The sequence below is a fragment of the Micromonospora sp. NPDC051300 genome (assembly GCF_044455315.1).
Lineage (GTDB): Bacteria > Actinomycetota > Actinomycetes > Mycobacteriales > Micromonosporaceae > Micromonospora > Micromonospora robiginosa.
This window is the reverse complement of sequence record NZ_JBITEP010000005.1, coordinates 57672-115342: the sequence shown is the minus strand read 5'-3', so window position 1 is coordinate 115342 and position 57671 is coordinate 57672. Positions and strand designations below refer to the sequence as shown.

Annotated in this window: 5 protein-coding genes (2 of these 5 cut by a window edge); all 5 read right to left on the bottom strand. The window is 77.0% G+C overall.

What is annotated here, in order from left to right; translation table 11 throughout:
• A protein-coding gene (locus ACIA5A_RS07865) for a type I polyketide synthase (protein WP_396757768.1) crosses the window boundary here: on the bottom strand, nucleotides 1-12489 show its 5' portion. Its footprint begins 1623 nt before the window's first position; the window shows 12489 of its 14112 coding nt (coding positions 1-12489); the start codon lies at nucleotides 12487-12489; the stop codon falls past the left edge of the window.
• A gap of 47 nt (nucleotides 12490-12536) precedes the next feature.
• A complete protein-coding gene (locus ACIA5A_RS07860; protein WP_396757766.1) occupies nucleotides 12537-23990 on the bottom strand; it encodes an SDR family NAD(P)-dependent oxidoreductase in 11454 nt (3817 codons plus the stop codon).
• Nucleotides 23991-24024: 34 nt separating this feature from the next.
• Nucleotides 24025-38760 (bottom strand): type I polyketide synthase, encoded by a 14736-nt coding sequence (locus ACIA5A_RS07855; RefSeq protein WP_396758109.1) that lies wholly within the window; start codon nucleotides 38758-38760, stop codon nucleotides 24025-24027.
• A gap of 23 nt (nucleotides 38761-38783) precedes the next feature.
• Complete coding sequence (locus tag ACIA5A_RS07850; RefSeq protein ID WP_396757763.1) at nucleotides 38784-49043, bottom strand: type I polyketide synthase; 10260 nt, start codon at nucleotides 49041-49043, stop codon at nucleotides 38784-38786.
• Nucleotides 49044-49342: 299 nt separating this feature from the next.
• A protein-coding gene (locus ACIA5A_RS07845) for a type I polyketide synthase (RefSeq protein WP_396757760.1) crosses the window boundary here: on the bottom strand, nucleotides 49343-57671 show its 3' end. It continues 21401 nt past the right edge of the window; only the last 8329 of its 29730 coding nucleotides appear in the window; the start codon falls outside the window, past its right edge; it ends in the stop codon at nucleotides 49343-49345.

Genomic DNA, 57671 nt, shown 5'->3' with positions numbered 1-57671 from the left:
GTCGAGGTCGCCGAGCGCCTGGACCAGGGCGAGCGAGCGGGCCAGGAACGGCGGCACCGGTTCGGTGGCGTCGACCGGGCCGTCGGCGAGCGCGAGCAGGGAGAGCACCCGGTCGGCCGGGTCGGGGCCGGCGGCGGTGAGCCGGGCGGCGACGGCGGCGCGGTCGGTGGCGTCGGCGGGCAGCAGCACCAGTCGGGCGTCGGCGCCGCGCCGGGTCAGCTCGGCCACCGCCGTCTCCGCCTCGGCGGTGACGGCCTCGTCGGCGACGACCCACCAGAGGCCGGTGAGGTAGCCGACCGGGATTCCGCCGTACGGCTGCCAGACGGCCCGGTAGCGCAGGTCGTCGAGGGTGGACCGGTCGCGGTGCCGGCGCCGCCAGTCGGCGAGCAGCGGCAGCGCCGCGCCGAGCCGGTCGAGGGATTCGGCGGCGTCGGCGGCGGTGAGGTCGGCGAGCGCGGCGAGGTCCTCGTTGTCGACGGCGGCCCAGAAGGCGGCGTCGACGCCTGTCGGGCCGTCACCGGCGGCGGGCGCGGCGACGCCGGCGCGGGGCCAGTAGCGGGCCCGGTCGAACGCGTAGGTGGGCAGTGCGACGGTGTCGGTCTCGGCGAGCACGGTGCTCAGGTCGACGGGCAGGCCGATGGTGTGGGCGGTGGCCAGGTTGGTCAGCAGCCGCGTCGGGTCGTCCTCACCCCGGCGCAGCGTCGACAGCGTGTGCCCCGCGGTGCCGAGGTCGTCCAGGATCGCCGTCACCGGCATAGCCAGCACCGGATGCGGCGAGATCTCCACGAACGTGCTGTGACCGGCCTCGACCGCCGTGCGCACGGCCGTGTCGAACCGCACCGTGCGGCGCAGGTTGTCGTACCAGTAGTCCGCGGTCATCGTCGCCGGGTCCACCCAGTCCCCGGTCAACGTCGACACCAGACGGGTATGACCGGGCTGTGGGGTGACGTCGGCCAGGTCGGTGCGCAACTGCTGCGCGACCTCCTCGACCGCCGCCGAGTGCGACGCGTAGTCGACCGGGATCAACCGGGCCCGGATCCCGTCGGCCTGACACGCGTCCACCAGATCGGCGACGGCCTGCGGCGGACCCGAGACGACCACGGTCGCCGGACCGTTGACCGCCGCGACCCCCACACCCGCGAACCGTGATCCGGTCGGGGCCGGACCGGTGCCGGCGCCGTCGGACTCCGCGCCGACCGACGCCGTCGCGCTTGCCGCCAGCCGGGCGGTGACGTCGTCGGCGGACAGGTCGACCGAGGCCATCGTGCCGGTGCCGCGCAGCGCGGACAGGGCCCGCGACCGCAGGGCCACCGTCTTGGCCCCGTCGTCCAGGGACAGGATTCCGGCCACGCACGCGGCGCCGATCTCGCCCTGCGAATGCCCGATCACCGCCTGCGGCACCACCCCGACATGCCGCCACACCGCCGCCAAGGCGACACCCACGGCCCACAGGACCGGCTGCACCACCTCCACCCGCTCCAACCACGACTCGTCACCGCCGGTCAACACCGACACCAGATCCACATCGAGGAAAGGAGCCAACGCCACCTGGCACTCGGCCAACGCCGCGTCGAACGGCGCGCACCGACCCACCAGACCGGCAGCCATCCCCGCCGACTGCGCACCCTGACCCGGGAACACAAACACCGGGCCGGCGGGCCGCTCCGCCGTGCCGGTCACCACCGCCGGCGACGGCGTACCGGACGCGAGCGCGTCCAGACCGGACAGCAACTCCTGCACCGACGACCCGAGCACGACGGCACGCCTGTCGAACGCCGACCGGGTGGCGGCCAGCGACCACGCCACCACGGCCGGGTCGGCCGGGTCGGCGCGCAGGTGCCGGGACAGCCGCTGGGCCTGCCGGGCGAGCCCGTCGCGGGTCCGCGCCGACACCGGCCAGGCCACGACGGCGGCGTCCAGCAGGCCGGGTCGGGCGGCGTCCGCCTCGGTGGCAGCCTCGTCGGGGAGTTCCAGGATGACGTGCGCGTTGGTGCCGGAGATGCCGAACGACGACACCGCCGCCCGGCGGGCGGACCCGCCGCCCGGCCAGGGCCGGTTCTCGGTGACCAGTTCCACCGCGCCGGCCGACCAGTCGATGTGCGGCGACGGCGCGTCCACGTGCAGCGTCGTCGGGACGACGCCGGCCCGCATGGCCAGGATCATCTTGATCACACCGGCGACGCCGGCGGCGGCCTGGGTGTGGCCGATGTTCGACTTCACCGAGCCGAGCAGCAGCGGTTCGACGTCGTCCCGGCCCTGCCCGTACGTCGCGATGAGCGCCTGCGCCTCGATCGGGTCGCCGAGCGTGGTGCCGGTGCCGTGCGCCTCCACCACGTCCACGTCGGCCGGGCCAAGTCGCGCGGCGGCCAGCGCCGCCCGGATCACCCGCTGCTGCGACGGGCCGTTTGGCGCGGTGAGCCCGTTCGACGCGCCGTCCTGGTTGACCGCGCTGCCGCGCAGCACGGCGAGCACCGGGTGCCCGTTGCGCCGGGCGTCGGAGAGCCGTTCGACCAGGAGCATCCCGACGCCCTCCCCCCATCCGGTTCCGTCCGCGGCGGCGGCGAACGCCTTGCACCGCCCGTCGGGAGCGAGGCCGCGCTGCCGGGAGAACTCGACGAACAGTCCGGGGGTCGACATGACCGTCACGCCGCCGGCGAGCGCCAGGTCGCACTCGCCGCGTTGCAGCGCGGCCGCCGCCAGGTGCAGCGCGACCAGCGACGACGAACACGCCGTGTCCACCGAGACCGCAGGTCCTTCCAACCCCAACACGTACGCCACCCGCCCCGAGACCACGCTCGCCGCGTTCCCGGTGCTCGCGAACCCTTCGACCTCGTCCGCGGACACCATCAACAGGGCCCCATAGTCCTGTCCGTTCGTGCCGACGAACACCCCTGTTCGTGAACCCCGCAAGCCACCCGGGTCAACCCCTGCCCGCTCGATCGCCTCCCACGACGTCTCCAACAGCAGGCGCTGCTGCGGGTCCATGGCCACCGCCTCGCGCGGTGAGATGCCGAAGAACCCGGCGTCGAAGTCGGCCACGTCGTAGAGGAACGCGCCGGTGCGGACGTAGGAGGTGCCGGCGGAGTAGGGGTCGGGGTCGTAGAGCCGGTCGACGTCCCAGCCGCGGTCGCCGGGCAGGTCCGAGACCGCGTCCCGGCCGGAGTGCAGCAACTGCCAGAACCGCTCGGGGTCGGTGACGCCGCCGGGGAACCGGCAGGACATGGCGACGATCGCGACCGGCTCGTCGTCGGACAGCGGCGTGGGGCCGACGGCCGCCGCCTCGATCCCGGCGCCGCCGCCCAGTTCCTCGTCCAGGTGCCGGGCCAGCACGGTGGCGGTCGGGTAGTCGAAGACCAGCGTGACCGGCAGCCGCAGCCCGGTGGCGGTGCCGAGCCGGTTGCGCAGCTCGACCGCGGTGACCGAGTCGAAGCCGAGGTCCCGGAACGCGTGGTGCGGGTCGACGGCCTGGCCGCCGTCGTACTTCAGGACCGTGGCCGCCTGGTCGCGGACCAGGTCGAGCAGCGCCTGCCGGCGTTGCGCGGACGCCATCCGGGCGAACGCGCCGGTCGGCTCGGCCTCGGTGGTCTCCGCCGGCTCCCGGTCGGCGGCGAGCCGCCGCACCTCGGGGATCTCGGCGATCAGCGGGGCCGGGCGGGTGGCGGTGAGCGCGATCCGGAACCGGTCCCAGGCGATGTTGGAGATGGTCAGGAACGTCTCGTCGTGGGCGAGCGCCTGGTGCAGCGCGGCGATCGCCAGCCGGGGATGCATCTCGGGCGCGCCGTGGCGGTGCAGCATCCGGCCGAACTCGCCGTCGGCCATGCCGCCGCCGCCCCAGGCGCCCCAGGCGATCGAGGTGGCCGGCAGGCCGAGGTCGCGCCGGTGTTCGGCGAGCGCGTTGAGGTAGGCGTTGCCGGGGGCGTAGTTGCCGACGCCGGAGCTGCCCACGGTGCCGGCCATCGCGGAGAACAGCACGAACGCGTCGAGGTCGTGGTCGCGGGTCAGCTCGTGCAGGTTGACCGCGGCGGTGACCTTGGCGGCGAGCGCGTGGTCGAGCTGGTCCAGGGTCAGCGCGCCGATCACCGCGTCGTCCAGCACGGCGGCGGTGTGCACGACGACGCGGAGGGGATGTTCGGCGGGGATGTCGGCCAGCACCCCGGCGAGCGCGTCCCGGTCGGCGGCGTCGCAGGCCACCACCGTGACCCGGGCGCCCAGCGCGGTCAGCTCGGCCGCCAGCTCGGCGACGCCGTCGCCGGACCGGCCGCGCCGGCTCAGCAGCACCAGGTGGTCGACGCCGTTCGCGGCGAGCCAGCGGGCCACGTGCCCGCCGAGCGCGCCGGTGCCGCCGGTGACCAGCGCGGTGCCGGTGGACCGCCAGTCGCGCGGCGCGGGCGTGTCACCCAGCGGGGCGCGCAGCAGCCGCCGCCCGTACGCGCCGGTGGAGCGCAGCGCGACCTGGTCCTCCCCGTCCGCGCCGGCGAGGACCCGGGCGAGCCGGATGGCGGTGCGGTCGTCCACGGTGTCCGGCAGGTCGACCAGGCCACCCCAGCGGTCCGGGTGTTCCAGCGCCGCGATCCGGCCGAAGCCCCAGGCGAGCTGCTGCGTCGGGTGGGTCAGCGGGTCGCCGGGGCCGGTGGAGACCGCGCCCCGGGTGAGCGTCCACAGCGGCGCGCGGACACCGGCGTCGCCGAGCGACTGGGTGAGCGTGACGGTGCCGGCGAATCCGGCCGGCACGTGCGGGTGGCCGGGCAGCGGCGTCTCGTCGGCCGGCAGGAGCGAGACCACGCCGGCGGGCGGGGTGTCCCGGTGTAGCTCGCGCAGCCGGTCGGTGAGCGCGTCCCGGTCGGGCGTGCCGGTCAACGCGATCTCGACGACCGCGGCGCCGTGCCGGCGCAACGCGGCCGCCACCGGCTCGCCGTCGGCGTCGGCGCCGGTGACCACCCACCAGGCGCCGGTGAGCGTCGGCGCGGCGGGGCCGTCGGGAGCGACGGGGAGCCACCCGTCGCGGTAGCGCCACGAGTCGACGGTCGCCTGGTCGCGGTGCCGGCGACGCCAGGCGGCGAGCGCCGGCAGCAGCGCGGTGAGGGCGTCGGTGGGCACCTCGGCGGCGTCGGCCAGCTCGGCGCCGACCGCGGCCGGATCCTCGGCCTCGACGGCCGCCCAGAACCGGGCGTCGACCTCGTCCACCTCGACCGTGCCGGCCACCACCGGGGCGGTCGGGGCGGCCGGGCGCGGCCAGTAGAGCTGCCGCTGGAACGGGTACGTGGGCAGGTCGAGCCGGCGGGCCGGCCGGCCGGCGAACGCGGGCCGCCAGTCGACGGCGGCGCCGCCGGCGTACACCTCGGCGACCGCGCGGTGGAAGCGGGCCAGGTCACCCTCGTCGCGGCGCAGCGTGCCGGTCACGGTGACGGCGGCCGGGTCGGCGGCGGCCGACTCGACGCTCTCCTGCATCGCCATGGTCAGCACCGGGTGCGCGCTGACCTCCACGAACGTCTGGTGGCCGGTGGCGGAGAGGTCGCGCACGGCGGCGTCGAAGCCGACCGTCTGCCGCAGGTTGCGGTACCAGTAGTCGGCGTCCAGGCCGGCGGTGTCGAACCAGTCGCCGGTCACCGTGGACCGGAACCGGACGTCGCCGGTACGCGGGCGCAGGCCGGCGAGCAGCTCGCGCAGCCGCTCCCGCAGCGGTTCGACGTGCGCGGAGTGCGACGCGTAGTCCACCGGCACCCGGCGCACCCGCACGTCCCGCCCCTGGTAGTGGGCGACCAGCTCGTCGAGCGCGGCGGAGTCGCCGGAGACCACCACCGCGGTCGGGCCGTTGACCGCGGCGAGCGAGACCCGCCCGTCCCAGCGGCCGATCGTCGCGGTCACCTCCTCGGCGGTGGTGGCGACGGAGACCATGCCGCCGTCGCCGGCGATGCCGGCGATGATCCGGCTGCGCAACGCCACCACCGTGGCGGCGTCGTCGAGGCTGAGCCCACCGGCGACGTACGCGGCGGCGATCTCGCCCTGGGAGTGGCCGACGACCGCCGACGGGTGGACGCCGTAGGAGCGCCACAGCGCGGCCAGGGAGACGCCGACCGCGAACAGCGCCGGCTGCACCACGTCCACCCGCTCCAGCGACGGCGCGCCGGGCACGCCGCGCACCACGTCGGTCAGGGACCAGTCGACGTGCGGGCGCAGCGCCGCCGCGCAGGCGGCGAACGTCTCGGCGAACACCGGAGCGGTGTCGAGCAGGTCGGCGGCCATGCCGGTCCACTGCGAACCCTGGCCGGGGAAGACGAAGACCACGTCGCCAGGCGTACCGGGGACGCGGGTGACGGTGTCCGGCGCTCCACGGCCGTCGGCGAGCGCGCCCAGCGCTGCGGCCAGGTCGTCGCGGCCGGCGGCGAGCACCACCGCGCGGTGCTCGTGGGCGCTGCGGGTGGTGGCCAGCGACCAGGCCAGGTCGGGCAGCGCGGTGTCCGGTACGGCGTCGAGGCGTGCCCGCAGGTCGCGGGCGCGGGCGGCGAGCGCGGCGGCGCTGCGCCCGGACAGCGTCCAGGGCAGTTCCCCGGCCGGCCCGGCGTCGTCGTCGTGCGGGGCCGGTTCCTCCGGCGGCGCCTGCTCCAGGATGGTGTGCACGTTGGTGCCGCTGATGCCGAACGAGGAGACGCCGGCCCGGCGGGGCCGGTCCGCGGCCGGCCAGGGGCGGGCCTCGGTGAGCAGCGCGACGGTGCCGGCGGACCAGTCGACGTGCGGGGTGGGCTCGTCGACGTGCAGGGTGGGCGGCAGCACGCCGTGCCGCAGCGCCAGCACCATCTTGATCACGCCGGCGACGCCGGCGGCGGCCTGGGTGTGGCCCAGGTTGGACTTGACGGAGCCGAGCCACAGCGGCCGGTCGGTGTCCCGGTCCCGGCCGTAGGTGGCGATCAGCGCCTGCGCCTCGATCGGGTCGCCGAGCGTGGTGCCGGTGCCGTGTGCCTCGACGGCGTCGACCTGGTCGGGGGCGAGCCCGGCGTTCGCGAGAGCCTGTCGGATGACCCGCTGCTGGGCCGGCCCGTTGGGGGCGGTCAGCCCGTTGGACGCGCCGTCGGAGTTGACCGCGCTGCCGCGTACCACGGCGAGGACCGGGTTGCCGTCGCGGCGGGCGTCGGAGAGCCGCTGGAGCACCAGCAGGCCGACGCCCTCGCCCCAGCCGGTGCCGTCGGCGGCACCGGCGAACGGCTTGCACCTGCCGTCGGCGGCCAGGCCCCGCTGCCGGGAGAAGCCGACGAAGATGCCGGGGGTGGCCATCACGGTGGCGCCACCGGCCAGCGCGAGGTCGCACTCCCCCGACTGCAACGCCTGCGCGGCGAGGTGCAACGCGACGAGCGAGGCCGAGCAGGCGGTGTCGACGGTGACCGCCGGGCCGTGCAACCCGAAGGTGTACGCGAGCCGGCCGGAGATGACGCTTGCGGACACGCCGGTGGCCAGGTAGTTCTCGTCGCCGTCCCCGGAGGCCAGCAGCAGCGAGCCGTAGTCCTGGCCGTTGGTGCCGACGTAGACGCCGGTGCGGCTGCCGCGCAGCGCGGCCGGGTCGAGGCGGGCCCGTTCGAACGCCTCCCAGCTCGCCTCCAGCAGCAGGCGCTGCTGCGGGTCCATGGCGAGCGCCTCGCGGGGGCTGATGCCGAAGAACGCCGGGTCGAACGCGCCGGCGGAGTCGACGAAGCCGCCCTCCCGCACGTAGCTCGTGCCGAGGTGCTCGGGGTCGGGGTGGTACAGCTCGGCGACGTTCCAGCCGCGTTCCTCAGGCATCGGCGAGAGCGCGTCGACGCCGCCGGCGACCAGGTCCCAGAGCTGCTCGGGGCTGGCCACGCCGCCGGGGAACCGGCAGCTCATCGCCACGATGGCGACGGGTTCGCGATGCCTGTCGACGTCGGCGGCGACGACCGCGCCGCCGGTCGGGTCCGCGGTGGCGTCGTGCAGGTGGGCGGCGAGTTCGGCGACCGTGGGATGGTCGAAGACGAGCGTGGCGGGCAGCGTCGTACCGGTCTCGGCGGCGAGCCGGTTGCGCAGCTCGACCGCGGTGAGCGAGTCGAAGCCCAGGTCGCGGAACGTGCGGTCGGGCAGCGGCCGGCCGGCCGGGTGGCCGAGCACCAGCGCCGCCTGGGTGCGGACCAGCTCGGTGAGCTGTGCCAGAGACCTGCCGACCACCACCGCCGGGGCGACCACCGCGGGTCCGGTGGGCACACCGGGCAGGCCGGCGAGCAGCGGCGCGTTCCGGCCGCGTACGGCGGCGAGGCGGCCCCAGTCGACGTCGGCGACGACGACGGCCGGCCCGGCGGCGCCGACGACCCGGCCGAGCGCGGCGGCGGCCTGCTCGGCCGGGAGCGGGTTGACGCCGCCCCGGGTCAGCCGCGCGGTCAGCTCGGCGCTGGCGGCGGCCATCCCGTCGGCGGCCCAGGCGCCCCACGCGACGGCGGTGGCCGGCAGCCCGAGGTCACGCCGCCAGGCGGCGAACGCGTCCAGGAAGGCGTTGGCCGCCGCGTAGTTGCCCTGCCCGGCGCTGCCGAGCACGCCGGCGAGCGAGGAGAAGAGCACGAACGCGTCGAGCCGGCGGCCGGTGGTGGCGTCGTGCAGCACCCGGGCGGCGCGGACCTTACCGTCCAGCACCCCCCGCATCCGGGCCGGGTCGAGGCCGTCGAGGATGCCGTCGTCGACGGTGCCGGCGGCGTGCACCACGGCGGTCAGCGCGGGCAGGTCGGCGACCAGCGCGGCGACGGCGGCGGGGTCGGTGACGTCGCAGCGGACCACCCGGGCGCCGGGCAGCTCGGCGGCCAGGTCGGCGGCGCCGGGCGCGTCGGGGCCGCGCCGGGACGCGAGCACCACCTCGGTCGCGCCGGCGGCGAGCAGCCACCGCGTGACCTGCCGGCCGAGAGCGCCGGTGCCGCCGGTGACCAGCACCGTGCCGGTCGGCCGCCAGCCGGGGCCGGTGGGGGCGGCGGCGGGGACGAGCCGGCGGCCGAAGGTGCCGTGCGGCCGGACGGCCACCTCGTCGTGGCCGCCGTCGACGAGCACCGCGCGCAGCGCGTCGGCGTCGACCCGCTGCGGCGTGGCGTCGGCGGGCAGGTCGACCAGGCCGCCCCAGCGGTCCGGTTGTTCCAGCGCGACCGTCCGGCCGAGGCCCCAGGCGGCGGCCGCGTACGGGTCGACGAGTGGTTCGCCGCCGCCCACCGAGACCGCGCCCCGGGTGACGCACCACAGCCGGCCGGCCCGGCCGGTGTCGGCGAGCGCCTGGACCAGCGTGAGCAGCAGCGCGGTCCCGGCCGGCACGGCGGGCGCGTCGGAGTGCGGTCCGTCCGGGCCGGGCAGCACGCAGAGCACACCGCGCCAGCCCGCCTCGTGGTGGCCGCGCAGCAGGTCGGCCAGGTCGCCGCGGTCGGTGTCGGCGGGCACGGTGAGCACGTCGACGTCGGCGCCGGCAGCCGTGAGCGGCGCCGCCCAGGGCGCCGGGTCGTCGGCGGCGACGACCAGCCAGCGGCCGGTCAGCGCCGGGGTGGGCGCGGGACGGACCGCCTCCCACTCGACGCGGTACGACCAGCCGTCCAGCACCGCGTCGCGTTGCCGGGCCCGCCGCCACGAGGACAGCACCGGCACGGCCGGGCCGAGCGCGGCGACCGCGTCCGGGTCGTCCTGCACGGCCAGCTCGGACGCCACGGCCGGCAGGTCGCCGCGTTCCACGGCGGCCCAGAAGTCACCGTCCGCGCCGTCGCCGCGAACCTCGGGGCGCGCCGCACCGTCGCCGGCCCAGTAGCGCTCGCGCTGGAACGCGTACGTGGGCAGATCGGTCCGGCGCGCGCCGGTGCCGGCGAACCAGTCGGCCCAGGCGACCGGGTGGCCGTGCACGTGCAGCTCGGCGAGCGCGGCCAGCAACGCCTCGACCTCGGGGCGGTCACCGCGTTGCGCGGCGACTGCACGGACCGGCTCGCCGGGCAGGATGTCGGCGGTCAGCGGGGTGAGCACGGCGCGGGGGCCGAGCTCCAGGAACGTGTCCGCGCCGGCGGCGCGCAGCGCGTGCACGCCGTCGGCGTGGCGGACCGCCTCCCGGACGTGCCGCACCCAGTAGTCGGCGGTGCGGATCTCGTCCGGGTCGGCCAGCTCGCCCGTCACGTTGGACACCACCGGCAGCGTCGGCGCGGCGAACATCAGCCGCTCCAGCACCGCCCGGAAGCGCGCCAGCACCGGCTCCATCAGCGGGCTGTGGAACGCGTGGCTGACGGTCAGCCGTCGGGTGCGGACGCCCCGGTCCCGCCAGAGTCGTTCCAGCCGGTCGATCGCGTCGGCCGCGCCGGACAGCACCACGGCGGCCGGGCCGTTGACGGCGGCGACGTCGACCGGCTCGTCCGGGTCGGTGAGCGTGGCGCGCACGTCGGCCTCGGGCGCGGCCACGGCGAGCATCGCGCCGCCGGCCGGCAGCGCCTGCATGAGCCGGCCCCGCGCGGCGACCAGCGCGGCGGCGTGCTCCAGCGTCAGCACCCCGGCCACGTGCGCGGCGGTGACCTCGCCGATGGAGTGGCCGCCGACCAGGTCGGGCGTCAGGCCGAACGACTCGACGAGGCGGAACAGCGCCACCTCGACCGCGAACAGGCCGGCCTGGGTGAACCGGGTCTGGTCCAGCAGGTCGCCGTCGTCGAACAGCACCTCCGTCAGCGGCCGGGGCAGCGCCCGGTCCAGGTAGGAGCACACCTCGTCCAGCGCGGCGGCGAACACCGGGAACTGCGCGTACAGCTCCCGGCCCATGCCGGCACGCTGCGCGCCCTGCCCGGAGAAGAGCACCGCGAGCTGGCCGCGGGGCGTGCCGGCGCCGGTGCGCACGGTGCCGGCCGGCTCACCGGCGGCGAGCGCGCGCAGCGCGGCGACCAGGTCGTCCGGGCCGGCGGCGGCGACCACGGCCCGGTGGTCGAGCACCGACCGGGCCACCACCGAGGAGTACGCGACGTCGAGCGGGCGCGTCTCGGGCGCGGCGGCGAGCCGGGCGGCCCAGCGGCCGGCCTGGGCGGCGAGCGCGTCGGCGGAGCGGGCGGAGAGCAGCACCGGCACCACCGGCCGGGCGACCGGGGCCGGCTCGTCCTCGGCCGACGCCGGCTCCGGTTCGGGGGCCTGCTCGATGACGGTGTGCGCGTTGGTGCCGGACACGCCGAACGAGGACACCGCGGCGCGGCGCGGCCGGTCGGTGGCCGGCCAGGGGGTCGCCTCGGTGGCGAGGGTGACCGCGCCGGCGGTCCAGTCGATGTGCGGCGACGGCTCGTCCACGTGCAGCGTGGGCGGAACGACGCCGTGCCGGACGGCCAGCACCATCTTGATCACGCCGGCCACACCGGCGGCGGCCTGGGTGTGGCCCAGGTTCGACTTGACCGAGCCGAGCAGCAGCGGCGTCTCCCGCTCCTGCCCGTACGTGGCCAGCAGCGCCTGCGCCTCGATCGGGTCACCGAGCGTGGTGCCGGTGCCGTGCGCCTCCACCACGTCGACCTGGTCGGGGGTGAGCCGCGCGTTGGCCAGCGCCTGCCGGATCACCCGCACCTGCGACGGGCCGTGCGGGGCGCTCAACCCGTTGGACGCGCCGTCCTGGTTGACCGCGCTGCCGCGGATCACCGCGAGCACCGGGTAGCCGTGCTTCTGCGCGTCGGAGAGGCGGGCCAGCAGCAGCATGCCGACGCCCTCGGACCAGCCGGTGCCGTCGGCGGCGGCGGCGAACGGCTTGCACCTGCCGTCGGCGGCCAGCCCGCGCTGGCGGCTGAAGCCGACGAACACCGCCGGGGTGGGCATCACGGTGACGCCGCCGGCCAGCGCCAGCTCGCAGTCGCCGTTGCGCAGGCCCTGCACGGCCAGGTGGATCGCCACCGACGACGACGAGCAGGCGGTGTCGATGGTGACCGCCGGCCCCTCCAGGCCGAGCGTGTACGCGATCCGGCCGGAGACGATGCTCGTCGAGTTGCCGGTGAGCGAGTGCCCCCCGGCATCCTGCCCGGCCTGCGCGAGGATGGCGTCGTAGCCGTGCGCGGCGGCGCCGACGAACACGCCGGTTCGGCTGCCCCGCACCGCCGGCAGCGGCAGCCCGGCGCGTTCGAACGCCTCCCAGCTCGCCTCCAGCAGCAGCCGCTGCTGCGGGTCCATGGCGACCGCCTCGCGAGGGCTGATGCCGAACAGGTCGGCGTCGAAGTCCCCGGCGTCGTAGACGAAGCCGCCCTCCCGCACGTAGCTGGTGTCGGGGTGGTCCGGGTCGCTGTGGAACAACCGGTCGAGGTCCCAGCCCCGGTCGGCGGGGAACGGGCCGATCCCGTCGCGGCCGTCGCGCACCAACTCCCACAGCTCCTCGGGCGATCCGACGCCGCCCGGGTAGCGGCAGGTCATCGCCACCACTGCGATTCCCTCGGTGTCGCGGGCCTCCAGCGCCCGCAGCCGCCGCCGGGTGCGCCGCAGCTCCGAGGTCGTACGCTTCAGGTACTCGACGTACTTCTCGTCCTCGCTGTTCACCGTGGGTCCTACCTCACTCGGCGTACCGATGTCGTCGCGGCCGGCGGTCAAGACGTCTCCAGCTCGCGGTCGATCAGGTCGAAGATGTTCTCGGTGGTGGCCGACTCCAGGTCGCCGTCGTCGGCGGACGCCTCCCGCGCGGTCAGCCGGTCCAGCAGGCCGTGCAGCCGTTCGGTGACGCCGCGGAACGCCTCGTCGTCCGGGTCGAGGCCGGCCAGCGCCGCCTCCAGCCGGTCGAGGTCCCGCCCGACGCCGGCGGCGGGGTCGGCCGCGCCGTCCGGGACGGCGATCCGCGTGGCGAGGTGGGCGGCGAGCGCGGCGGGCGTCGGGTTGTCGAAGACGAGCGTCGCCGGCAGCCGCAGCCCGGTGGCCGCGCCGAGGCGGTTGCGCAGCTCGACCGCGGTGAGCGAGTCGAAGCCGAGTTCCCGGAACGCGCGGTCCGGCTCGACCGCGGCCGGGTCGCCGACGCCGAGCACCACGGCGACGTGCGCCAGCACGAGGTCCCGCAGCGCCCGCTCGCGCTTCTCGCCGGACAGGCCGCGCAGCGTCTCCGCGTACGCCGGGCCGCCGGCCGCCTCGGTGACCGCGCCGCGACGCGCGCCCGCCCGGACCAGCGCGGTGAGCAGCGGGTGGATCGGACCGCCGGCGCCCTTCGTGCTGATTTTGGCGGGCATCAGCGTGGGCCGCTCGGAACGCCAGGTGGCGTCGAACAGCGCCAGCGCCTCGTCGTCGGTGAGCGCCACCAGGCCGCTGCGCTCCAGCCGCCGCCGGTCCACCGTGCCGAGGTGGCCGGTGATGCCGCTGGCGGTGGCCCACAGGCCCCAGACCAGGGAGACCGCCGGCAGGCCGGACGCGCGCCGGTGCTCGGCGAGCGCGTCGAGGAACGCGTTGCCGGCCGCGTAGTTGCCCTGCCCCGGGCCGCCCATCAGGCCGGCGGCGGCGGAGTAGAGCACGAACGCGGTCAGCTCGTGGTCGCGGGTGGCGCGGTGTAGGTTCCAGGCCGCGTCGACCTTGGGGCGCAGCACCGCGGCGAGCCGGTCCGGGGTGAGCTTCTCGACGGTGGCGTCGTCGACGACGCCCGCGGTGTGCACCACGGCGCGCAGCGGGTGCCGCCGGTCCACCAGGGACAGCACGTCGGCGACCGCGTCCGGGTCGGCCAGGTCGGCGGCGACGAGTTGCACCTCCGCGCCGCCGGCCTTCAGGTCGGCGAGCAGCTCGTCGGCGCCCTCGGCGTCCGGGCCGCGCCGGCTGACCAGCAGCAGGTGCCGCGCTTCGTGCGCGGCGACCAGGTGCCGGCAGAGCAGCGCGCCGAGCGTGCCGGTGGCGCCGGAGACCAGGACGGTGCCGTCGAGCCGGGGCGCCGGCGGGATGCTCAGCGTGAGCTTGCCGACGTGCCGGGCCTGGCTGAGGAAGCGGAACGCCTCGGGCGCTCGGCGGACGTCCCAGGTGCGGCGGGGCAGCGGGCGCAGCGCGCCGGCGGCGAACAATGCCATCAGCTCCGCCAGCATCCGCCCGACGACGGCCGGGCCGGCGGCCATCAGGTCGAAGCCCTGGTAGCTGACGCCGGGGTGGTCGGCGGCGACCTGGGCCGGGTCGCGCGGGTCGGTCTTGCCCATCTCGACGAACCGGCCGCCGCCGTCGAGCATCCGCAGCGACGCGTCCACGTACGCGCCGGCGAGCGAGTTGAGCACCACGTCGACGCCGCGCCCGTCGCGGCGGGCCCGGAACTCGTCGACGAAGTCCAGCGAGCGTGAGGAGGCGATGTGCGCGTCGTCGAGACCGGTGCCGCGCAGCACCGGCCACTTGCCGGGGCTGGCCGTGCCGTAGACCTCGGCGCCGAGGTGCCGGGCGATCTGCACGGCGGCCATGCCGACACCGCCGGTGGCGGCGTGCACCAGCACCGACTCCCCGGCGGTGAGCCGGCCCAGCTCGACCAGCCCGTACCAGGCGGTCAGGAAGACCACAGGCACGCCGGCGGCCTCCGCGTAGGACCAGCCGTCCGGGATGCGGGTGACCATGCGGTGGTCGGTGACCGCGACGGTGGCGAACGAGCCGGCGAAGATGCCCATCACCCGGTCGCCGGGCTTCAGGTCGGTGACGCCGGGGCCGACCTCGCGGACCACGCCGGCGCCCTCGCTGCCGAGCACCTCCTGGCCGGGGACCATGCCGAGGGCCAGCACCACGTCCCGGAAGTTGAGGCCGGAGGCGCGCATCTCGACCGCGACGTGCCCGGCCGGCACCGCGCCGGCCTCGACCGGCACCGGCAGCAGCGCCAGGTTCTCCAGCGTGCCCTTCTCGGTGACGTCGAGCCGCCACGGCTGCTGGTCACCGGGCGGGGTCAGCACGCCGGTGTCCCGGGCCCGGACCAGTCGGGGGGTCAGGGCGGCGCCGTCGCGGAGCGCGAGCTGCGGTTCGCCGGACGCGAGCGCGGCGGGCACCGCGTCGGGTGTGGCGGCGGCGTCGTCCAGGTCGAGCAGCGTGAACCGGCCGGGGTGTTCGGACTGGGCGGAGCGGACCAGCCCCCAGACCGCGGCGCGGGCCGGGTCGCGGGGCGCCTCGCCGGGCGCGGCGGCGACCGCCCCCCGGGTGGTCAGCACCAGTCGGGCGTCGGCCAGCCGCGGTTCGGCAAGCCACCGCCGCACCAGCGCGAGCGTGTCGCGGGCGGCGGAGTGGGCGTCCGCGTCCACCCGCTCCGGGTCCGGGACGGGACCACCGCGCAGGTCGACCACGATCTCCGGTACGTCGTCGTCGCCGTCCACAGCGGCGAGCAGCGCGTCCAGGTCGGGGTGGACGCTCACCCGGTGGCCGGCGGCGGTCAGCGCCCCGGCCAGGTCGGCGTGATCACCACCGGCCCGGTCCTCGGCGGCCTGGCCGTCCCGGGCCGGGTCGTCGGCGGCCTCGCCGGCGCGGGCCGGGTCGGTGCGCTCGCCGGTGAGTAGCGCCCAGCGGGCCGGGGCGGCGGCGGTGTCGGTGGCCGGTAGCGGCGTCCAGTCGAGGTGGAACACGGCGGTGCGGCGCAGCGCGGCGACGCCGTCGTCCTGGCCGGCGGCGACCGGGCGGAAGGTCAACGACTCGACGGTGGCGACCGGGCGACCGGCCGGGTCGGCGAGCGTCACGGCGACCGTGTCGGGGCCGAGCGAACGGATCGTCACCCGCAGTCGGGTGGCGCCGTGGGCGTGCAGGGTGACCGCGCGGAACGTGAACGGCAGCCAGCCGCTGCCGGCCTCGGCCGGCGTGCCGAGCAGCGCGGTGGGGCCGGTGGCGTGCAGCGCGGCGTCGAACAGGGCCGGGTGCAGGCCGAACCGGGACGCGTCGGCGGCCTGCGCGTCGGGGAGCGCCACCTCGGCGTACACCTCGTCGCCGTGCCGCCAGACGCGGTGCAGGCAGCGGAACGCGGGACCGTAGGTGAGGCCGGCCTCGGCGGTGCCGGCGTACCAGGCGTCCAGGTCCGCGTCGACCTCGACGGCGCCGGCCGGCGGCCACTCCCCCGGTCCGGGTGCGGGCTCGGGAAGCTGCGGCAGCAGCAGGCCCTCGGCGTGCCGGGTCCAGTCGGCGTCGCCGTCGTCGGCGGGGCGGGAGTGCAGCGTGACGGCCCGTTCGCCGGTGTCGCCGGGCGCGCCGACGCGGACCTGCACCTGGACCGCGCCGGTGGCAGGCAGCACGAGCGGGCTGATCAGGGTGAGGTCGCCGACCTGACCGGCGTCGACCTCGTCGCCGGCCCGGATCACCATGTCGGCGAGCGCGGTGCCGGGGACGACAACGGTACGGCCGACGACGTGGTCGGCGAGCCACGGGTGGGTACGCGTGGACAGCCGCCCGGTGAGCACCACGGTCCGGTCGTCGGCGACCGGCAGCGCGGCGCTGAGCAGCGGGTGCCCGGCGTCGTGGAGGCCGGCGGAGGCGACGTCGTGCGCGGGTCGGGCGGTGGTGGTGAGCCAGTACCGCTTCCGGTCGAACGCGTACGTGGGCAGGTCGACTGTGGTCGCGGGGGCGAGGACGCGGGTCAGGTCGACGGGCAGGCCGAGGGTGTGCGCGGCGGCCAGGCTGGTCAGCAGCCGGGTCGCGTCGTCGTCACCCCGGCGCAGCGTGGACAGCGTGTGCCCCGCCGTGTCGGTGTCGTCGAGGATCGCGGTCACCGGCATCGTGAGCACCGGATGCGCCGACACCTCCACGAACGTGTGGTGCCCGGCCGCGATGGCGGTGCGTACCGCCTGCTCGAACCGCACCGGTTGGCGCAGGTTCGTGTACCAGTACTCCCCATCCATGCCCTGCGGGTCAGCCCAGTCCCCGGTCACCGTGGAGACCATCCGGGTGTGACCCGCCTGCGGCGACAACCCCGCCAGGTCGGTGAGCATCCGCTCGCGGATCCGCTCTACCCCCGGGTTGTGCGAGGCGTAGTTGAACGGCACCGGCTTCGCCCGCACCCCCTCGACCTCCCACCGCTGACGCAGCTCGGCGAGCGTCTCGGGCGGCCCGGACACCACCACGTGACCGGGACCGTTGAGCACCGCCACCACCGTGCCGGGCACACCCTCGACGCGCGCCTGCACCTCATCGGCGGGCAGATCCACCGCCAGCATCCCGCCGGAACCCGCCAGGGTGGACAGCGACCGCGCCCGCAGGATGACGGCCTTCGCCGCGTCGTCCAGCGACAGCACCCCGGCCACGCACGCGGCGGCCATCTCCCCCTGGGAGTGCCCGATCACCAGCGACGGCTCCACACCCGCCGCCCGCCACACCTCCGCGAGAGACACCCCGACCGCGAACAGGACCGGCTGCAACACCTCCACCCGGTCCAACCAGGCGTCATCGTCACCGGTCAACACCGACACCAGATCCACGTCCAGGAACGGCGCGAACGCCCGCTGACACTCCGCCAGACGCGCGTCGAACGGCGCACACCGGCCCACCAGACCGGCAGCCATCCGCACCGACTGACCACCCTGACCCGGAAACACGAACACCGGACCCGCACCGTGCTCGGCGACCGAACCCGTCACCGCGTTGCCGGCCGGAGTCCCCGACGCCAGCGCGTCCAGCGCCGTCAGCAGCTCGTCGCCGGTCGTGCCGACCACCGCGGCACGGTGCGCGAACACCGACCGGGTGGTGGCCAGGGACCAGGCCACCGCCGCCGGGTCCAGGTGCGCGCCGGCGCGCAGGTGGGCGGCGAGCCGGGCGGCCTGCGCGGCGACGCCGGCCCGGGTACGCGCCGACACCGGCCAGAGCCGGACGTCGGCGTCCACCAGGCCCGGGGCGGCGGACGCCGGCCCGGGGTCGGGCTCGTCCGCCTGCTCGATGACCACGTGGGCGTTGGTGCCGGAGATGCCGAACGACGACACCGCCGCCCGACGCGGACGGTCCACCGCCGGCCAGGGCCGCGCCTCGGTGACCAGCTCCACCGCGCCGCTCGACCAGTCGATGTGGGGCGACGGCGCGTCCACGTGCAACGTCGGCGGCACGACGCCGTGCCGCATCGCGAGGACCATCTTGATGATCCCGGCGACGCCGGCCGCGGCCTGGGTGTGCCCGAGGTTCGACTTGATCGACCCGAGCAGTAGCGGTTCGGCCCGCTCCTGCCCGTACGTGGCGAGCACGGCCTGCGCCTCGATCGGGTCACCCAACGTGGTGCCGGTGCCGTGCGCCTCCACCACGTCCACGTCCGACGTGGACAACCCGGCGTCCGCCAATGCCGCCCGGATCACCCGCTGCTGCGACGGCCCGTTCGGCGCGGTCAACCCGTTCGACGCGCCGTCCTGGTTGATCGCGCTGCCGCGCACCACGGCGAGCACCGGGTGACCGTTGCGGCGGGCGTCGGAGAGCCGTTCCAGCATCAGCACGCCGACGCCCTCGCCCCAGCCGGTGCCGTCGGCGGCGGCGGCGAACGCCTTGATCCGGCCGTCGGCGGCCAGCCCGCGCTGGCGGGAGAACTCCACGAACAGCGCCGGCGTCGCCATCACGGTCACGCCACCGGTCAACGCCAGGTCACACTCGCCCCGCCGCAACGCCTGCACGGCCAGGTGGAACGCGACGAGCGAGGACGAGCAGCCGGTGTCCACGGAAACCGCGGGTCCTTCCAGGCCCAGCGCGTACGACACCCGGCCGGACACCACGCTCGCCGCGTTGTCGGTGCCGCCGAAGCTCTCGTCCGGGGCGAGCAGCAGCAACGCGCGGTAGTCCTGCCCGTTGGTGCCGGCGAACACGCCGGTGCGGGAACCACGCAGCGACTCCGGCAGCACGCCGGCCCGCTCGATCGCCTCCCAGGACGCCTCCAGCAGCAGCCGCTGCTGCGGGTCCATGGCGGCGGCCTCGCGGGGCGAGATGCCGAAGAACACCGGGTCGAAGTGACCGGCGTCGTCCAGGAACGCGCCCTGGTCGGTGTAGGTGGTGCCGGCCGACGCCGCGGCCGGGTCGACGAGCGTGTCCGGGTCCCAGCCCCGGTCGGTCGGGAAGCCGCCGACGGTGTCCACGCCGTCCGCGACGAGCCGCCACAACGCCGCCGGGTCGCCGACGCCGCCGGGGAATCGGCAGGCCATCGCCACCACGGCCACCGGCTCCTCGCCGGACCCGACGGCGGCGACAGTGGTCCCGGTCGGCGCCGGGTCGGCGCCGAGCAGCGTGTCCCGCAGCAGCCGGGCCAGCGCCACCGGCGTCGGGTGGTCGAAGACCAGCGTGGTGGGCAGCGGCCGACCGGTGGCGGTGACCAGCCGGTTGCGCAGCTCCACCGCGGTCAGCGAGTCGAAGCCGAGGTCCCGGAACGCGGTGGTGGCCGGGATCGCGGCGGTGTCGGCGTGGCCGAGCACGTCGGCGGCGAGTTCCCGGACCAGGTCGGCGAGCGTCTCCTCGCGGCGGGCCGGGTCCAGGCCGGCGAGCCGGGCCCGCAGCGTCGCCGCCGGGCCGTCGTCGGTGTCGTCGGCCGGCGCGCCGCCGTCGAGCGCGGCCTTCGCCTCCGGTACGCCCTCCAGCAGCGGCCGGCGTCGGGCGGAGGCGTACGCGGGGGCGAACCGGGACCAGTCCACGTCGGCGACCGTGAGCGTCACGTCGTCGTGGTCGAGGGCCTGCCGCAGCGCGCTCATCGCGACGTCGGCGTCCATCGGCGGTACGCCCCGGCGGCGCAGGGCCCGGTCGGAGTCGGCCACGTGCATGCCGCCCTCGCCCCACGAACCCCAGGCGATCGCGGTGCCGGCCAGACCGTCGGCGCGCCGACGCTGGGCCAGCGTGTCCAGGTAGGCGTTGCCGGCCGCGTACCCGGCCTGCCCGGCGCTGCCCCAGGTGGCGGCGATGGACGAGTAGACGACGAACGCGTCCAGTTCGTCGCCGGCGAGCAGGTCGTGCAGGTGGGCCGCGCCGGCCACCTTGCCGGCGGTCACCTCGGCCAGCTCGGCGGCGGTGACGTCGGCGAGCGGGGTGGTCTGCGGCAGGCCGGCGGTGTGCAGGACGGCGCGGATCGGCGGGCCGTCGGCGCGGAGCCGGTCGAGCAGCGCGGCGACGGCGGCCCGGTCGGCGAGGTCGCAGGCGGCGACCGTGACGCGGGTACCCCGCTCGCGCAGCTCGGCGGCCAGTTCGGTGGCGCCGGGCGCGTCCGGTCCGCGCCGGCTGACCAGTGCCACATGCGCGGCGCCGGCGTCGGCGAGCCAGCGGGCGGCGCGCGCGCCGAGCCCGCCGGTGCCGCCGGTGACCAGCACGGTTCCGGTGGGCGTGAAGCGGCGTACCGGGGGGCGGTCGCCGATCGGCGCGCGGACCAGGCGGCGGCGCAGGACGCCGGGGCCGCGCACGGCGAGCTGGTCCTCCCCGTCCGGCGCGGCGAGCAGGGCGGCGAGCCGGCCGGCGGACCGCGCGTCGGGCTCGGCGGGCAGGTCCACGAGGCCGCCCCAGCGGTGCGGGGCCTCCACGCCGACCACCCGGCCCAGCCCCCAGACCGCGCCCTGGGCCGGGTCGGCGCCACGGTCGTACGCGGCGGCGGCCACCGCGTTGCGGGTCACCAGCCACAGCGGCGCGGCCAGGCCGGTGTCGCCGAGCGCATGGGTCAGCGCGAGCGTGGCGGCGAGACCGGGCAGCAGCGGTTCCGCGTCGCTCGGGGCCGTCCAGGACAGCAGCGACACCACCCCGGCGACGCCCGCGCCCGGCTCGACCCCGGCGCCGACGAGCGCGGCCCGATCGGCGTCGGCGTCGGCGAGCGCGGTCCGATCCGCGTCGGCGTCGGCAGGCCGGTCGGCGTCGGCATCGGCGGGCACGGTCCGATCGGCGTCGGCGAGCGCGGCGGCGAGCGCGGTCCGATCCGCGACGGCAGGCCGGTCGGCCACGGCATCGGCGGGCACGGTCCGATTGGCGACGGTGAGCGCGGCGGCGAGCGCGGTCCGGTCCGCGTCGGGCGCCACGGCAAGTGGGCGCACGTCGGCGCCGGCGGCGGCGAGCGCGTCGCGGACACCCGCGACCGCCGGGTCGCCGTCGAGGCCGGCGGGAACCGCCAGCAGCCAGGTGCCGCCGAGCGCGGCGGCGGCCGGTTCGGGCGCGGCCTGCCACTCGACGCGGTAACGCCACCCGTCGAGCTGGTCGTGCTGCTGCTGGCGGCGTCGCCAGCCGGCGAGCACCGGCAGCAGCGTGCGCAGCGACTCGGCGGCCTCGGCGTCGTCGACGGCCAGGGTGTCGCGCAGCGCGTCCAGATCGGCGCGGTCGACGGCGTCCCAGAAGCGGTGGTCGAGCAGGGCGGCGGCGGGAGCCGGGGCGGCCGGCTCGCCGGCCGGCACCCAGTGGTGCTGCCGCTGGAACGGGTAGGTCGGCAGATCGACCAGGCGGGCCGGGTGGCCGGCGAACGCGGGCCGCCAGTCCACCGCCGTGCCGGCGACGTGCAGCGCGGCGAGCGAACGGTGGAACCGGTCCAGGCCGCCCTCGTCCCGGCGCAACGTGCCGGTGACGGTCGCCGCGCCCGGGCCGCCGGTGGCCTCGGCGCTGTCCTGCACCGCCATGGTGAGCACCGGGTGCGCGCTCACCTCGACGAAGGTGCGGTAGCCGGCGTCGACGAGGCTGCGGACCGCGTCGTCGAAGCCGACCGTCTGCCGCAGGTTGCGGTACCAGTAGTCGGCGTCGAGGTCGGCGGTGTCGAGCCAGTCGCCGGTGACGGTGGAGCGGAACCGGACCGTGCCGCCGCGCGGCGTGACGTCGGCGAGGCGGGCCAGGAGCCGCTCGCGCAGCGGTTCCACGTGCGCGGAGTGCGAGGCGTAGTCCACCGGCACCCGGCGGACCCGGACGTCCCGGGACTCGTAGTGGGCGACCAGCTCGTCCAGCGCGGCGACGTCGCCGGAGACCACCACCGCGGTCGGCCCGTTGATCGCGGCGAGGGAGATCCGCCCCTCCCAGCGGGTGATCGTCTCGGCCGCCTCGTCGGCGGTGGTCGCCACGGACACCATGCCGCCGTCGCCGGCCAGCTCCGCGATGACCGTGCTGCGCAACGCCACCACGGCGGCGGCGTCCTCCAGGGTCAGACCGCCGGCGACGTGCGCGGCGGCGATCTCGCCCTGCGAGTGGCCGACCACCGCGGACGGCTGCACGCCGTAGGACTGCCAGAGCGCGGCGAGGGACACCCCGACCGCGAACAGCGCCGGCTGCACCACGTCCACCCGGTCCAGCGACGGCGCGTCCGGCGCGCCGCGCAGCACGTCGAGCAGCGACCAGTCGACGTACGGGCGCAGCGCCTCGGCGCAGGCGGTCAGCTTCTCCGCGAACACCGGCGCGGTGTCGAGCAGCCCGGCGGCCATGCCGACCCACTGCGAGCCCTGGCCGGGGAAGACGAACGCGACCTCGCCCTGCGGCCCGGCGGCGCCGGTGACGAGCGGCGGGGCGGACCGGTCGTCGGCGAGCGCGTCCAGCGCGCCGGTCAGCTCGTCCCGGTCGGCGGCGAGCACCACGGCGCGGTGCTCCAGCGGCGAGCGGGAGACCACCGACGTCCAGGCCACGTCGGCCGGCGCGAGGTCCGGGTCGGCGGCCAGGCGCCGGGACCAGCGTTCGGCCTGCCGGCGCAGCGCGGTCCGGGTCCGGCCGGCGAGCAGCACCGGCCCGGTCCGGTCGGCAGGCGTCGCCGGGGTCGCCTCCTCGGCGGGCTGTTCCAGCACGATGTGGGTGTTGGTGCCGCTCATGCCGAACGAGGAGACGGCGGCCCGGCGGGGCCGGTCCACGTCCGGCCACGGCGTCGTCTCGGTGACCAGCCGGACCGCGCCCGCGGTCCAGTCGACGTGCGAGGTGGGCGCGTCGACGTGCAGCGTGGCCGGGACGGTCCCGTGCCGCATGGCGTGGACCATCTTGATGATCCCGGCGATGCCGGCGGCGGCCTGCGCGTGCCCGAGGTTCGACTTCACCGAGCCGAGCAGCAGCGGCCGGTCCGCGGGCCGGTCCTTCCCGTACATGGCGAGCAGGGCCTGCGCCTCGATCGGGTCGCCGAGCGTGGTGCCGGTGCCGTGCGCCTCCACCACGTCGACCAGGTCGGGGGTGAGCTTCGCGCCGGCCAGCGCGGCCCGGATCACCCGCTGCTGGGACGGGCCGTTCGGGGCGGTCAGGCCGTTCGACGCGCCGTCCTGGTTGACCGCCGAGCTGCGGATCACGGCCAGCACCGGGTGACCGTTGCGGCGGGCGTCGCTGAGCCGTTCCAGCAGCAGCACGCCGACGCCCTCGGACCAGCCGGTGCCGTCGGCGGCCTCGGCGAACGACTTGCACCGCCCGTCGGCGGCCAGCCCGCGCTGCCGGGAGAACTCGACGAACGGTCCGGGGGTGGCCATCACGGTGGCGCCGCCCGCCACCGCCAGCCCGCACTCGCGTTCGCGCAGCGACTGGCAGGCGAGGTGCACCGCGACCGACGAGGACGAGCAGGCGGTGTCCACGGTGATCGCCGGGCCCTCCAGCCCGAACGTGTAGGCGAGCCGGCCGGAGACCACGCTGGCGGCGGTGCCGGTGAGCACGTACCCCTCGGCGTTCGGGGCGCGGTGCAGCACTGCGGCGTAGTCCTGGCCGGACGTGCCGACGAAGACGCCGGTGCGGCTGCCGCGCAGCGACAGCGGGGCCAGGCCGGCGCGCTCGAACAGCTCCCAGGTGACCTCCAGCAGCAGCCGCTGCTGCGGGTCCATGGCGACCGCCTCGCGGGGCGAGACGCCGAACAGCGCGGCGTCGAACTGCCCGGCGTCGGCCAGGAACCCGCCGGCCGCGGTGTACGAGGTGCCGGCGTTCTCCGGGTCGGGGTGGTGCAGCAGGTCGAGGTCCCAGCCCCGGTCGGCGGGGAAGTCGCCGATGGCGTCGCCGCCGTCCGCGACGAACCGCCACAGCTCCTCCGGCGAGCTGATCCCGCCGGGGTAGCGGCAGCTCATCGCCACCACCGCCACCGGCTCGGACTCCTCGGCGGTGACCTCGCGCAGCCGCTGGCGGGTCTGGTGCAGCTCGGTGACGACCCGGGTCAGATACTCCCGCAGCCGGGCCTCGTCCCCGGCCGGTCCGGTGGTGCCCACTGCCGTGTCCGCCATGGTCGATTCCGCTCCCTGGTGTGCCACGCGTGCCTCAGGACAACCCGAGATCGCGGTCGAGAAGGTCGAAGAGCTCCTGGTTGCTTGCCGTGCGCAGCCGGTCGGCCACCTCGCCGCCGGGTTCCGCCGGCTCGTCCGCGCCGAGCCGTTCCAGCAGCCGGTGCAGCCGCATGGTGATCCGCACGCGGCCGAGGTCGTCGTGCTCGCGCCGGGTGAGCGCCTCCTCCAGCCGGTCCAGCTCCTCCACGGTGGGCAGTTCCCGCTCCGAGGACTCGTCGACGAGCTGGGCGCGCAGGTGCTCGGCGAGGGCCTGCGGGGTGGGGTAGTCGAACACCACCGAGCTGGCCGGCGCGAGGCCGGTGAGCCGGGCCAGCCGGCCGCGCAGCTCCACTGCGGTCAGCGAGTCGAACCCGAGGTCCCGGAACGGCCGGTCGGCGTCGAGGGCGTACGGGCTGTCGTGGCCGATGACCTCGGCGGCGGCGGTGCGGATCAGGTCGACGAGCAGCCGGTTCTGCTCGGCGACGGTCAGGTCGGCGAGGCGCTTGCGCAGCTCCGCGAGCGTCTCCGCGCCGCCGGTGTCGGCCGGGTCGGCGCCGGCGGGCGGGGCCGCCACCTCGGGCAGGTCGCCGATCAGCGGCCGGGGCCGGGCGGCGGCGAAGACCGGGGCGAAGCGCGCCCAGTCCACGTCGGCGACGGTGAGCACGGTGCCGTCGCCCTCGACAGCGGCCCGCAGCGCGGCCATCGCCGGTTCCCGGTCGAGCAGCGTGACGCCCCGCCGGCTCATCGCGCCGGCGTGGTCGTCGCTGACCATGCCGCCGCCGGCCCACGGTCCCCAGTTGACCGACACCACCCGGGCCGGGCCGGCCGGGCGGGACTGCGCCCAGGCGTCCAGGAACGCGTTGGCGGCGGCGTACGCGCCGTGGTCGCCGACGCCCCACGCGGCGGCGATGGAGGAGAAGTAGACGACCAGCTCCAGCGCCGCCGGGTCGAGCAGTTCGTCGAGGTGGCGGGCGCCGGCGGTCTTGCCGGAGACCACGTCGGCCAGTTCGTCGGTGGTGACCGCGCGCAGCGGGTTGAGGCGGCCCACGCCGGCGGCGTGCACCACCGCGCGGACCGTGTCGCCGTCGGCGCGCAGCCCGTCGACGAGCGCGGCGACGGCGTCCCGGTCGGCGAGGTCGGCGGCGACCACCCGGGCCCGCGCGCCGAGGTCGGCCAGTTCGGCCACCGTCTCGGCGACGCCGGGGGCGTCCGGGCCGCGCCGGCTGACCAGGATCAGCGTGCGGGCGCCGTGCCGGGCGAACCAGGCGGCGGCGTACCGGCCGATGGCGCCGGTGCCGCCGGTGATGAGCACGGTGTCCGGGGCGGTCCAGGTCGGGCCGTCCGGGCGGGTCGGGCGCGGGGCGCGGGCGAGGCGGCGCAGGTGGATCCCGGCCGGGCGGACGGCGAGCTGGTCCTCGCCGTCGGTGTTGGTCAGCGCCCGCAGCAGGTGGTCGCCGGTGTCGGCGTCGAGGTCGGCGGGCAGGTCGAGCAGGCCCCCGGCGTGCGCGGGGTGTTCCAGCGCGGTGACCAGGCCGAGTCCCCAGGTGGTGGCCGCGTCCGGTCGGGTGAGCGGGTCACCGGGGCCGGCGCTGACGGCCTGCCGGGTGAGCAGCCACAGCGGCCCGACCGGCGCGACGTCGGTGACGGCCTGGACCAGCGCGAGGTTGCCGGTGAGCCCGGCCGGCACGCCCGGGTGCGCCGGGTGCGGCCGCTCGTCGAGCGCCAGCAGCGAGACGATCCGATGGGGACCGTCGGGCAGGTGCCCGGCCAGCTCGGCGCGGGTCACGCTGGCCGGGTCGACGGTGAGCGTGCGCACCGTCCCGCCGTGCGCGCCGATCAGCTCGGCGATCCGGACCGCCGGGTCGGCCGCCGCGTCGCCAGGCACCACGAGCAGCCAGTCCCCGGTGGCGGTGCCGGCGGTGAGCTGCCGCCGGGGCCAGGTGATCCGGTAGCGCCAGCCGTCGGCGACCGCGTCGGCGCGCCGCCGCTGGTGCCAGTCGGCGAGCGTGGGGAGCTGGTCGCGCAACGGCCGGTCCGGGTCGACGCCGAAGCGGGCCGCGAGGGCGTCGCCGTCGCCGGCGGTGACGACCTGCCAGAACGCGTCGTCGACCGGGTCGGTGTCGGCCGGCGCGGCGACGCCGACCAGCTCGCCGTCGGCGACCGGCCAGAAGCGCTGGTGACGGAACGGGTACGTGGGCAGCGCGACCGGGTCGGCGTCGGGCAGCACCGCCGCCCAGTCCACCGTCACGCCGTGGCAGTGCAGCCGGGCCAGTGCGCCGAGCAGCGCGGCGGTCTCGTCGCGGCCGGGGCGTTGCACGCCGGTGACCAGCGGGCCGCCGTCCGGCAGCGCGTCGGCGGCCAGCGCGGTGAGCACCGTGTCCGGGCCCACCTCCAGCAGCATGCCGACACCGAGGTCGCGCAGGTGGGTGACGGTGTCGCCGAAGCGCACCGCCTCCCGGACGTGCCGCACCCAGTAGTCGGGGGTGCGGATGAGGTCGGCGTCGGCGACCCGGCCGGTCAGGTTGGACACCAACGGCACCACCGGCGCGGCGTAGTCGAGGCCGGCGGCGACGGTGGCGAACTCGGCAAGCATCGGCTCCATCAGCGGGCTGTGGAACGCGTGGCTGACGGTGAGCCGCTTGGTGCGTACGCCGAGGGTGATGAAGTGCTCGGCGAGCGCGGACAGCGCGTCGTCGGCGCCGGCGACCACGACGGCGGTCGGGCCGTTCACGGCGGCGACGGCGGCCCGGTCGGCGTGCCCGGCGAGCGCGTCGGTCACCTCGGTCTCCCCGGCGGCGACGGCGAGCATCCCGCCGCCGGCCGGCAGCGCCTGCATGAGCCTGCCCCGCTGGCCGACGAGCGTGCAGGCGTCCGGCAGGGTGAGCACGCCGGCGACGTGCGCGGCGGTGATCTCGCCGACGGAGTGCCCGGCGACCAGGTCGGGGCGGACGCCCCAGTCGGCGAGCTGCCGGTGCAGCGCGACCTCGACGGCGAACAGCCCGGCCTGGGTGAACGCGGTCTGGTCGAGCTGCGCGGCCTCGTCGCTGCCCTCGGGCGCGAAGAGCACGCTCTTCAGCGGGCGGGGCAGGTGCGCGTCGAGGTGCTGGCAGACCTCGTCGAGCGTCTCGGCGAACGCGGGCAGCGCCTGGTACAGCTCGCGGCCCATGCCGGCGTGCTGGGCGCCCTGACCGGAGAAGATCATCGCCAGGGTGCCGCCGGGCGCGGCGACGTCGCGGTGCAGGGCGCTGTGGCTCTCCCCCGCCGCCAGGGCGCGCAGCGCGGCCGACCGGGTATCCGGGTCGGCGGCCAGCAGCACCGCGCGGTGCCGCAGGTGGGAGCGGGCGGTGGCGAGCGTGCGCGCCACCGCGGCGGCCTCGTCGTCGAGGTCCGTCGCGGCCAGGCGGGCGGCCTGCGCGCGCAGTCCCTCGTCGTCGGCGGCGGAGAGCGGCCAGGGCAGCAGCGGCAGCGCCGGCCGGGGCGCGGCGTGCTCCGGCTCGGCCGGGGCGTCATCGGCGGGCGGGGCCGCCTCCAGGACGACGTGGGCGTTGGTGCCGCTGACGCCGAACGCGGACACCGCAGCGCGGCGCGGCCGGCCGGTCTCCGGCCACGGCCGGGCCTCGGTGAGCAGTGCCACGCCGCCGTCGGACCAGTCGACGTGCGGGGTCGGCTCGTCCACGTGCAGGGTCGGCGGGAGCTGGCCGTGCTGGAGCGCCAGCACCATCTTGATCACGCCGGAGACGCCGGCGGCGGCCTGGGTGTGGCCGATGTTCGACTTGACGGAGCCGAGCAGCAGCGGGCGGTCGGCGGGCCGGTCCTGCCCGTACGTGGCGAGCAGCGCCTGCGCCTCGATCGGGTCGCCGAGGCGGGTGCCGGTGCCGTGCCCGTCGACCGCGTCCACGTCGGCCGGGGTGAGCCCCGCGTTGGCGAGGGCCTGCCGGATGACCCGCTGCTGGGCGGGCCCGTTGGGGGCGGTCAGTCCGTTGCTCGCGCCGTCCTGGTTGACCGCGCTGCCGCGGACCACGGCCAGCACCGGCCGGCCGTCACGGCGGGCGTCGGAGAGTCGTTGCAGCAGCACCAGGCCGGCGCCCTCGCCCCAACCGGTGCCGTCGGCCGCGCCGGCGAACGACTTGCAGCGGCCGTCGGCGGCCAGGCCGCGTTGCCTGGCGAACTCCAGGAACGGCCCGGGGGTGGCCATCACGGTGACACCGCCGGCCATCGCGAGGTCGCACTCGCCGGCCCGCAGCGCCTGCACCGCCAGGTGCAACGCGACGAGCGACGACGAGCAGGCGGTGTCCACCGTGACGGCGGGGCCCTGCAGGCCGAACGTGTAGGACAGCCGGCCGGAGACCACCGCCGCGGCGTTGCCGGTGGCCTGGTAGCCCTCGGTGTCGGCGCGCGCGGCCATCAGCAGCGTGGCGTAGTCCTGCCCGTTGGTGCCGACGAAGACGCCGGTGCCGCTCTCCCGCATGTCGGCCGGGGCCAGTCCGGCCCGCTCGAACAGCTCCCAGCCGGTCTCCAGCAGCAGGCGCTGCTGCGGGTCCATCACCAGCGCCTCGCGGGGCGAGATGCCGAACAGGCCGGCGTCGAAGCCACCGACGTCGGTGACGAAGCCGCCCTCGCGGGCGTACGAGGTGCCGGGCGTGTCCGGGTCGGGGTCGTAGATGGCGTCGAGGTCCCAGCCCCGGTCGGCGGGGAACGGGCCGATCGCGTCGCGGCCCTCGGCGACCAGCCGCCAGAACTCCTCCGGGCTGTCCACGCCGCCCGGGTAGCGGCAGCTCATCGCCACCACCGCGATCGGCTCGTCGAGCGCGGCCACGGCCCGGCTGGGTGCCGGCGCCGCGTCGGTGACGCCGAGGATCCGGTCGGCCAGCCAGCCGGCGAGCAGCGCCGGGGTGGGCCGGTCGAAGACCAGCGTGGCGGGCAGCCGCAGCCCGACCGCCTCGGCGATCCGGTTGCGCATCTCCACCGCGCTGAGCGAGTCGAAGCCGATGTCCCGGAACGGCCGGTCCGCGCCGACCGCCTCGGCGGAGGCGTGTCCGAGCACCGCGGCGGCGTTGCTGCGGACCAGTTCCAGCAGGGCGCGGCGGCGGTCCGGCTCGGCCAGCCCGGCGAGCCGGCCGCGCAGCGGCGACGCCTCGGCCGGCTCGTCGTCGGCGCGGGTGGCGGCGAGCAGCCGGGCCACCTCGGGCAGGTCCTCGATGAGCGGGCGCGGGCGCGCCAGCGCGTACGTCTGGTGGAACCGGTCCCAGGCGATGTCCGCGACGGCGAGCGTGGTGTCGTCCTCGGCGAGCGCCCGGGCGAGCACGGCGACGGCCAGGTCGGGGCGCATCGGCCGGACGCCGGAGCGGAACATCTGGTCGGCGGCGCCCTCGGTGTCCATCATGCCGCCGCCGTCCCAGGCGCCCCAGGCGACCGCCGTGGCGCGGAGGCCGCGCCGGCGGCGGTCCTCGGCGAGCGCGTCGAGGAAGGCGTTACCGGCGGCGTAGCCGCCCTGCAGGCCGCCGCCCCAGACGCCCGCGCCGGAGGAGAAGAGCACGAACGCGGCGACGTCGTCGCCGAACGTCCGGTCGAGGTTGACCGCGCCGGCCACCTTGGCGTGCAGGCCGTCGGCGAGCGCGGCCAGGTCGGTGCCGTCGAGCGGGCCGGCGTGCGCGACGCCCGCGGCGTGGAAGACCGCGTCGATGCGGACGTCCTGCCCGGCGAGCCGCTCGACCAGGCCGCGCAGCGAGTCGGGGTCGGCGACGTCGCAGGCGGCCACCGTGACGCGGGCGCCGAGCGCGGTCAGCTCCGCCTGCAGCTCGGCCGCGCCGGGCGTGGCCGGGCCCTGCCGGCCGGTGAGCACCAGGTGCTCCGCGCCCTCGGTGGCCAGCCAGCGGGCCACGTGCGCGCCGAGCGAGCCGAGGCCGCCGGTGACCAGGACCGAGCCGGCGGGCCGCCAGCCGGTGGCATCGGGCGGGGCGTCGCCGCCGGCGCGGGCGAGCCGGCGGCCGAACAGCCCGGAGGGGCGGACCGCGAGCTGGTCCTCGTGTCCCACGCCGGCCAGCACGACCGCGAGCCGGCCCCGGGCGCGCCGGTCCAGCACGGCGGGCAGGTCGACCAGGCCGCCCCAGCGGTCCGGGTGTTCCAGCGCGGCGACCCGGCCGAGGCCCCAGACCAGAGCCTGCGCGGGGTGGTCGAGCGGGTCGGCCCGGCCGGTGGTGACCGCGCCCCGGGTGGCGCACCACAGCGGCGCGGCGCAGCCGGCGTCGCCGAGGGCCTGCATCAGCGCGAGCGTGCCGGCGAGGCCGGTGGGCACGACCTGACGGTCCGGGTGACCGGCCTCGTCCAGCGCGAGCAGGGACAGCACGCCGGTGAACGCGCCGGTGTCCAGGCCGGCGAGGCGGTCGGCGAGCGTCGCCCGGTCCGGGTCGTCGACGGTGACCGGGACGACGCCGGCGCCGGCCTCGCCGAGCGCGGCGACGACCTGACCGACGAGCGGGTCACCGGCGTACGCGGCGGGGGCGACGAGCAGCCAGGTGCCGGTCAGCCGGGCGGCCGTCGCGGCGGTGAGCGCCGCCCACCGCACCCGGTAGCGCCAGGCGTCCACGGTGGACTCGTCGCGGCGGCGTTGCCGCCACTCGGTGAGCAGCGGCAGCGCCTCGCCCAGCGCCCGGGCGTCACTGCCGTCGACGGCGAGGGTGGCGGCGAGCGCGTCCGCGTCGGCGCGTTCGACGGCGTCCCAGAACTGCCTGTCGGCCTGGTCCTCGACGGCCGCGACCGGGCCGGTGCGCACCGGCGACTCGGGCCAGTAGCGCTGCCTGTGGAACGCGTACGTGGGCAGCGGCACCGGGGCGGCGGCGCGGACGCCGCAGACCGCGGCCCAGTCCACGCCGACGCCGTGGGTGTGCAGCTCGGCGAGCGCGGTGAGCACCCGCGGCCAGCCACCGGCGTCGCGGCGCAGCGTGTTCACCACTGCGGCGTCGTGCTCGGCGTCGTCGATGGTCTCCTGCATGCCGAAGCTGAGCACCGGGTGCGGGCCGACCTCCAGGAACACCTGGTGGCCGTCGGCGAGCAGGGTCCGTACGGCCTGCTCGAAGTTCACCGTCTGGCGCAGGTTGCGGTACCAGTAGTCGGCGTCGAGCGTGGTGGTGTCGGTGGGCGCGCCGGTGAGCGCGGAGTAGAACGGCACCTCGGCCGGGCGGGCGGTGATCCCGGCCAGGCTGGCCAGGAGCCGGTCGGCGACCGGCTCGACGTGCGGCGAGTGGGAGGCGTAGTCGACGTCGAGCGGGCGGACCCGCACGTCGTCGGCGGCGCAGGCGGCGACCATCTCGGCGAGCGCGTCCGGGTCGCCGGCGACGACGACCGAGCCGGGTCCGTTGACCACCGCCAGGCAGAGCCGGCCGGTCCAGCGGTCGAGCATCCGCTCGACCCGTTCGGCGGGCAGGCCGATCGAGGCCATGGCGCCCCGGCCGGCGATGTCGGCGAGCACCTGGCTGCGCAGCGCGACGATCCGGGCGGCGTCCTCGAGGGAGAGCGCGCCGGCCACGCAGGCGGCGGCGATCTCGCCCTGGGAGTGCCCGACCACGGCGCCCGGGCGGACGCCGAGGGAGCGCCACAGCCGGGCCAGGGAGACCATCACGGCCCAGAGCGTGGGCTGCACGACGCCGGAGGCGACGAGCGGCGGCGCGCCGTCGGCGCCGCGCAGCACGTCGGTGAGCGACCAGTCGACCCAGGGCGCGAGGACGGCCTCGCACTCGGCGATGGAGGCGGCGAAGACCGGCGAGGTGTCCAGCAGGTCGACGGCCATGCCGGGCCAGTGGCCGCCGTGGCCGGAGAAGACGAAGACGGGCGCCGGGTTGCGCAGCGCGGTCCCGGTGACCACGGTCGGCACGGTCTCGCCGTCGGCCAGCGCGGTGAGGCCGCGGGTCAGCTCGTCGGCGTCCCGGCCGAGGACGACGGCGCGGTGCGGGAAGGCGGCCCGGCTGCTGGTCAGCGCGTGGGCCACCTCGGCGGGCGCGAACTCGGGGTACGCCTCCAGGTGGGCGCGCAGCCGGGCGGCCTGCTCGGGCAGCGCGGCCCGGTCGGCGGCGGAGAGCGCGAACGGGATGACGCCGGCGTCGACGGCGGCGCCGGGCCGGAACTCGGCCGGGGCGGCCGGCGCGGGGGCGTGTTCCAGGATGACGTGGGCGTTGGTGCCGGAGATGCCGAACGACGACACGGCCGCGCGCCGGGGGCGGTCCCGGTCGGGCCAGGGTGTCGCCTCGGTCGCCAGGGTGATCGCGCCGGCGGTCCAGTCGACGTGCGGGGACGGCTCGTCCACGTGCAGCGTCGGGGGCACGATGCCGTGGCGCATGGCGAGGACCATTTTGATGATCCCGGCGACACCGGCGGCGGCCTGGGTGTGCCCGAGGTTCGACTTCACCGAGCCGAGCAGCAGCGGGGTGTCGCGGTCCTGCCCGTACGTGGCCAGCAGCGCCTGCGCCTCGATCGGGTCGCCCAGCGTGGTGCCGGTGCCGTGCGCCTCCACCGCGTCCACGTCCGCAGTGGTCAGCCGCGCGTTCGCCAGGGCCTGCCGGATGACCCGCTGCTGCGACGGGCCGTTCGGCGCGGTCAGCCCGTTCGACGCGCCGTCGGAGTTGACCGCGCTGCCCCGCACCACGGCCAGGACGCGTCGGCCCTCGCGTTGGGCGTCGGCGAGGCGTTGCACCAGCAGCACACCGGTGCCCTCGCCCCAGCCGGTGCCGTCGGCGGCGGCCGCGAACGACTTGCACCGGCCGTCCGGGGACAGGCCCCGCTGCCGGGAGAACTCGATGAACGTGCCGGGCGTGGCCATCACCGTCACGCCGCCCGCCAACGCCAGGTCGCACTCACCGGAGCGCAGCGCCTGCACCGCCAGGTGCAACGCCACGAGCGACGACGAGCACGCCGTGTCCACGGTGACCGCCGGACCCTCCAACCCGAACGAGTAGGCGACGCGGCCGGAGAGCACGCTGGCGGAGGTGCCGGTGCCGATGTAGCCCTCCACCTCGGCGGGCAGCTCCATCAGGCGCGACGCGTAGTCGTGGTACATGACGCCGGCGAACACGCCGGTGCGGGAGCCGCGAAGCCCGGCCGGGTCGAGGCCGGCGGACTCGAACGCCTCCCACGAGGTCTCCAGCAGCAGCCGCTGCTGCGGGTCCATGGCCAGCGCCTCGCGCGGCGAGATGCCGAAGAAGCCGGGGTCGAACTCGGGCGCCCCGTAGAGGAAGCCGCCGTGCCGGGTGTAGGAGGTGCCGCTGTGGTCGGGGTCCGGGTCGAACAGCGACTCCAGGTCCCAGCCCCGGTCGGCGGGGAACTCGGCGATGCCGTCGCCACCGGCGGCCAGCAACTCCCAGAGCTGCTCCGGGTTCTCCACCCCGCCCGGATAGCGGCACGCCATGCCGACGATCGCGACCGGCTCGTCCAGGCCGGTGGCGGCCGCCGCCTCGGGGGCGCCTCCGGTGTCGGCGCGGGCGCCGGCCAGTTCGGCGTACACCTGGCCGGCCAGGATCTGCGGCGTCGGGTAGTCGAAGACCAGCGTGGACGGCAGCCGCAGCCCGGTGGCCGCGTTGACCCGGTTGCGCAGGTCCACGGCGGTCAGCGAGTCGAAGCCGAGTTCCCGGAACGCCCGGTCGGTCGGCACCGCGTCCACGCCGCCGTGGCCGAGCACCTGGGCCACCAGGCCGCGGACCAGCGCGTCGACCTGGTCGCGGGCCTCCTGCGGGTCGAGGCCGGCGAGGCGGTCGGCCCAGTTGCCCCGGCCGGCCTGGCGGCGGGTGGTGACCGGGCCGAGCAGCGCGCGCAGCAGCGACGGCACCCGGCCGCCGACGACCTGGGCCCGCATCGCCGGTACGTCGATGGCGGCCGGCACGAGCACGGCCCGGCCGGCGGTCAGCGCGGTGTCGAACAGTTCCAGGCCGACGGCGGGGCTCAGGGCGCCGAGGCCGGCGCGGGTGGAGCGGGCCCGGTCGACGTCGGACTGGGAGGCGGCCATGCCGTCGGTGTCCCACATGCCCCAGGCCAGGCTGATGCCGGGCAGCCCGGCCTGCCGTCGCCGCGTCGCCAGCGCGTCGAGCACCCCGTTCGCGGCGGCATACGCCGCCTGACCGGGCGAGCCGAGCACCCCCGCCACGGACGAGAACACCACGAACAGATCCAGATCGAGGTCTCGGGTGGCCTCGTGCAACCACCACGCGGCGGTTGCCTTGGGCGCGAGCACGTTCGCCAACCGCTCCGGGCTGATCGACGACACCACACCGTCGTCCAGCACGCCGGCGGTGTGCACCACACCGGCCAGCCGGCCTTCCACCCCCGACACCAGGCTGACGACCTGATCCCGATCGGTCACGTCACACGCCACCACCGACACCGACGCGCCCAGCCCGGACAACCGCTCCACCAGCGCGTCCGCTCCGGGCGCGGCGGGACCCTGCCGCGACACCAACACCAGCGACCGCACCCCATGACCGGTCACCAGATGCTCCGCGACCAGCGCGCCGAGCGCCCCGGTACCACCGGTCACCAGCACCGTCCCGGCACCGACCACCCCACCGGCATCGGCACCCGCCGTGGCGGGCGCGGCGCGCACCAGGCGCGGCGTCACCACGACGTCGCCGCGCACCGCCACCTGCCCGCCGGTGCCCGGCAGGTCACCCAGCACACCCGCCAGCACCGACAGCACACCGGCGTCGACGTCCCGATCCAGGTCGGCCACCACGATCCGCTCCGGGTGCTCCGACTGCGCCGACCGCAGCAGACCCCACACCGCGGCGCCGGCCAGGTCGACGACCCGGTCCCCGTCCGCCGCCGCCACCGCGCCCCGCGTCGTCACCACCAGCCGCGAGTCGGCGAGCGGCTCGGCCGCCAACCACGCCTGCACCACCGCCAGCACGTCCGCGGCGGTGACCCGCACCGCGTCGGGGACGTCCAGCCCGGACGGCGTGGCGACCGGCAGCACCAGCGTGTGCGGCACGTCCTCCCCCGCGTCGGCGGCGGCCGGCACGTCCGGGTACGCGGGCAGCCCGTCCACGGGCGCGCCGAGCACCGCCCAGCCGGTCAGGTCGTCCACCGGCGGCACCGGCTCCGGCTGCCAGGCCACCTCGAACAGGGACCGGGCCGCGGCACCCGGCGCGGTCAGGCCGGTCATCTCGCGCAGGACCAGGGAGTCCACCGACACGACAGGCGAACCGGCGTCGTCGGCGGCGACCAGGCGCACCGCGCCGCCGTCGCGGGAGAGCCGCACCCGCAGCGCGGTGGCGCCGACGGCGTGCACCTGCACGCCCTCGAACGCGAAGGGCACCCGGGGGCCGCCGCCGTCGGCGGCGAGCAGCAGCCCGATCGGGTGCAGCGCGGCGTCCAGCAGCGCCGGGTGCACCGCGAAGCCGGTCCCGGCGCCGGCCACCTGCTCGGGGAGCGCGACCTCGGCGTACACCTCGCCGTCGCCGGTCCAGGCGCGGCGCAGGCCCCGGAACGCCGGCCCGTAGGCCAGGCCGTGCCCGGCCAGCGTCGGATACCAGTCGTCCAGGTCGACCTCGACGGCGGTGGTCGGCGGCCAGGCCGGCAGGCCGGGCTCGTCGGCGACGGCCGGTTCGAGCACGCCCTCGGCGTGCCGCACCCAGCCGGTCTCCGGGTCGTCCTCGGCCTGGGCGTGCACGGTCACCGCGCGGGCGCCCGCCTCGTCGGCCGGGCCGACCCGCACCTGCACCCGCACCCCGCCGGACGCGGGCAGCACCAGCGGCGCGGCGATGGCCAACTCGCGCAGCCGGGACACGCCCACCTCGTCGCCGGCCCGCACCACCAGCTCGACGAGCGCGGCGCCGGGCAGCACCACCACGTCGCCGACGGTGTGGTCGGCCAGCCAGGGGTGGGTGCCGGTGGACAGCCGGCCGGTCAGCAGCACCATGTCCTCGCCGGCCACCGAGACGGCGGCGCCCAGCAGCGGGTGCCCGGCCGCGCCGAGGCCGGCGCCGGAGACGTCGGCGAGCCGGCCGACCGGCTCCAGCCAGTACCGCTCGTGCTGGAACGCGTACGTGGGCGGGTCGACCGGGCGGGCGCCGGTGGCGGCGAGCAGGGCGTCCCAGTCGACGGTCAGGCCGGCGGTGTGCAGGCGGGCCAGCGCCTCCAGCACGGCGCGGGGTTCGGCGCGGTCCTTGCGCACCAGCGGCACCAGCACGGCCGACGGGTCGGCGAGGGCGCCCTCGGCCATGGCGGTGAGCACGCCGCTGGGCCCGAGTTCGACGTACGTGCCGACGCCCGCCTCGGCGAGCCGGTCCACCGCGTCGGCGAAGCGCACCGCCTCGCGGACGTGCCGTACCCAGTAGTCGGCGGTGGTGATCTCGTCGGGCTCGGCGATCCGGCCGGTCAGGTTCGACACGATCGGCACGGTGGGCGGGGCGTAGTCGAGGCCGGCGGCGACCGAGGCGAACTCGGCGAGCATGGGTTCCATCAGGGCGCTGTGGAACGCGTGGCTGACCCGCAGCCGGTGGGTGGGCGTGCCCCGGTCGGCCCAGTACGCGGCGAGCGCGTCGATCGCCTCGGCGTCGCCGGAGACCACCACGGCGGCGGGCCCGTTGACGGCGGCGATGCCGGCCCGTCCGGTCACGTCGGCAAGCGACGCGGTCACGTCCGCCTCGCCGGCGGCCACGGCGAGCATGGCGCCACCGGCGGGCAGCGCCTGCATGAGCCGGCCCCGCGCGGCGACCAGCCGGGCGGCGTGGGCGAGCGACAGCACGCCGGCGACGTGCGCGGCGGCCAGCTCGCCGATCGAGTGGCCGACGAGGTAGTCCGGCGTGAGCCCGAAGGAGCGGGCCAGCCGGTGCAGGGCCACCTCGACGGCGAAGAGGCCGGCCTGGGTGAACTGGGTCTGGTCGAGCAGGTCGCCGTCGCCGAACAGCACCGGCTTCAGCGGCTGCGGCAGCAGCGGGTCGAGGTGCTGGCACACCTCGTCCAGCGCGGCGGCGAACGCCGGGTACGCGTCGTACAGGTCGCGGCCCATGCCGGCGCGCTGCGCGCCCTGCCCGGAGAAGAGGAACGCCACCCGGCCGCGCGGGCCGGCGGCGCCGGTGACCACGCTCGGGTCGGGTTCGCCGTCGGCGAGCGCGCGCAGCCCGGCGATCAGCTCGTCGCGGTCCGCGGCGAGCACCACCGCCCGCGCGTCAAGGCCGGCGCGGCGGCGCGCGGCGACGGCCCAGTCGACCGGCCGGGCGTCGGGGTCGGCGGCGACGTGCCCGGCCCAGCGGTGGGCCTGCGCGGCGAGCGCCTCGGGGTCGCGGGCGGAGAGCAGCACCGGCGCCAGCGGCGGCGGCGTGCCGGGCGCGTCCTCGGGCTCCTCGACGGCCGGCGGTTGCTCGACGATGACGTGGGCGTTGGTGCCGCTGATGCCGAACGACGACACGGCCGCCCGCCGGGGCCGGTCCGACTCCGGCCAGGGCCGGGCCTCGGTGAGCAGGGTGACCGCGCCGGCGGTCCAGTCGATGTGCGGGGACGGCGCGTCCACGTGCAGCGTGCGGGGCAGCACGCCGTGCCGCATCGCCTGGACCATCTTGATGATGCCGGCGGCGCCGGCCGCGGCCTGGGTGTGGCCCAGGTTCGACTTCACCGAGCCGAGCCAGAGCGGGTCGCGCCCGTCGCGGTCCTGCCCGTACGTGGCCAGCAGCGCCTGCGCCTCAATCGGGTCGCCGAGCGTGGTGCCGGTGCCGTGCGCCTCGACCACGTCCACGTCGGCCGGGGACAGCCGCGCGTTGGCGAGCGCCTGCCGGATGACGCGTTCCTGGCTGGGGCCGTTGGGGGTGGTCAGGCCGCTGCTGGCGCCGTCCTGGTTGACCGCGCTGCCCCGGATGATCCCGTGGATGCGCCGGCCGTCGCGTTGCGCGTCGGAGAGACGTTGCAGCAGCAGCATGCCGACGCCCTCGGCCCAGCCGGTGCCGTCGGCGGACGCGGCGAACGACTTGCACCGCCCGTCGGCGGCGAGGCCGCGCTGGCGGGAGAACTCGGCGAAGACGCCGGGTGTGGAGAGCACGGTGACGCCGCCGGCGAGGGCCAGGTCGCAGTCGCGCTGGCGCAGCGCCTGCACGGCGAGGTGCACCGCGACGAGCGACGAGGAGCAGGCGGTGTCGATGGTGACGGCCGGGCCTTCCAACCCGAACGTGTACGCCACCCGCCCGGACACCACGCTGCCGGAGTTGCCGGTGCCGAGGTAGCCCTCGACGCCCTCCGGCAGGTCCAGCACCCGGGAGGCGTAGTCGTGGTACATCACGCCGGCGAACACGCCGGTCCGGGTGCCGCGCAACCGGTGCGGGTCCAGCCCGGCGGACTCGAACGCCTCCCAGGTGCTCTCCAGCAGCAGCCGCTGCTGCGGGTCCATGGCGAGCGCCTCGCGCGGCGAGATGCCGAAGAACGCCGGGTCGAACTCGGTGGCCTCGTAGAGGAAGCCGCCCTTGTCGGTGTACGAGGTGCCCGGGTTGTCCGGGTCGACGGAGAAGAGGCGGTCCAGGTCCCAGCCCCGGTCGGTCGGGAAGTCCCCCACCCCGTCGCGGCCGTCGGCGACGAGCTGCCACAGCTCGTCCGGGCCGTGCACGCCGCCCGGGTAACGGCAGGCCATGCCGACGATGGCCATCGGCTCGCGGTCCTTGGCCTCCACCTCGCGCACGCGCCGCCGCGCCTCCCGCAGGTCGGTGGTGGCGCGGCGGAGGTAGTCGAGGAACTCTGCCTCAGTGGGCATCGGGGTGCTCCGTATCGGGATCAGAGGTCCGGGGCATCTCAGGCGGTACCGAGTTCGTCGTCGAGGAGGTGGAACAGTTCCTCGGCGCTGGCGGAGCTGAGGTTGCCGCCGCCCGCGGCGGGGTCGTCGGCGTACGTCCAGAGCGACAGCAGCTCGCGCAGCCGGACGGCGACGGCGGCGCGGTCGGTGTCGTCGTCGGCGATGGCGCGCATCGCGGTCTCCAGCTTGTTCAGCTCGCCGAGCACGGACAGCGCGGAGGTGCTCCGCTCGGCGAGCAGCGCGCCGCGCAGGTGGTTGACCATGGCGGCGGTGGTGGGCCGGTCGTAGATCAGCGTGGACGGCAGGCGCAGCCCGGTGGCGGCGCCGAGCCGGTTGCGGAACTCGACCGCGGTCAGCGAGTCGAAGCCCAGCTCGACGAAGCCCTTCTCGGTGTCCACGTCACGGATCGAGGCGTAGCCGAGCACCGCCGCCGCGTGCGTGCGGACCAGGTCGGAGAGCACCCGGTCGCGGTCCGCCTCGGCGGTGGCGGCGAGCGTGTCGCGCAGCGCCGCCGCCGCGTCGCCGGCCGGGGTCTCGGCCGGCCCGGCGCCGGAGGTACGGACCAGGCCGTGCAACAGCCGGGGCAGCGCCGGGCCGAGCCGCCCGAGCACCGCGTGGTCGAGGCTGACCGGGGCGATCGCCGGTTCGTCGTGGCGCAGTCCCTCGCTGAACAGCGCCATGCCCTCGTCGGGGCCGAGTGGCCGGAAGCCGGCCCGGCTCATCCGCCGCTCGTCGACGTGGCCCCGCGGCCCGCCGGGCTCGGCCGGGTTGGCCCACGGTCCCCACGCCATGGACGTGACGGCGAGGCCGCGCGCCCGGCGGTGCTGGGCGAGCCCGTCGAGGAACGCGTTCGCGGCGGCGTGGTTGGCCTGGCCGGGCCCGCCGAACAGGCCGGCGGAGGAGGAGAACAGCACGAACGCGGCGAGGTCCAGCTTCTCGGTCAGCTCGTGCAGGTGCCAGGCGGCGTCCGCCTTCGGCGCGAGGACGGTGTCGAACCGGGCCGGGGTCAGCGCCGGCAGCACGCCGTCGTCGAGGACACCGGCGGCGTGCACCACGCCGACCAGCGGCCGGTCGGCGGGGATCTCGTCGAGCAGCACGGCGAGCGCGTCCCGGTCGCTGACGTCGGCGGCGACGACCTGCGCGGCGGCGCCGAGCGCGGTCAGCTCGGCGGCCAGGTCGGCCGCGCCGGGCGCGTCCGGGCCGCTGCGGCTGACCAGCAGCAGGCGCGGCACGCCGTGCCGGGTGACCAGGTGGCGGGCGACGAGGCGGCCGAGCGCGCCGGTGGCGCCGGTGACCAGCACGGTGCCGGCGGACAGGTCCGGCTCGGGTCGCTGCGGCGGCGGGCCGAGGCGGACCAGCCGGGGCACCCGGATCTGGCCGGCGCGCAGCGCGAGCTGCGATTCGCCGGTGCCGAGCGCGGCCGGCAGCGCCACCGTGGAGCGGGGGTCGTCGTCCAGGTCGAGCAGCACGAAGCGGCCCGGGTTCTCGGACTGGGCGGAGCGGATCAGGCCCCAGGCGGCGGCGGCGGGCAGGTCGGTCGGCCGGTCGGCGGGGTCGGCGGCGACCGCGCCCCGGGTGAGCACGACGAGCGGGGTCCCGTCGAGTGGTTCGCGGGTGAGCCAGTCCTGCGCGAGCGCCAGCGTCTCGTGGGTGAGCAGGTGAGCGGCGCGGGCCGGGTCGGGTTCGTCGGCGCGCTGCCCGGTGACGACGGCGACGACCGCGTCGGGCCGGGCCGCGCCGCCGGTCACGGCCGTCACCAGGTCGTCCAGGTTCCGGTACGCGTCGACGCCGGGCCACTCGTCGGCGTCGCCGAGGGCGGCGAGGCGGGCGGGGCGGCGGTCGCCGGGTTCGGCGGCGATCCAGTCGAGCCGGTGCAGCGAGCGGGCGGCCGTGCGGCGGGCGGTGTCGAGCTGGTCGGCGCTGATCGGTCGCAGCACGAGCGCGTCGAGGGAGGCGACGGGCGCGCCGCCGGTGTCGGTGACGGTGGCGGCGACCGCGCCTTCGGTGGGGGTGAGCCGGACCCGCAGTTCCCGGGCCCGGGTGGGCTGGATCGCGAGCCCGGTCCAGGAGAACGGCAGCCCGGGTCCGGCCGCCGTCTTCCCCTGGGTTTCGGTGGTGGGGGCGGCGCGGTGCAGCGCGTCGGCGCCGATGGTGTGCAGCGCGGCGTCCAGCAGCGCCGGGTGCAGCGTGAACGGGTCGGCGGGGGCGTCGGTGGGGAGCGCCACCTCGGCGAGGAGGTCGTCGCCGCTGCGCCAGGCGGCGCGCAGCGCCTGGAACGTCGGGCCGTAGCCGTAGCCCTGCGCGGTGAGGTGCGGGTAGAGCGCGTCCAGCGGGATCGGTTCGGCGTCGGCGGGCGGCCAGGCCACGCCGGCGGCCACGGTGACCGGCCGGGTGGGGGCGAGCACGCCTGTGGCGTGTCGCTGCCAGGTGCGGCCGGCGCCCGGCGTGTCGCCGTCGTCGTCGAGGTGGGAGTGGACGGTGACCGGCCGGCAGCCGTCGTCGTCCACGGCGCCGACGCGGACCCGCAGGTCGACGCCGCCGGTGGGCGGGACGACGAGCGGCGCTTCCAGGATTAGTTCGGTGACGTGGGCGGTGTCGACGGCGCGTCCGCTCCAGGACGCCAGCTCGACCAGCGCGGTGCCGGGGAGCAGCACGGTGCCGAGCACGGCGTGGTCAGCGAGCCAAGGGTGGGTGGCGAGGGTGAGCCGGCCGGTGAACAGCAGGCCCTCGTCGCCGGGCAGGTCGGCGACGGCGTGCAGCAGTGGGTGGTCGACCGCGTCGAGGCCGGCGGCGGGCAGCCCGGCCGGGCCGGAGCCGCCGCGCGCCAGCCAGTACCGGTCCCGCGCGAACGGGTAGGTGGGCAGGTCGACGGTGGCGGCCGGGGTGAGCACGGCGGTCAGGTCGACGGGTAGGCCGATGCTGTGGGCGGCGGCCAGGCTGGTCAGCAGCCGGGTCGGATCGTCGTCACCGCGGCGCAGCGTGGACAGCGTGTGCCCGGTGGTGTCGGCGTCGTCCAGGATCGCGGTCACCGGCATGCTCAACACCGGATGCGCGGACACCTCCACGAACGTGGAGTGCCCGGCCGCCAGGGCGGTCCGCACCGCGGCCTCGAACCGCACCGGTCGGCGCAGGTTCGTGTACCAGTAGTCGCCGTCCATGCTCTCGGGATCAGCCCAGTCCCCGGTCACCGTCGACACCATCCGGGTGTGACCCGGCTGCGGGGACAGGCCGGCCAGGTCGGTGAGCATCCGCTCCCGGATCCGCTCCACGGCCGGGTTGTGCGAGGCGTAGTCGAACGGCACCGGCTTCGCCCGCACCCCCTCACCCGCCCACCGCTCCCGCAGCTCGGCGAGCGTGTCAGGGGGCCCGGAGACGACCACGTGACCGGGACCGTTGAGCACCGCCACCACCGTGCCCGCCACACCCTCGATCCGCGCCGCGACCTCCGCCTCCGGCAGATCCACCGCCAGCATCCCGCCGGAACCCGCCAGGGTGGCCAGGGACCGCGCCCGCAGGATCACCGCCTTCGCCGCGTCGTCCAGCGACAGCACCCCGGCCACGCACGCGGCGGCCATCTCCCCCTGGGAGTGCCCGATCACCAGCGACGGCTCCACACCCGCCGCCCGCCACACCTCCGCGAGAGACACCCCGACCGCGAACAGGACCGGCTGCAACACCTCCACCCGGTCCAACCAGGCGTCATCGTCACCGGTCAACACCGACACCAGATCCACGTCCAGGAACGGCGCGAACGCCCGCTGACACTCCGCCAGACGCGCGTCGAACGGCCCGCACCGGCCCACCAGACCGGCAGCCATCCGCACCGACTGACCACCCTGACCCGGAAACACGAACACCGGACCCGCACCGTGGTCCACGCCGCTACCGGTCACGACGTTCGCCGCCGGCGCACCGGACGCCAGCGCGTCCAGGCCGGCCAGCAGGTCGTCCCGGTCGGCGCCCACGATCGCGGCGCGCTGGTCGAGCGCGGCGCGGGTGGTCGCGAGGGACCAGGCCAGCGCGGCGGGCGGCTGGTCCGGGTGTGCGCGGACGTGCCGGGCGAGGCGGTCCGCCTGACCGGCCAGGGCGGCGGTCGAGCGGGCGGACAGCGGCCAGAGCAGCGCGTCGGTCCGGACCAGCCCCGACGCGTCGGGCCGGTCGGTGACCGGGTGCGCGGGAGCAGGCTCGTCCGGCTGCTCGATGACCACGTGCGCGTTGGTGCCGGAGATGCCGAACGACGACACCGCCGCCCGACGCGGACGGTCCACCGCCGGCCAGGGCCGCGCCTCGGTGACCAGCTCCACCGCGCCGCTGGACCAGTCGATGTGAGGCGACGGCTCGTCCACGTGCAACGTGGCCGGCACCGTCGCGTGGCGCATCGCGAGGATCATCTTGATCACGCCGGCCACGCCGGCGGCGGCCTGCGCGTGGCCCATGTTCGACTTGATCGACCCGAGCAGCAGCGGCGCCTCCCGCTCCTGCCCGTACGTGGCCAGCAGCGCCTGCGCCTCGATCGGGTCACCCAACGTGGTGCCGGTGCCGTGCGCCTCCACCACGTCCACGTCCGACGTGGACAACCCCGCGTCGGCCAGCGCGGCCCGGATCACCCGCTGCTGCGACGGCCCGTTCGGCGCGGTCAACCCGTTCGACGCGCCGTCGGAGTTGACGGCCGAGCCGCGGACCAGCGCGAGCACCCGGTGGCCGTTGCGGCGGGCGTCGGCGAGCCGTTCCACGAGCAGCATGCCGACGCCCTCGGACCAGCCGGTGCCGTCGGCGGCGGCGGCGAACGACTTGCACCGACCGTCGGCGGCCAGCCCGCCCTGGCGGGAGAACTCGGCGAACGTGTCCGGGGTGGCCATCACCGCGACGCCGCCGGCGAGCGCCAGGTCGCACTCGCCCCGGCGCAGCGACTCCCCGGCCAGGTGCAGCGCGACGAGTGACGACGAGCAGGCGGTGTCCACGGTGACCGCCGGCCCCTCCAACCCCAGCGTGTAGGCGACCCGCCCGGAGATGACGCTGTGCGCGCCGCCGGTCATCAGGTAGCCCTCGGTGCCCTCGGGCACCTCGGTCAGCCCGGTGCCGTACCCCGAGGTGGACGCGCCGACGAAGACCCCGGTACGGCTGCCGGCCAGGCCGGTCGGGTCCACCCCGGCGCGTTCCAGCACCTCCCAGGCGGATTCCAGGGTGAGCCGCTGCTGGGGATCCATCGCGAGCGCCTCGCGGGGCGAGATGCCGAAGAACGCCGGGTCGAAGCCGGTCGCCTCGGGCAGGAACCCGCCGGCAGGCGTGTAGCCGCTGTCCGGCGCGGGCACGTCCCAGCCCCGGTCGGCGGGGAACCCGCCGATCGCGTCGACCCCGTCGGCGACCAGCCGCCACAGCCCCTCCGGGCCGTCCACGCCGCCCGGATAGCGGCAGGCCATGCCGACCACCGCGATCGGCTCGTCCGCGCCCGGGGTGACGGTCGGCGCGGCCGGCCCGGCGGTGTCCGCGCCGAACGCGGTCACCCGCAGGTGCCGGGCCAGCTCGGCCGGGGTGGGGTGGTCGAAGACCAGGGTGGACGGCAGCCGCAGGCCGGTCGCCTCGTTCAGCCGGGTCCGCAGGTCCACCGCGGTGAGCGAGTCGAAGCCGAGGTCCTTGAACGGCCGGCCGCGCAGGTCGTCGGCGGTGGCGTGACCGAGGACCCGGGCGGTCTGCTCGTCGACCAGCCGCAGCAGCTCCCGCTCCTGGTCGGCCTCGGGCCGGCCGGCCAGGTGGCGCAGTGCCTCGGTGACGCCGGCCGGCGCGGCGGCGTCCCGCGCCGCCTCGGCCTCGGCAAGCGCGCGGACCTGCGGCAGCTCGGACAGCAGCGGGCTGGGCCGGGTGAGCGTGAACGCCGGGTGGAACCGGCTCCAGTCGACGTCGGCGACGGTGACGCCGGCGGTGGGCCGGTCCAGCGCCCGGTCCAGCGCCACCAGGGCCCGCGCCGGGTCGATGGTGGGCAGGCCCATCCGGTGCAGTTGCTCGGTGGCGGTGTTCTTCGCGGCCATGCCGTCGGCCCCGCCCCACGCGGTCCAGGCCACGGCGGTGGCGGTGAGCCCCCGGTCGCGGCGGTGCACGGCGAGCGCGTCGAGCAGCGAGTTGCCCGCGCCGTACGCGCACTGTCCGGCGCTGCCCCAGGTGCCGGAGACGGAGGAGAAGAGCAGGAACGCGGTGAGCGGCCGGGCGGCGAGGCACTCGTCGAGGTGCAGCGCGCCGAGCACCTTGCCGGCGACGACGTGCGCGAACTCGTCGAGCGTGGTGCCGGTCAGCGGGGTGAGCTGGTCGGTGCCGGCGGCGTGCACCACCGCGGTCAGCTCGGGCAGCGAGTCCAGCAGCGCGGCGACCGCCGTACGGTCGGTCATGTCGCAGGCGGCGGCGGTGACCCGCCCGTCGGCGCCGTGCTCGGCGAGCAGCGGGGCCAGGCCGGGGGTGTCGGCGCCGCGCCGGCCGGCCAGCACGACCCGGCGGGCGCCCCGGTCCAGCAGCCAGCGGGTGACGTGCCCGCCGAGCGCGCCGGTGCCGCCGGTGACCAGCACGGTGGCGTCGGCCCACCGGTCGCCGGCCGGCCGTTCCGGCGCCGGGGCCGGGACGAGCCGCCGGCCCCAGACGCCGCCGGCGCGGACCGCGACCTGGTCCTCGCCGCTGCCGCCGGCGAGCACCGCGGCGAGGCGACGCCGGAGCGCGGCGTCGGGCGTGGCCGGCAGGTCGACCAGGCCGCCCCACCGGTGCGGCTGCTCCACGGCGGCGGCCCGGCCGAGGCCCCAGACCAGGTTCTGCACCGGGTCGGTGAGCCGGTCGGCGGGACCGGCCTTGACCGCGCCGCTGGTCAGGCACCAGACGGGCGCGGTGAGGTCGAGGTCGGTCAGCGCCTGGAGCAGCACCAGCGTGGTGGCCGCGGCGACGCTGACGCCGGGGTGCTCGGGCAGCAGCCGGTCCTGGCCGGCGACCAGGTGCAGCACACCGGCCACCGGCGCGTCGCCGACCGCGGCGCGCAGCCGGTCGGCGAGCGCGGTCCGGTCCAGGTCGTCGGCGCCGAGGCGCAGCACCGTCGCGTCGTCGACGAGCGCCGGCAGGTCGTCGGCCCAGCCGGGCGTGGCGTCCGCGGGCAGCAGCACCAGCCAGCGGCCCGCCGGCCGGTCACCCTCGGCGACCGCCACCGGTTGCCACCGCACCTGGTACGACCAGCCGTCCACCACGGAGCGGTCGTGCCGGCCGCGACGCCAGGCGGAGAGCACCGGCAACGCCTGGCGCAGCGCGGTCGCCGGGTCGTCGTCGGTGGTGGCGCCGAGCTGGTCGCGCAGCGCGTCGACGTCGGCGCGTTCCACGGCGGCCCAGAACTCGGCGTCCGCGCCGCTCTCCTCGGTGGCGGTCGGGGTGGCCGGCGGCTCGGGCCAGAACCGCTGGCGGTGGAACGCGTACCCGGGCAGCCGGACCCGCCGCCCGTCGGCGCCGGCGAACAGCGCCCGCCAGTCGACCGGGACACCGGCGACGTGCAGCTCGGCGAGCGCGGTGAGCAGTGCCGCCGGTTCCGGCCGGTCCCGGCGCAGCAGCGCCACCGCGGTGGCGTCCGGGCCGGTCAGCTCCCGGGTCAGCGCGGTCAGCACGCCGCTCGGCCCGACCTCCAGGAACGTGCCGGCGCCGAGCGCGCGCAGCCGGGTCACGCCGTCGGCGAAGCGGACCGTCTCCCGGACGTGTCGCACCCAGTGGTCGGCGGTGCGGATCTCGTCCGGGTCGACCGGCTCACCGGTCAGGTTGGACACGATCGGCAGGGTCGGCGCGTGCCGCTCCAGCCGGTCGACCACGGCGGCGAACCCGGCGAGCATCGGTTCCATCAGCGGGCTGTGGAAGGCGTGGCTGACGGTGAGGCGCTTGGTGCGTACGCCCCGGTCGGCGGCGCGGCGCTCGACGGCGGCGACGGCCTCGGCGGCGCCGGACACCACGACGGCGGCCGGGCCGTTGACGGCGGCGACGCCGATCGGCCCGTCGACGCCGGCGAGGAGCGCGTCGACGTCGGCCGGCGCGGCGGCGACGGAGAGCATCGCGCCGCCGGCCGGCAGCTCCTGCATGAGCCGCCCGCGCGCGGCGACGAGCGCGGCGGCGTCGGCGAGGCTGAACACGCCTGCCACGTGCGCGGCGACGATCTCGCCGACGGAGTGCCCGGCGAGCAGGTCCGGCCGGACGCCCCACGAGTCCAGCAGCCGGCACAGCGCCACGTCGACGGCGAACAGCGCGGCCTGGGTGTACTCGGTGCGGTCGAGCAGCGCGGCGTCGTCGGTGCCGGGTTCGGCGGCGAGGATCGGCCCGAGCGGGCGGGGCAGGTGCCTGTCGAGTTCGCCGCAGACCTCGGCGAGCGCGTCCGCGTAGGCGGGGAACGCGGCGGCCAGCTCCCGGCCCATCCCGGCGCGCTGCGCGCCCTGCCCGCTGAACAGGAACGCCACCTGCCCGCCGCGCGGGCCGGCGCCGGTGACCAGGCCGGACGCGGTGTCGCCGGCGGCGAGGCTCCGCAGGTCGGCGCGGAGCGTGTCCCGGTCCGGGGCGAGCACGACGGCCCGGTGGTCGAGCGCGCCCCGGGTGGTCACCGAGGACCAGCCGATGTCGGTCAGTGACGCGGCCGGTCCGTCGTCCCCCGCCACCCGGCCGACAGCGGGGTCGGCGGGGTCGGCGGCGGCGGTGTCGAGCCAGTCGGCCCAGCGGGCGGCCTGGGCGGCCAGCCCGGCGGCGTCGCGCGCGGAGAGCAGGACCGGCACCAGCCCGGCGGCCACCACCGGCGCCGGGCCGGCCACCGGCGCGGTGGCGGTCGACGCGACGGCCCCGGCGTCCGGGGTCGCCGGTTCGGCGGTGGCCGGATCCGGCGTCGGCGGCGCCTCCTCGACGATCACGTGCGCGTTGGTGCCGCTCATGCCGAACGAGGAGACCCCGGCCCGGCGGGGCTGCTCCCCCGCCGGCCAGGGCATCGGCTCGCTCAGCAGCGACACCGCGCCGGCGGACCAGTCGACGTGCGGGGTGGGCGCGTCCACGTGCAGGGTGGCCGGGAGCCGGCCGTGGCGCAGCGCCATCACCATCTTGATCACGCCGGCGACGCCGGCGGCGGCCTGGGTGTGGCCGATGTTCGACTTCACCGACCCGAGCCGCAGCGGCCGGTCCGCCGGCCGGCCCTGCCCGTACGTGGCGAGCAGCGCGGTCGCCTCGATCGGGTCGCCGAGGTTGGTGCCGGTGCCGTGCGCCTCCACGGCGTCGACCTGCTCCGGGGCGAGCCGGGCGCTGGCCAGCGCCTGCAGCACCACCCGCTGCTGGGAGGGGCCGTTGGGGGCGGTGAGCCCGTTGGACGCACCGTCGGAGTTGACCGCGCTGCCCCGGAGCACGGCGAGCACCGGGTGGCCGTTGCGGTGGGCGTCGGAGAGCCGTTCCAGCAGCAGCACGCCGACGCCCTCGCCCCAGGCGGTGCCGTCGGCGGCGGCGGCGAACGCCTTGACCCGGCCGTCGGCGGCGAGCCCGCGCTGGCGGCTGAACCCGACGAACGCGGCAGGCGTGGCCATCACGGTGGCGCCGCCGGCCAGCGCGAGCGTGCACTCGCCCTGCCGCAGCGCCTGGCCGGCCAGGTGCATCGCGACGAGCGACGACGAGCAGGCGGTGTCGACGGAGACGGCCGGTCCCTCGACGCCCAGCACGTACGAGATGCGGCCGGAGACCACGCTGGCGGCGGTGCCGGTGAGCACGTACCCCTCGACGCCGGGCGGGGGTGTCTGGAGCAGCGCCGCGTAGTCCTGACCGGTGGTGCTGGCGAACACGCCGACCTGGTGGCCGCGCAGCGTCGCCGGGTCGATGCCGGCGTGCTCGAACGCCTCCCACGACGTCTCCAGCAGCAGCCGCTGCTGCGGGTCCATGCCCAGCGCCTCGCGCGGCGAGATGCCGAAGAAGCCGGCGTCGAACTCGGTGGCCGAGTCGAGGAAGCCGCCCTCACCGACGTAGGAGGTGCCGGGGTGGTCGGGGTCCGGGTGGATGAGCCGCTCCAGGTCCCAGCCACGGTCGGTGGGGAACGCGCTGACCGCGTCGGCGCCGCTGTCGACCAGCCGCCACAGGTCCTCCGGGGAGCGCACCCCGCCGGGGAACCGGCAGCCGATGCCGACCACCGCGATGGGCTCGCGCTGCGCGGCCTCCAGCTCGCCGAGCTTCCGCCGGGTCTGGTGCAGGTCGGCGGTCATCCATTTCAGATATTCCCGGAGGGTGTCCTCAGTCGCCATCAGCGCCACCTTTTCGGGCCGGAACAACAGGCGACCCAATACCGTTCGGCGCGATCACGAATAACGTTGACCGGCGCCCACCAGGTCTCACTTACGGTGAGGAAGGTAATTGCCGCCGGAGAGGCGTCACAACCCCTAGCCCGCCCCTAGGGCCGCCCCTAGCAGGGACGCCGCCGCGAGGTGCGCAGGCTGGGCCGGTGCGCCGTCGCGTCCGATCCGGCCGGACCGGTCGCGACGGCGTCCGCAATGCCCCCGCGACCGGCGTCGCCGGACCGGCCCACAATGGCGCGCGAATTCGTTCAGAATTCGCCGACCGGACCGCCCAGCTCGCGGTGGATGAAATCGAACAGTTCGGCGTCGCTGGCCGCGCCGAGCGTCTCGGTCACCGGCGCCTGCGGCGCCGTGGAACGGTCGTCGCCCCAGCGGGCGACGAACGCCTGCATCTGCACCAGCAGCTTCTGCTTCGTCAGCGGGTCGGGTGTGCCGGCGGCGAAGAGGTCGTCCACCTTCTCCAGTTCGGCGAGCAGGCCGGTGGTGGCGGCGGCGCCGTCCGGCGCCAGCAGCGTCCGCAGGTGCCGGGCGAGCGCCAGCGGGGTCGGGTAGTCGAAGACCACGCTGCCGGGCAGCGTGGCCCCGGTGGCGGCGCGGAGCCGGTTGCGCAGCTCCACCGCGGTCATCGAGTCGAACCCGACGTCCCGGAACGCCCGGCCGGGGCCGAGGTCGGCGGCGTCCGGCAGGCCGAGCACCGTCGCGGCCTGGCCGGCCACGAGGTCGACCAGGATCGCGTCCCGCTCCGCGTCGCCGAGCGGGCGGAGCCGGTCGCGCAGTGCCGCCGCGGCCATGTCGTCGGTGGGCTGCTCGGCGTGCAGGCCGCGCAACGCCTCGGCGGCCTCGGGCAGGTCGCCGAGGAGCGGCCGGTCCCGGACCGCGGCGACGGCCGGCACGAACCGGTCCCACCGCACGTCGGCGACGACGAGCAGGTCGCCGTCCGCGACGGCCTGGCGGAGCGCGGCGACGGCCAGTTCCGGGTCCATGCCGGGCAGGCCGCCGCGGCCCAACTGCGCCAGGTCGGTGTCGGTGAGGCCGTCCGCCCAGGGACCGAACGCCACCGAGGTCACCGGCAGCCCGGCGTGCCGCCAGCCGGCGGCGAGGACGTGCAGCAGCGCGTCGCCGGCCGCCTGCCCGCAGTGCCCGCCGGAGCCCCACACGCCGGAGGTGGACGAGCAGATCACCAGCGCGCCGAGCGCACGCTGTTCCATCTCGTCGGCGTACCGGGGCAGGTCGCCGACGGTGGCGGTCAGGTCGGCGGCGAGGTCGGCGAGGGTGAGCGCGGCCAGCGGCACGGTGGCGGTGTCCGCCGGCACGTGCACCAGCCCGGTGACCGGCCGCCCGTCGGCGGCGAGCTGCGCCATCCAGTCGGCCAGCTTGCCGCCGGCCGGCTCGTCCAGCGGCACCACCGACGCGCCCGCCCGGTCGAGCCAGGCGGTGGTGTGCCGGGCCACCGGTCCGGCGCCGCCGGTGAGCAGGACGCTGCCCTGCGGCGTCCAGCCCTCGCCCGTACCGCCGCCCGGGCCGGTGGCCCGGACCAGCCGGCGGACGAGCGGGCCGGACGCGCGTACCGCGACCTGGTCCTCCCCCTCGCGGTTGGTCAGCGCGGCGAGCAGCCCGGCGGCGGCCTCGGGGGTCACCGTGCCGGGGAGGTCGACGAGGCCGCCGACCTGCCGGGGGTGTTCCAGCGCGGCGGCCAGCCCGAGACCCCAACTGGTGGCCTGCCACGGCCGGGCGGCGGGTTCGTCGTCGGTGGCGGTGGCGCCGGCGGTGGCCAGCCACAGCGGCACGCCCCCGTCGCCGGCGACGTGCGCCTGGAGCAGCAGCAGGTTGGCCGCGAGCCCGGCCGGCAGGGCGTCCTGCCCGGGGTGCGGCGCCTCGTCGAGCGCCAGCAGCGACAGCAGCGCGGTGGGCCGGTGGTCGGCCTCGGCCCGGGCCAGGGCGTCCGCGAGGGCGTCCCGGTCCGCGGTGGCCGGGTCGACGGTGAGCAGCCGTACGTCGGCGCCGCCGGCCCGCAACGCGTCGGCGACCGTGTCGGCGGTCTCGCGCGGCGGCGCGACGAGCAGCCAGCGGCCCGGTTCGCCGCCGGTCAGCGGGCGCGGTCGCCAGGTGACCCGGTAGCGCCAGCCGGCCAGCACGCCGTCCTGGCGACGACGCCGTCGCCAGGCGTCGAGCTGGGGCAGCAGGTCGCGCAGCGGCTGCCCGGTGTCGATGCCGAGCCGGTCGAGGTCGCCGTCGCCGACCGCCCGCCAGAACTCGCCGTCGTCCGCCGCCGACCCGCCGACCGGGTTGGTCAGCGTGGGCCAGTACCGCTGGGGCTGGAACGCGTACGTGGGCAGCTCGGGCAGGTCCCGGGCGGCGGGGCGGGGGCCGGCCAGCGGCGCCAGCAGCGCCGGCCAGTGCGGGTCGCGTCCGGCCGCGTAGCCGGCGGCGACGGCGGTGAGCAGGCTGGTGACCTCCGGTACGCCGGCGCGCAGCGCGGCCACCGCGACGGTGTCGTCGGGCAGCAGGTCGGCGTGCATCGGGGTCAGCACCGCGGTGGGCCCGAGTTCCAGGTACGTGTCCACGCCTGCGTCGCGCAGCGCGGCGATCCCGTCGGCGTAGCGGACCGCCTCGCGGACGTGCCGCACCCAGTAGTCGCCGGTGCGCAGGTCGTCTCCCTCGGCGAGCGCGCCGGTCAGGTTGGACACCACCGGCAGCAGCGGCGCGCCGAACGTCAACCCGGCCAGGACGGTCCGGAACTCGGCGAGCATCGGCGCCATCAGCGGGCTGTGGAACGCGTGCGACACGGTCAGTCGACGGGTCCGGACGCCCCGGTCCCGCCAGGCGCGTTCGACCTCGTCCAACGCGTCGAGCGGGCCGGACACCACCACCGACGACGGGCCGTTGACCGCCGCGATCCCGGTGTCCGGGTGCCCGGCGAGCGACGCGGCCACCTCGGTCTCGGGCGCGGCGACCGCAAGCATCCCGCCGCCGTCGGGCAGCGCCTGCATCAGCCGGCCGCGCGCGGCCACCAGCGTGGCCGCGTCGGCGAGGGAGAGCACGCCTGCCACGTGGGCGGCGGTGATCTCCCCGACCGAGTGGCCGCCGACGACGTCCGGGGTGACGCCGAACGACTCGACGAGGCGGAACAGCGCCACCTCGATCGCGAACAGGCCGGCCTGGGTGAACCCGGTGCGGTGGAGCAGGTCGCCGTCGCCGAACAGCACCGGCTTCAGCGGCTGCGGCAGCAGCGGGTCGAGGTGCGCGCAGACCTCGTCCAGCGCGGCGGCGAAGACCGGGAACCGGTCGTACAGCTCCCGGCCCGTGCCGGCGCGCTGCGCGCCCTGCCCGGAGAAGAGGATCGCGGTGCGGCCGGTCCGCGCGGGCGCGGCCGGGACGAGCGCCGGGTGGGTGTCGCCGGCGGCGAGCGCGGTCAGCGCGGCCAGCCGGGTCGCCGGGTCGGCGGCCACCACCACGGCCCGGTGGGCCAGGTGCGCCCGGCCCTCCACCAGCGCCCAGGCGACCGCGCCGGGGTCGACGGCGGCCAGCGCACCGGCCGGTTCCGCCGGATCGGCAGCGGCCGGATCGGTGGCGGCCGGGCCGGTGAGCCACCGGGCCAGCCGGTCGGCCTGGTCCCGCAGGCCGGCCACGGTCGCGGCGCTGACCGGCCACGGCAGCGTCGCGTCGGCGCGCGGCGCTTCGGTCGGATCCGTGGTCGCCCGTCCCGGTCCGGTGTCGCTCACGTCCGGGGTGTGGCTCGCCGCCACGGTGGCGGGGCGGTCGTCGGCGGTGGCCGGCGCCTCCTCCAGGATCACGTGGGCGTTGGTGCCGCTGATGCCGAACGACGAGACGCCGGCCCGGCGCGGCGCGTCGCCGGCCGCCCAGGGGCGGGCCTCGGTGAGCAGCGCCAGCGGACCGGAGGCCCAGTCCACGTGCGGGGTGGGCGCGTCGACGTGCAGGGTGGCCGGCAGCGTGGCGTGGCGCAGCGCCAGCACCATCTTGATCAGGCTGGCCGCGCCGGCCGCGGCCTGGGTGTGGCCCAGGTTCGACTTGACCGACCCGAGCCAGAGCGGCCGGTCGGCCGGCCGGTCCGGCCCGTACGCGGCGGCCAGCGCCTGCGCCTCGATCGGGTCGCCGAGCGTGGTGCCGGTGCCGTGCGCCTCGATCGCGTCGACGTCGGCCGGGGTGAGGCCGGCGTTGGCCAGGGCGGCCCGGATGACGCGTTGCTGCGCCGGCCCGTTCGGGGCGGTCAGCCCGTTGGACGCGCCGTCCTGGTTGACCGCGCTGCCGCGGACCACGGCGAGGATGCGCCGGCCGTCGCGTTCGGCGTCGGAGAGGCGTTGCAGCAGCAGCACGCCGACGCCCTCGCCCCAGCCGGTGCCGTCCGCGGCGGCGGCGAACGCCTTGACCCGGCCGTCCTCGGCGAGCCCGCGTTGCCGGGAGAACTCCAGGAACGCGCCCGGGGTGGACATCACGGTGACGCCGCCGGCCAGCGCCAGGTCGCACTCGCCGGACCGCAGCGCCTGTGCGGCCAGGTGCAGCGCGACGAGCGACGACGAGCAGGCGGTGTCGACGGTGACGGCGGGCCCGTGCAGGCCGAACGCGTACGCCAGCCGGCCGGACACCACGGACGCGCCGTTGCCGGTGGCCTGGTAGCCCTCCACCTCGGAGCGGGCGCCGAGCAGCAGCGTGGCGTAGTCCTGCCCGTTGGTGCCCATGAACACGCCGGTGGCGGAGCCGCGTACCCGCTGCGGGTCCATGCCGGCGTGCTCAAACGCCTCCCAGGTGGTGTGCAGCAGCAGCCGCTGCTGCGGGTCCATGGCGAGCGCCTCGCGCGGGTTGATGCCGAAGAACGCGGCGTCGAAGCCGGCCACGTCGGCGAGGAAGCCGCCGCTGCGGGTGTAGCTGGTGCCGACGCGTTCCGGGTCGCTGTCGAACAGGCCGTCGAGGTCCCAGCCCCGGTCGGTGGGCATCGGCGTGACCGCGTCCCCGCCGTCGGCGAGCAGCCGCCACAGTTCCCGCGGGGAGGACACCCCGCCGGGGAACCGGCAGGCCATCGAGACGATGGCGATCGGCTCGTCCGCAGCCGGTCGGGGCGCCGTCGTGGTCTCGGCCGGGGCGTCCGCGCCGGCCACCATCTCGGTACGCAGGAAGCGCGCCAGCTCGGCCGCCGACGGGTGGTCGAAGACCACTGTCGAGGGCAGCGTGGCGCCTGTCGCCCGGCCCAGCCGGTCCCGCAGTTGCACGGCGGCCAGCGAGTCGAAGCCGAGGTCGCGGAACGCCCGGCCGGCCGGCACCTGGTCGGTGGAGGCGTGCCCGAGCACCGCGGCGGCCTCGGCGCGTACCAGGTCGAGCAGGACCGTCTCCTGCCCGGCGGCCGGCAGCGCGGCGAGCCGGGCGCGGAGTCCGCCGTCGCCGGTTTCCGGCCTCTCCCGGTCGACGGCGACGGCCGGGGCGACCCGGTCGAACAGGTGGCTCGGCCGCGCCGCGGTGTACGCGGCGACGAACCGCGACCAGTCCACGCCGGCGATCACCGGGGCCGGCTCGGCGGCGTTGACCCAGCGACCCAGCGCGGCGACGGCGGCAGCCGGCGGCATCGGGTCGAGGCCGCGCCGGCGCAGCCCGTCAGCGGTCTCCCCGGCGGCCATGCCGTCGGCCGCCCACGGCCCGTAGGCGAGCGCGGTGGCCGGCAGGCCGGCGGCGCGGCGGGCCGCGACGAGCGCGTCGAGCAGGGCGTTGCCGGCGGCGTAGCCGGCCTGCCCGCCGCCGCCCCACACGCCGGCCACGGAGGAGAACACCACGAACGCCTCCAGCTCGCGGTCCTGGCAGGCGGCGTCGAGGTGGAGCGCGCCGAGCGCCTTGCCGGACAGCGTGCCGGCCAGGTCGGTGGTGGTCAGGTCGGTCACGGCGGCGGGGTCGCCGGCGACGCCCGCGGTGTGCACGACAGCGGTCAGCTCCGGCAGGTCGTCCACCAGGTCGGTGACCGCGACCGGGTCGCTGACGTCGCAGGCGACCACCCGTACCGCGCCGAGCGTGGCGGGCAGGTCGGCGGCGCCGGGGGCGTCCGGGCCGCGCCGGGAGGCCAGCACCACCTCGTCGGCGCCATTGGCGAGCAGCCATCGGGCCACGTGCCGGCCGAGCGCGCCGGTGCCGCCGGTGACGAGCACGGTGCCGCGCGGCTGCCAGCCGCCGCCGGCCGCCGGCGCCGCCGGGAGCAGACGCCGGGCGAGGACACCGGTGCGGCGTACCGCCACCTGGTCGTGCCCGCCGTCGGCGAGCACCGCGACGAGCGCGGCGCGGGTGGTGCGGTCGGCGCGTCCGGGCAGGTCGATCAGGCCGCCCCACCGGTCGGGCCGTTCCAGCGCCACCACCCGGCCGAGGCCCCAGGCGGCCGCGGCGCGGACGTCGCCGCCCCGGTCGCCGGCCGTCACCGGCAGCGCGGCGCGGCTGAGCGCCCAGACCCGGCCGGGCAGGCCGGTGTCGGTGAGCGCCTGGACGAGCGTGAGCAGCGCGGCCGTGCCGGCCGGGACGGCCGGCTCGTCGGTGGTCGGCCGGTCCTGGCGGGGCAGCACGCAGAGCACGCCGGCCCAGCCCTGCTCGCCGAGCCGCCGCAGCCGCTCCCCCAGGTCCCGCCGGTCGACGCCGGCGGGGACGGTGAGCGTGTCGACCTCGGCGCCGGCCGCGACGATCGTCTTGGCGACACCCGCGTCGGCGCCGCCGCCGACGGTGGCGACCAGCCACCGCCCGGTCAGTCCGGAAGCGGCGGCGGGTCGCACCGGTTCCCACCCGATCCGGTACGCCGGCGCGGCGCCCCGGGTCCGCGCCCGGCGCCAGTCGGCCAGCACCGGCAGCGCGGCGCTGAGCGCGTCGGCGGCGGTGTCGTCGCCGAGGTGTGCGGCGAGCGCGGTCGGGTCGCCGTGCTCCACGGCGGCCCAGAACTCGGCGTCCGGCCCGTCGGTGCGGGCGGGCGCGTCGGGCCAGAACCGCTGGTGTTGGAACGCGTAGGTGGGTAGGTCGACGCGGGTCGCGCCGGTGCCGGCGAACCAGGGCGCCCAGTCGACGGGTACGCCGTGCACGTGCAGCTCGGCCAGCGCGTGCAGCAGCGCGCCGGTCTCGTCGCGGTCGTGGCGTTGGGCGGCGACCGCCGGTACGCCGTCGGCCTGGTCGCCGATCAGCGCGGTGAGCACGCTGCGCGGGCCGATCTCCAGGAACGTGTCCACCCCGGCGTCCCGCAGCGCGGTCACCCCGTCGGCGAACCGCACCGCCTCCCGCACGTGCCGCACCCAGTAGTCGGCGGTGACGATCTCGTCCCCGGCCAGTGCGCCGGTCACGTTGGACACCATCGGCAGCAGCGGCGCGGCGAAGCTCAACCCGGCCAGGACGGTCCGGAACTCCGCGAGCATCGGCTCCATCAGCGGACTGTGGAACGCGTGGCTGACTGTCAACCGCCGGGTCCGCACGCCGCGCTCCCGCCACGCGCGCTCGACCTCGTCCAGCGCGTCCACCGGCCCGGACACCACCACGGACGACGGCCCGTTGACCGCCGCGACGCCAAGCGTCGGGTGTCCGGCGATCGATGCGACCACCTCGGCCTCCGGGGCGGCGACCGCAAGCATCCCCCCGCCGGCGGGAAGCGCCTGCATCAGCCTGCCCCGCGCCGCGACCAGCGCGCACGCGTCCGGCAGCGACAGCACCCCGGCCACGTACGCGGCGGTGATCTCACCGATCGAGTGCCCACCCACGAAGTCCGGGGTGACACCGAACGACTCGACCAGGCGGAACAACGCCACCTCGACGGCGAACAACCCCGCCTGGGTGAACTCGGTCTGGTTCAGCAGATCGTCGTCGCCGAACAGCACCGGCTTCAGCGGCTGGGACAGCAGCGGATCGAGTGCCGCGCACACCTCGTCCAACGCGGCGGCGAACGCCGGGAACGCCTCGGACAGCTCCCGGCCCATGCCGGCGCGCTGCGCGCCCTGCCCGGAGAACAGCACCGCGAGCCGGTCCCGCTGCTCCCGGCTGCCGGTGACCACCGCGCCGGACGGTTCACCGGCGGCGAGGGCGCGCAGCGCGGTGAGCAGTCCGTCGCGGTCGGCGGCGGTCACCACGGCCCGCTGCTCCAACGCCGCCCGGGTGGCGTCCGACGACCAGCCCACGTCGGCCGGTCGGATCGTCTCGTCGCCGGCCAGCCACGTCGCCCAGCGACCTGCCTGCGCGGCGAGCGCCGCGTCGGTGCGCGCCGACAGCAGCACCGGCACCGGCCCACCGGCCCGCTCCCCCAGGCTCGCCGGCTCGTCGAGGTCCGCGGGCTGTTCGAGGATGACGTGGGCGTTGGTGCCGGAGATGCCGAACGACGACACCGCCGCCCGACGCGGCCGGTCGACCGCAGGCCACGGCGTCGCCTCGGTCGCCAGGCTGACCGCCCCGGCCGTCCAGTCGATGTGCGGCGACGGCTCGTCCACGTGCAGGGTCGGCGGCACGATGCCGTGCCGCATGGCGAGGACCATCTTGATGATCCCGGCGACACCGGCCGCGGCCTGGGTGTGCCCGATGTTCGACTTCACCGAGCCGAGCAGCAGCGGTTCGGACCGGTCCTGC

What these genes read in the sequence shown, in the direction of transcription:
- ACIA5A_RS07860 (WP_396757766.1), bottom strand. Translation starts at nt 23,990, where the DNA reads ATGGCGGACACGGCAGTGGGCACCACCGGACCGGCCGGGGACGAGGCC.
- ACIA5A_RS07850 (WP_396757763.1), bottom strand. Translation starts at nt 49,043, where the DNA reads ATGGCGACTGAGGACACCCTCCGGGAATATCTGAAATGGATGACCGCC.